The organism is Pseudobacter sp., from assembly GCF_051955275.1.
GTDB lineage: Bacteria > Bacteroidota > Bacteroidia > Chitinophagales > Chitinophagaceae > Pseudobacter.
Genome location: NZ_JBQCGW010000126.1, coordinates 1 through 57,671 on the forward strand (window position 1 = coordinate 1; position 57,671 = coordinate 57,671).

Genomic DNA, 57,671 nt, shown 5'->3' on the forward strand with positions numbered 1-57,671 from the left:
TATAATCCAATATCCTATGAAAAACCATAGTAGAAACGGAAAGAGGGTTGGGATTATTGTATCTATTTCAAAATCCCTGAGTCCACAACTCTTCTTAAATATTTTTTATCCTGGATGATCCAGGTCACTTCGTAGCTTCCGATGGTTTCCTGGTTAAGCATGTAGATATAAATGGTACGCTTATCCGGAGAAAGGTAAACGCCGTTATAAGTACGCACAGCGCCCTTTTCATCGTTATAGGTAAACACGGGACTGTAGAGATCCGCATACGCTTCTGCGGGGATCTGCACGGTGTCTTTACCGATGGTCATGGTCACTGAAGCGATCTTATAATTGGGCATGGTGCCATAGCTACCATAGTAAGGCCTGCCATCGATACGCACCACATGTTTCTTTTCTCCATAAGTACCGATCTTATGTTTGGATGGATCGAAGGGGCCCGCCTTGATATTTACAGTGATAGAATTGCCTTCAAAAGTGATGAAGTTGGCGCCATAGTCTACCGGCGGGATGGCCGGCAGTGCAGTCTTGTTGAGCCTGTCTTCCAACGCTGCCAGTGCAAAGGAAGCCACTTCGGCTTTCAGGTCTTTCTCAGCCATTCTTGCATACCCTTCCGTTTTCTTACGATAGTCGGGATAGGTATTATCGTCCTGCGCCATGATCTGCATACTGCAACACATGAACAGTAAACACCATACAAACTTCATAGTAGTAATTTGTTGCTAAGTTAATACATCTTTCAATGCGCGCTTTGCTGCGTAGAAACCGCACATCCCGTGCACGCCCCCGCCGGGTGGCGTGGCGGAGGAACAGCAGTAGATGCCTTTGGCTGAAGTTCTGTAGGGGCTGCGGCGGAGGGCCGGCCTGGTGAAGAGTTGACCAATATCAAGTATGCCTCCGTTGATATCACCTCCAACATAGTTGGGATTGTACTGCTCCATGTTGAAACTGTTCATGGCATGCCTGCCGATGATCCGATCTCGGAAACCAGGCGCAAAACGTTCTACCTGCTGCTCTATCACTTCGGTCATGGATTCACGTGAGCCATGAGGCACATGGCAGTAGCCCCAGAGGGTATGTTTGCCTTCAGGGGCACGGCTGGGGTCGAAGAGGCTTTGCTGCGCCAGCAGTAAGTAGGGCCTCTCCGCATGAACGCCGCTCATGGCCTGCTGTTCAGACAGCGCGATCTCTTCCAGGGTATTGCCGAGATGCACGGTACCTGCCTGCCTGCAGGCTTCCGCCCTGAAAGGCACGGGGCCGTCCAGCGCCCAGTCGATCTTGAAAACCCCCATACCGTAACGGTAACGGTTGAGCTGCCACTGGTAAATGGAGGAGAATTTATGCCCTGCGATCTGCAGCAACTGCCTGGGTGTTACATCCAGCAGCAGAGCTTTGGAAGAAGGGAGCTGGTCGAGGGAATGGATATACTGGTTGGTTTCGATGACCCCGCCCAGGCTTTGAAAGTAAGCCGCGAGCGCATTCGCGATGCTTTGTGAGCCACCTTTCGGGATGGGCCAGCCTTTCAGGTGACCGGTAGCCATCAGCACCAGGGCGATGGCAGCCGTGGTGGAATTGGTAAGCGGCTGCATGGAATGTGCCGCCATGCCGGCCCAGAGGCCACGCGCCTCGCGGGTCTGGAAGCGTTTGGCAACGGCCACGGCCGGGGCCAGCGCCTTCATGCCGAAGGCAGCCATCTTCCATGGATGCTTCGGAAAGCTCAATGGGCCCAGTACATCGGGCGCTATCGAAGGCCAGCTGTTCACAACCGGCCGGATCAGCTCCAGGTAAGCCTTTGCATCCTTTCCCAGGGCATTGGCTGTTGCTTCCAGTGATGGGCTGAGAAAAGCAGCCATACCATCGTCAAACGGATGGGCAGCCGCCACCGGGGGGTAGATGTATTCAAGTCCGAACTGCTGGAGGGGAAGCGTTGAAAAGAAGGGCGATCCCGCCGCCAGGGGGTGAATGGCCGAACAGATATCATGATGGAACCCGGGAAGGGTGAGTTCCGCTGTCCGCAGGCCCCCACCGATCGTGGATTTGCCTTCTATGAGCAGCACGGATTTACCTGCCTGTTGCAGCGTAATGGCTGCGGACAGGCCATTGGGGCCTGAGCCCACAACAATGGCATCGTAATCAGGATGGCTCACAGATTGGTTTATAACGAAAATAAGATCAAAGAATGAAGGTGGAAGGACAAAATTTCCGGGTAGCAGGTTTTAACTGTTGAAACGGCTGGTTATCTTGTAGAAGAATCCTGTAAGATGAAGCATTCAACATTTGAAGACAAAATAAAACCGAAGCTGATCGCTTCTCTTATAGTATCCGTTCTGATTCTGATCATCTGGATCAACATTTCCGGAAGAGAATCCTACCCGAGAGCACTATATCGAACCCAGAACATCGATTCAATATATATACAGATCGACTCAAACTTACTATGGATCAAGGACCCGGCAAGAATAGATATATTCACCCGCACCATGCTCAGATCAAAAACAAAAGTAAAATCCAAAAATCAAAGAGGTAGCTTTTACCATATCAATATCGGTTTCGCCATGAATGATGGAAGCTGGCATGGATATAGAATTTGCAATATTGGCCAAAATGGAAATGTAATCGATGTCAATTTTAATATGTACAAGGGTGATTCCATCTTACACCTCATCGATTCCCTCTACTATAAATTCCCTCCCGGCACACCCGGCTTCCCGCTCTTCCAGCACCAACCATAAATAAGAAAGCCGGCTTATCAGGCCGGCTTCCATTAAAATATATTAGTAACCTTATTTCAGGTTTGCCTTCAGCAATTCAATTGCTTCAACAGCATCTTTCTCTTCTGTAAGATCAAACACAGAAATGGTTTTACCATTCACTGTTACGTTCTCGTTGTTCACGATCTTTTCGATCTGCTCAGCAGTGAAGTTGGCAGCCAGTGCTTTTCCGAAGCTGAAATCACCAAATGCTTTGATCTTGCTGTTGTCAGCGAAATCAGAGTTGTAACGGCGCAGCTCAACCAGTGCTTCAACAGGACCAGCGGAAAGGTGAACACCATTCACACCCTGAGATACTTCAGCCAGACCGAGTTTTGCCTGATTGTTCAGAAACTCGCGACGCAGACTGCCTTCGTTGGCGGTGTTAGGATTGGTAGTTCCAATGAAGTTGTTACGGGCGTCGCTCCAGTTGAGGTCGCCGCTGAGGGTCATCACAACAATGCTCCTTCCCTTCTCAGTGAAATGCTTCAGCTGACGTGGGTGGAAGCCGTTGATAACGTATACTACTTCGCTGTCGATCTTGATGTCTTCAGCATAAGTACCACCAGCCAGTTTCTTGTTCTCTTTGTTCATCCACAGGTAATCCAGGGAGTAAGCATTGAAAGCCGGGTATTGTTCCAGGAATTCTACACCGCCCAGGAGTTTAACATCGCTGGCAGCTTTACCGTAAATAGCGCTGAATTTTTCCAGGGCTGCTTCGGAGAGGCTGTTCTTTGCATCGGAAGCGATCTTATTGATAACACCGTAGTGTTGTGCAATGATATTGTATTGCTCCAGGTATTTGGCAGAAAGTACTTTCACGTTGTGGATGGTCAGACCGAAATGGCTGATCCTTTCACGCACCAGTTCCAGCACCGCTTCAATGTTGATGGAATCAGAAGCCAGGGTGATTTCAGGCTTGATGAAAAATAAGAACTCATTCTTTCCAACAGGGGCAGTAGGATTGGAATACACTTCTTCAAAGAAAAGCTTTTCTTCCTGTGCTTTCTTAATACTGCCGATGATGCTGGCGGAGAGTTGATCGGCTGTAACCGTTGTATTGCTCATTGTTTATTAAAAATTTCGGCAAAGATATCCGGTTTTTTCCGGTTTTTTATACCAATTTTTAAGCTTGGAGATCATACCGGATTTCCGCTGAAACCCTTACCACACAGGCATTTCTATTTTCCGGGTAGCGGTTTACCATCCTGAAATAGCCATTTTTTTGGTTTGCACCCCCTTAAATGTCGCAGTATGTTTGCATCATGATAATAAGCACTGACCAAGAGTGCTGAGACCTGAGACAAAAGCAGTACTGCCCTGCCAGATGAATTGATCGCTTGCCTTCCGCGATAGCTTCCGATGAGTAAATTGAATAATGAGTATTAAGCGATCATTAACTTTTAAAATATACTTTTATGAATAACGTAGTTAAAACCATCCTGTCATTAGTTACCGTTCTGGTGCTTACCGTATCTGTTGCCTTTGCAAACGGAGAAAAGAATCCTAAAACAAATGCTACCAATAGCATCGAAGTTAAACATATCGGCAACTATGAGAATCAGCCTATCTTCCAGCTGAACCTCACAGCTTCTGAAGCTGATGAATTCACTATCACACTGCGCGACAGCGACGGAAACGTACTGTATGCAGACAAAGTGAAAGGAACTAACATCACCAAGAAATTCCTCCTTACCACACAAGAGATCGGAGACAACCTGGTTACAATCGAAGTAAAGGCCAAGAAGAATGCTAAAGCTGAAGTATACACGATCAACAGGAAACAGAACCTCATCGAAGAGATGTATGTAACCAAGGTGAAGTAATAAGAAACTCAGGCCGTAGTTAAAGAACAAGTGTTTGAAAAGAGATGGCTGTCCTACCCCGGACAGCCATTTTTATTTGCCCCCAACCGGCTGCCGGAGTATTTGGCAATCCGGCGACCAAATAACGCCTTTCGTCTCCTTTACATCTGCCGGGAACCACGGTGCACCTATCTTTGAATGGCATGTATTTTCCGGGAACATCCCCTCAGAAATCCAACGGACTATGGCGGCATTCAGCAACAGGATCATCAGAAATATCACCAGCGGCGAACTGCTCTGCTGGCTGCTGTACCTTGTGTTCTGGGCCTCCTGCAACTGGATCGATGCCGGGATCAAAATTGCCCTGACCATCCCCCTCTGGTGGTTTTATTTTGTTACCCTTAAAAATACAAGGCTGCAACAGAAACTCCTGTTGCATATCATTACACTCCCGGCTTTTTGTATTACCTGGTACCTCCTCTGCAGACAGCTGAATACGTCATTCCAGTTCAACTCACCCTTCTGGGACATTTACCTCACCGCCCTGTTCTATTGCTGCCAGTTCATTATCTTCCATTTATACAATCACTGGCTCAGATCAAGAAAACGGAAACAGCAGGAACAGGAGAGGCTTGAGTATGCTTACCAGTACGAGATCAGCTCGCTTAAAACACAGATAGGACCTCATTTCCTGTTCAACACACTCAACAGTATCAGCGCCACCATTCCACCAGCAAATGAAGAAACACGTGTTCTGATCTCTCAGCTGGCAGATACCTTCCGCTATGCACTCAATATTCATGAAAGACCTACCGTTCCACTGAAAGACGAGATTGAATTTGTGCGCAACTGGCTGGCGCTGGAAAAACAAAGACTGGGCAACCGACTGCAACTGATCTATGACATCGAGCCAGCAACCCTTGATACAACCGTTCCTGCCATGATACTTCATCCACTGCTTGAAAACGCACTCAGCAACAGCATCAACCGGCAGTTACAGGGGGGCACTATCACCATCAGTTCCATACAGGAAGGAAATGATATTCGGATATACATCACTGATATGGTTGCAGTTTTTACCAACCCGCTGCAGTCGATGCTCAACAGGAGCCATACGCTCAGCAACGCATCACGAAGGCTTGAAAAATTATTCGGAGAGCCCCTATCCATCAGCTATAATCACAATGGCATGACCGTTTCTTTCCGTGTACCCGGTTCAGTACATACCAGCAGTACGCCTGCTGTGCTACCGCTTACGGCCTTAGCCACCCAATAAAAAATGGCCGTCTTTACAGACAGCCATCCCTGATCAATTGTAACTTCCTATTGTTTATTCATCCACTCTTTCACTTCCTGCATATCAACATTGGCCAGCACTATCTTACCCGATGGATCTATCAGGAATTTCTGAGGAACCGCACCTACTGCATAACTCCCTGCAGTAGCGGATTTCCAGCCATCGGGATCAATGAGCTGCGACCAGGGCAACTGATCTTTTTCTATGGCCTTCAGCCAGGCATCTTTCTTCTCATCGATGCTGATGCCCAGCACAGCGAATTTGTTCTTATCGATGGAATGGTACCATTCCACCAGCGACGGATTTTCCTTGCGGCAGGGACCGCACCAGCTGGCCCAGAAATCAATCACCAGGTACCTGCCCCTGAAATCTTTCAGGGACCGCCTCACGCCCTGCGGATCAGCCAGCACAAAATCCGGAGCAGGCATCCCGGGCTGGATCTGTCTCCATACATTCAATCGTTTATTGATGATCGTTATAAAATCATTCTTCTGTTTATAGCCATTGATCTTTCCTGCCAGTTTCTGCATCTGCACAAAACTGAACTGGTAATAGTTGGAATACAGAAGATAGCTGCTGATCACATTGCCGGCATTCCGCAATACCTGCTGCTCCAGCAACGTATACTCCTGCTGCTCCGCTTTTCGTTCCTGCGCCTGATAGAACTCAACACTGTCTGTTCTGTTTTCCTTCTGCAATCTCAACAAGGCAAAGGAGGCAAAACGTTTCTGCCCATACACTTCAGCCTGCTCCTCCTGCACTGTATTCCATGCCTGCTGCAATGCGCCACCCGTGATCACCGGACGGATCAGGCGACCGGAACTATGTACGGTACCCTCCACCCTGTACACCGTATCAGTCAGCGCCAGGAATACCAGCGGGTATTCATATTTCGAATACTGAAAACGGACGATGCCGGGTTTCCCGATCATTCCCTTCAGACTGAAATGCCCTTTTATGATACTGGCAGAATCAAAGATCACCCAGGATTCGCCTTTCGGTTTCAGCAGGTATACTTTTCCATCCGCTGCGTTGCTGATATGTCCATTCACAGTATAAGCAGCCAGCCAGCCCGGCATGGCCAGCATCGCACCCAATAAAATATGCTTCAGCATCAGTTCAGTTTTTCAAGTTTATCAACAAGGGCCTGCGCTATCTTCTGGATCTTGGAAGTCTCCAGATCAGCCAGCAGCCTGGCTTTGCGTGCCGCCTTCAGACCTTCTTCCTTCAGCCCGAGCGCATAACAGCTTTCAGCCAGCGTGCCCTGGTTGCTGTATTCTTCCGGTTCCAGTTGCGCAGCCAGTCTGGCCATTTCATAAGCCTGTTTCAAAATGGCTGTATCGCCATTGGCCTGGTAACCCGCTCTTCTTGCCACGAAACTGAGGTCGGCGGGATTGTTCCGGAAAGCGCCTGCCTGGGCGGTACGCGCTACAGCCAGGAAGCCTTCTGCATTCTTATTGGTGAGATAATATTCGATCTGCAACATCACGGCATTGCGTTGTGCCGCATAACTGGTATCGCGCAGCATCATGGTGAGCTTGTCGAAGAATTCAGCGTTCCTTTTCTGGCGGATCAGTCCATACATGGTGGAACTGGCCAGTTGGTTCAGCTTGGTTTGAATGGATGCCTCATCAGCGAAAGCATTGAATTGCTGCCTGTGACGGATCAGGTAGCTTCCCAGCTTATCTTCCTCATCCCGTGCAAAGTTTTTAATGATGGTCCAGCCCAACGCAGTGTTCAACTCTTCTTCTTTCACTTTACTGATCAGCTCGTTTCTTACCTTATCAAACTGTCCGCCATTCACCCGCTGCAGCACAATGGCATAATCAGTGAGCAGTTTCAGTGAGCGGTCACCGCTGTTGAATTTCTTTTCCATATCAGCCAGTGTATTGCCTGGTTCGTTGGCGCGCCTTGCTTCGGTGATGAAGTCCTGCACACTCATGCGCGATCCGGTACGGTGCACCTGGTTGCCTTTGGCATCAACAAAAAGATAAGTGGGGAATGAAGTGACCTTGTAACGTTCGCGAAGCGACACACCTTCGCCCTTCTCCATATCCACTTTGAAGTTGATGAACTGTTTGTTGAAGTACTGATGGATGGTATCGTTCACAAATACATTCTTCTCCATCCATTTGCAGGGTGCGCACCAGCTGGTATAACAATCAACGAAAACAAGTTTGCCGCTTTTGGCTGCCGCCTGCAATGCTTCGTTGAAACTACCATTGGTAAATTGAATGCTGTTGTTTTCCTGGGCGGAAATAGTGATGCTGCTGAATAACAGCAGCATCACGGGTACATGTTTAAATACTGACATAACAGACTTTATTTGTTTTCTGGCTATCAATAGCCGGGGTTCTGGATCACTATATTATCAGAGAGCTTCACAGTATTGTAAGGCAGTGGCAGGATGTACTGGTTCACTGATTTTACGGAAGGTTTTACAGTCTGGAAATTGATATCACCCAGACTTGCATAGCGTACCATATCGAACCATTCTTCGCCGCTTTCCGCACCGAGTTCAAGGATCTTTTCCCGGCGGATGAGCTGCAATAATTCAGCAGGATCATTGCTGGTGATCTCATCCATCACGGCACGCTTGCGGACTTCGTTCACGGCCTTGCGCGCTTCTTCCGGGTCGCCGTTGCTACGCACAACTGCCTCTGCACGGATCAGGTATACTTCAGCCAGGCGAAGGAAATATTCCGTATCGGCAGTGAGCGTGGTAACCCCGTTGCCGGTATTGAAAATGGTGTTGTTGAATTTTTTGTTTCGCAGTTCGCCAGCCGTTGTCCTGGTAAGAGCTGCAGTATCACGTTTATCGCCCGCCATGAAAGTTTTATAATTCTCGGAAGGAAGATAAGTGGAACGCATCATGAAAGCTTTGTTGTTGCGATCATTCTTGTCGTCATAAGGAGTCTGGAACATCGCTTCCTTAGTGCCGATGATCTTTTTGAAGAACACATCATAGAAAGTGTTCTCCAGTTTGAACGGTCCCTCTTCGATCACCTGTTTGGCCAGTTTAGCGGATTCAGGATAATCCTTCATATAGAGCAGCACTTTTGCTTTCAGGGCTTTTGCTACCTGTTTGGATGCATAAAAAGTAGAACTGAAATTGGGACCTTTTTCAATGGCATAGTCGAGGTCCGCGAGAATGAAATCGTAGGATTGCTTTACAGTGGATCTGGGCTCCGACTTTGCATCTTTGATGGGCTTGCTCTTGATCACGATGCCATATTTGGAATTCAGATCGAAGAACTGGCCGTAGAAGCGGAGCAGGTAGAAATGCCCCAGAGCACGCAGAAAACGGGCTTCAGCCACAATCTCATCCCTGCGCGGATTGGTGGTTTCCACCAATGGTGCTTTTTCAATGATATGGTTGGCGTTGCTGATCACAGCATACCATTTCGTGTAAATAGCATCGAGGGTATAGTTCTGTGGATCCACCTCATTGTTTTTGAACATAGCTTCAGCAGGCCCCCCGGATGAGCCCAGGTCCATGGTGCCTCCCATCAGGCAGGCGCTGGCCGGGTAGTATACAGGCAGTTCGAGGCCGGTCTTCAGTACGCTGTAAGTGCCTAGCAGCGCACTCTGGGCCTTTTGAACGGAAGTGATGGCCTCATCTTCGGAAAGCTGGTTGATGGGATCGAGATCAGTTACATCCACCAGGTTACAGGAAGCAGTGCTGAACGCAGCAGCAACCATCGATATGATAAATATATTTTTGAGCATGATCAGTTGTTTAGAAGTTAGCAGTTATTCCGACAGTGAAAGTCCTGGTAAGCGGATAAACGTTGTTATCGATACCCTGTGAGAAGTTATTGGAAGGAGCCGTATTCACTTCGGGATCCAGTCCTTTGTATTTTGTGAACACAAACACGTTACTGGCCGAACCGTAAATGCGCACACTGCTCAGGTATAATTTTCTCAGCAGATTATTCTTCAGCAGGTAACTCACCTGGATATTCTTCAGTTTGAGATAAGATGCATCTTCGATGAAATAATCGGAAGCACGGGCATTCTGATTGGGATCGGTGGCCACCATGCGTGGCAGTTCTGCATTCTTGTTTTCCGGCGTCCAGGTGCTGAGGATATCCCTGGAATAGTTGTTATTGTTGTTGCTGAACAACACCATGCTGCGATAACCTGAGTTGTCGAGCCTGTTACCGATAGAGAAGTTGAACAGTGCACTTACTTCCAGGTTCCTGTACCGGAAGATATTGTTCCATCCACCATAGAAATCAGGTTCTGATTTTCCGAGTACGCTGATATCATCGCTGCTGATCCTGCCGTCGCCGTTCACATCCACAAAGCGGAAATCGCCGGGACTTGTTTTCGCAGACTGGTAAGTGCCGGTAGGCGATTTTGCATTGAGTGCATCTATCTCTTCCTTACTCTGGAAGATACCAGCTACCTTATATCCTTCAAAATATCCGATCGGCTGGCCCACTTCCATGTTCAGGTAAGAGCCTTCATTCAACTTCAGCACTTTGCTGCGATAGCGTGTGATATTGATGTCCACGAGATATGCGAAATCCTTCTTGTTCACCAGATCGCTACCGAGTGTCAGTTCCCATCCCTGGTTGAGGAAATCGCCCAGGTTGGCATTCTGTTTTCTGCCACCGGTTTCGCGGATGATATCGCGTTCCAGGATGAGGTCGTGCGTTACTTTCCTGAAGTAGCCTACAGTACCGCGCAGCTTGTTGTTGTATAAATTGAAATCGAGGGCGGCATCCAGCTGATTGGTTGTTTCCCACCTGATATCCGGATTGGGAATAGTGTTCACTGCCACGGCATTATTGCCGGCATAGAAATTACCTGGACCGAAGAAAGTGGAATACTGGAAATCAGAGAAGTTGGCCGATCCTGTTCTGCCATAACTTACGCGCAATTTCAGGTCATTGATGAATTTGTTGCCGAGCATAAAGTCTTCTCTCGAGATCCGCCATGCGATGGCACCTGAAGGGAAGTAACCCCAGCGGTTGGCAGGACCGAATTTGGTAGAGTGATCTGCCCTTCCCGTAAACGTCAGATAATATTTACCTGCGAAATTATAATTGGTGCGAAGGAAATAAGAAGCCAGTCCACTGATGGAACCACCACTTGAGTATGTCTGCATAGTTCCTGCTGCACCTACGTTATTGAGCACTTCATCATCCAGGAAGCTGGTGGAGTTGAGCGTGGTGAACTCCGATCTTACCAGCGTATGGGAAGATCCCGCCACTGCATTGATGGCGTGGTCACCAAAGCGCTGGTTATAGGTCAGGGTATTGTCCCAGATCCTGGTGGTGCCTGAATTGATGAAATCAGACCTGGAGCCTCTCCGTTTATTCCTGATCTCAAAAACATCGGTAGATGGCGTATAGGCCTCACTGGTACCTTTTGTACTGGTTGCATGGAAGCTGGACCGGAACAGCAGTCCTTTGAACAGTTCAAGTTCCCCAAAGAAAGAAGTGAGCACTACCTGGCTTTTCACCTTGTTGGGTTGACGCATACGCGCAACGGGATTGGAGGTTACGCTATCCGGTGAAGCTCCGTAATTTCCTTTGCTATCATATACCGGTACATCAGGCCTGTAGCGGGTGATCAGGTAATACTGCCCGGTACCTCTTCCATTATTTTCGTTGAGGCTGAAATTGATATTGGTCCCAAAGCGGAGCTTATCGAATAAAGTGGTTTCAAGGCTCGCTCGCAGGTTCTGCCTTTCAAAGTCTGTGTTTTTGATGGGACCATCCTGGCGGGTCAATCCACCTGAAAAAGAATACAGCGTATTACCGTTGGCGCTCCCTCCATTGATATTGAGGTAAACATTGCTGGAGAATCCCGTGCGCATGGCCTCTTCCCTCCAGTCTGTATTCACATTTGGATAAGCTATGAAATTGGCAGGCGTAGTTCCGTTATTATCGTATGCCTTCTTTACCACGTAATGATATTCATCAGCATTCAGCATATCATATTCTTTCACAAAGCGGTCGATAGCAGAATTCACATCGAAGGTGATATTGGGTTTATCTCCTTTCTTTCCTTTTTTGGTGGTCACGATCACCACGCCGTTGGCACCACGGGAGCCATAGATAGCGGTAGCGGATGCATCCTTCAGGATATCTATACTTTCTATGTCTTCTGAATTGATAGCTGCAAGTGGGGAGATCTTATTCCTGCTATCATCCTGGAACGCCTTGTTACCAAAGCCATCCCCCATTTCAATGGGAATTCCATCGATCACGTATAGGGGCTCATTGGTTCCGATTGCGGAAGTACCGCCACGGATGCGGATGCTGGCCACTGCACCGGGAGCGCCGGAGGACTTTATCACATGCACGCCGGCAGCACGGCCGGTGAGCATAGCGTCAAAGTTGGAGCTGTTCACTTTATTGAGTTCATCTCCTTTCATGGATGAAACGGAGCCGGTCACATCTTTTTTGTTCACCTGTCCGTATCCCACTACCACTACGCTTTCCAGCTGTTTATTATCTTTCCTGAGAATGATATTCAGTTGATCTTCCAGTGCAGGAACATCTTTCGATTCAAAACCGGTGGAGCTGATCTGCAGCATGTTCTTTCCTTCCGGCACACTGATCTCGAATTTACCATCGTTATTGGTGTACACTCCGCGGAAAGAGCCTTTCACCTGAACCGATACACCGGCAACAGGTACGCCATCTTCCCCCTTCACTTCCCCTTTGACGGTTTTATTATTCTGGGTTTTGGAAACGCTGAGTGTTCTGCTGAAGATCACCAGTCCGTTGTTCACTTCCCGGAACTGCAGGCTGGTATTCTGCAGCAGCTTTGTGATGATCTGCTCAACTGAAGTTTCCTGGAAACTGAGATCGTTGATGGTGTATCTGGCCACATCATTCTCATTGAATGAAATAGACACGCCGCTCTTAGCCTGCAATTGCTTGAGGCAGGTGCTGAGCGATTCATAATTGTACCGGATGGTCACTCTTTTTTCCCGGATGCTCTGTGCGGAAGCCAGCTGGGCTAAAAAGAGCAGTAATAGCAGCAGTTTAGTGGTGCGCATTCTAACAGAAAGTTTTGGTTGAGTAATTATGGACAGCCGATGCCATCCAGGTAGATAGTTTTATGCTGAATTCGATACCTGACCTTGTTCATGATCTTCAGCAGTTCCAGTACATCTTTCAACTGGTCCTTATCGCTGAAGTTGATGGTGTTCTTGCATTGCTCCAGGTCTTTACTGCTGAACACCACTTCATAATCATAGATATTGCGGATGTACACAGCCAGCTCTTTCAAAGAAATATTGTTAAGCCAGATCTTTCCATTCTTCCAGTCGTTGGCCTTCGAGGGGTCGATGGTAGTTACGCGGAAACGGTTTGTGTTACGGGTATAGGTAAGGCATTGATCGGGCAATAGTTTCTCATGGCAGGCCAGTGAATCATCCACTGCGACTTTACCCTGTGTTACGGCCACTTTGATCTCGCCGAGCTGCGGGAAGCTCTGGATATTGAAAGCCGTACCTAGTACGCTCACTTCCAGGCCATCCACTTTCACCAGGAAGGGATGCTGTGAATCGCGGGTCACATCAAAGAATGCTTCGCCGTAGTCAAGGATGATATTCCTGTTCCTGTTGAAACCATTGGCGAACCGCAGTTTTGAATGTGCATTCACCCACACGCGTGAACCGTCTGGCAGGGTTACGTTCTTTTTCTGACGGCCTGTTTCCACAATGGACCAGGTGATGGGTTTTGCAGTTTCCTGTTTATTGAGCAGGAGCACCAGTGCCATCAGCCCTGCAAGGAGGGTCAGCATGGCGGCGGCCACGGTCCAGCGTTTCCAGAGGGTACGGACAGGCGCCGGTTCTCCGGGTTGTGATACCTGGCCCAGTTGGTGCTGCAAGGCTTCCCATGCCTGGTCCTTACAGGCACTGTTCTCTTCAGCATTCACCGGAAGGGGCTGCTGAAGGGAGTTGTACCATTTCTCCAGTATCAATTCTTCTTCAGGGGATATGGCTCCGCCTGCCTGCTTGCTGAGCAGGTAATACAGATAATCGTTGTGCAATGTTGATGGCTTGTTACTGAGTAAATACAGCTTGCTGCTGCGATAGTACCATCGGAAAAAAATTATTTTTTCTCCAGCATGGTTAATAAAATGATCACAAGGATAGAAGGCTCAATTCTGGCAGCGATATATTCTTTCACCTGGTCGTTTGCCCTGTACAGCTGGTTCTTTACCGTTTGTACGGAGAGCGACAGGTTTCTGGCGATCTCGGTCGGGGTGAGTTGCTGTTCCTTGCTAAGGCGGAACACCAGCTGCATTTTAGGGGATAGTTGTGCTATGGCTTCTTCGATCAGTTGCTTCAGTTCTTTGGATGCCAGTTCCTCCGCCACGTTATTGGCAGCGTCCAGGAAACGGCCTTCCATATCACGGATGAACTGCTGGCGGGTTTTGTTCTTTGCATAGTGGTTGTACACCCTGTTGCGGAGGCTGGTGCTCAGCCAGGGGAAGAGGCTTTCTTCGTTCCGTATGGATTCCCGGCTGGTCCAGAGGCTGAGGAATACTTCCTGTACCAGGTCTCTGGCTTCTTCCCTTGATGCAACTTTGGTGACGGCTATGGCAAAAAGCATCTCCCAGTACTTGTTGAAAAGCACTTTGAACCCTTTCACAGGATCCTGCTGTAACAATTCCAAAGCATTCTGATCAGACAAATTCATGGATAGCACGTTGGTCAAAAGGCAAAGGTCTAATGGGCATGATAAGGTGAGACGGGCCGGGGCAGTATTGCCCGGGCAGGACGCTAAGATAGGAAAATAAGAAAAGGTGGGCGTAAAATGGCCTGCAATTCAGTGCAGACGAGGCTTTATGTAGGGGGAAGGCATTGTGGGAGTAGAGGTAAGATAGAGGGGCAGGCAGGCAATGCATGCCCCTTTGCCGGGAGAAACGTTTGTTTCCCGGCGGTTCAATAGTAGATGATGCGTTTGATGCCTAAATCCTGAAGAACGGGCTCTGTCTTCCTCCTTTCAGTTCCTTCACATCAATCCTTGCAGACCTTCCGAAACGCCAGAGAAATCCGCCGGCGCTGATGGCATTGCCACGTGCTACCTGCAGGATATTGGAAGCATTGCCGTCAGTTGAACGGGCGGCTTCCCTTGCACTGGGGTAACTCTGGATCTTCCTGCCACGGAAATTGTACTGCGATACCGGCCTCATTCTTTTCTCACGGGCACGCTGCAAACGCTCCAGGATCTGCCTGCGCGAAAGCTTGTGCAGGGGCGATGGGGAACGTCCCAGCTCCTTGATCCTTTTCTGTTTCTCACTTAATGTTGCTGCGCGCAGATTCGGCGGGTTGAGGTTGAAGGAATCATTGTCCTTGTAGAAGATCACGATACTCTTGTCTTCGAGATCCATTTCCCTGACGAAACAATTATACACCAGCCGGGCTATTGTATAACGGTGACGTACACCCTCAACAGTCAATGTAATACTGAGGTAGGATTTGAAATCGCCCTTGAACTCATTCCGGTGTTTGTGAACATACGGCTTCATGATCATGGGGCGCTCGTGGTAGATGATACCATTGGAGTAAACGGCTTCGTATGCCAGGCGCTTTACACGGCCTTTGTTGGAAATCTTGAAGTACCCTTCCAGTCCGGGTATGTCTTTCCATCGTTCTCCTTCAATGTTGCTTAAACTAAGATTCAGGTAAGGTTTATTATCTCGTCTCATTGGCAAGGTTAAGGTCAGGATATAACGGAATGCAATATCCAGGGAATAAAAATACTATTTCTATTCGCTACAAAATTTACCAGTGACCGAAAAAATTCTTAAATAAGTTATTTCACTTATCTGCGCAGGGTGTTTTACTGGTTTAACATCCATCGGTAAACGCCGAATTCCAATCCACGCAATTCAGCCAGACCTTTCAAACGTCCGATGGCAGAATAGCCGGGATAGGTCTTCTTATCCAGATCATCCAGCATCTGGTGACCGTGGTCAGGCCGCATTGGAAGGCTCTTTCCGCGTTTTTTCTGGATCAGTAAAATCTCTTTGACGATGGAGTACATATCAGTATCACCACCCAGGTGAGTGGCTTCATAGAAGTTTCCGAACTGATCTCTTGCGGTATTCCGCAAATGAAGGAAGTGAACATGCTCACTGAATCTCCGCAGGATGAGCAGCAGGTCATTATCCGGTCTTACCCCCAATGAGCCTGTGCAGAAACAAAGTCCGTTATTGGTAACAGGCGCCGCATCGATGATGGCGGCAATATCGGATTCTGTACTCACAACACGTGGCAGGCCAAGTACGGGATATGGCGGGTCATCAGGATGTATCGCCAGTTGAATGCCTGTTTCCTGCGCTACAGGAACAACCTGTTGAAGAAAGAAGAAAAGATGCTGACGCAGACGGTCAGCATCGATATTTTTATAAGTAGTGAGTGCTTTGAGCACCTGGGCAGGCGTAAATGCCTCATCGCTGCCGGGCAGTCCCAGCAATGCATTGGCAAAGAGTGTACGTTTCTCATGTTCCCGCATGGAATCGAAATGAGATTTCGCCTGCCGGATCTCCTCCTTCGTATAATCTTTTTCTGCATTGGGTCTTTGCAGCAGAAAAAGGTCGAAGGCTATAAATGCCAGTTTCCCGAAATAAAGCGCACGCGCACCATCGGGCAATTTCCAGTTCACATCCGTTCGGACCCAGTCCAGCACCGGCATGAAATTGTATGTGACCACTTTGATGCCGCAGGCAGCCAGGTTTCGGAGACTCTGACAATAATTATTGATATGAACCAGGTAATCGCCGCTCTGTGTTTTGATAGCTTCGCTTACGGGAAGGCTCTCCACTACCGTCCAGCTCATACCCTCCGTTTCGATAATGAACTTACGGATATTGATCTCCGTTACAGACCAGACATGGCCCGGCGGGATATGGTGTAAGGCAGTAACCACACCTGCGCAACCCGCCTGGCGTATATCAGCTAACTTAACGGGGTCATTAGGGCCAAACCACCGCATTGTCTGGTGCATCAACATAAAACGATCTCTTTATTTTGCCACACCTAGCGGTGAGAAGTATACGAATATTCCAACAATGATAAACACCACTATCAAACTCAGTATCACATCCCACTTGTTCCAGCTGGCGCGGCTGGCGGCTTTGTCTTCCGCCACCGTGGTAGCAAAGGTGAGCCCACGGATATGCGCTTCGTCCGGTTTGGGAGTGAGCAGGCTTACAATCACCATAACGGCGATGCTGAACAGGAAGAGATAGATACAGAAGAAAAGGAAATTGATGGTTGCAAAACTATGCAGCAGTCCTCCAACAGGAAGTTCCGTCTGGAACATCTGCAACGTGAGCTTGAGTATGCCGATGATGAAACCCACTACCATGGCTGTGTACGCGCCTTTTGCATTCAACCGCTTGAAGAATACACCCAGTAAGAACACGGCTGCGATCGGAGGCGCCAGGTAACTCTGCACGCTTTGCAGGTAATCATACAAGCCACTGGAGATCCTTCCCATGAGCGGGATCCAGAGCATGCCCAGGATCACCACCACTCCGGTAGCAATGCGGCCCACTTTCACCAGTTGCTTCTCTGAAGCTTCGGGGTGCTGCTTCTGGTAGATATCCATGGTGTACAAAGTGGAACAGGCATTGTATACGGAGGCGAGGGAGCTCATCAGTGCCGCCAGCAATCCACCTGCCAGCAATCCTCTCAATCCAACCGGCATGATATGTTTCACCATGGCGGGGAAGGCTGCATTGTTATCATCCAGCTGCAGCTTGCCCTGTGAATGGAGCACGTAAGCGATCAGACCTGGAATGAGGAAGATGAAAAAAGGCATCAGTTTGAGATAGGCGGCGAAGATAGCGCCACGTCTCGCCTGCTGTTCGTTGCGCGCAGCCAGACAGCGTTGTACGATATGCTGGTCCGTACACCAGTACCAGAGGCCCACGATCGGTGATGCGATGAGGATCCCCAGCCAGGGATATTCAGGATCATCCATGGGCGGGAACATATTGAGTTTTTCTTTGGGCAGTGCCGAGATCAATGCGTCCCATCCACCTACTTCTTTCAGACCGAAGACCATCAACACCAGCGAACCGACCAGCAGTACGATGGCCTGAATGGCCTCCGTGTACATCACTGCATGCAGCCCACCAAAGATGGTGTACACACCGGTTACCACAACCAGAATAATAGCGCCCGTCCAGAAATCCACACCCAGGAACTGGTTGAAAACCAGGGCTCCGGCGAAGATGGTCACGGATGCTTTTGTGATCACATAACTGAGGAGCTGAATGATGCTGAGCAATCGCCTGGACTGCGGGTTGAACCTGCGTTCCAGGAATTCAGGCATGGTGTACACCATGCTGCGCATGTAGAAGGGCACAAATACCCATCCGAGGATGAGCACTATATAACTGTGCAGCTCATAGTGACCAAGCACGGTGCCCGATTTGGCGGCAGAACCGGCAAGGCCTACAATATGCTCTGATCCTACATTGGAAGCCAGGATGCTGGCGCCGATCACAAACCAGCCGAGGTTACGGTTGGCCAGAAAATAATCGGAAGCAGATTCCTTGCTTTTACGGATAGACCAGATAGAGATGCCCGCAATCACCAGGAGGTAAACGATCACGAAGATCCAGTCGACGAGTCCTAAAAATTCCATATGGCAGTGTTTTGTGGAAAGGGTTTATTAAAAATTATACTATGATCAGATAAATCTGTTGATCAGGTTTTCGAGGTATTCCTGCTTACCGCTGATCACAGCGGGCTCGCCGTTCTCTGCTGCATAATTGCGCAGGTCTTCCAGCGTGAGCTTTCCTTCCTCAAAGGCTTTGCCCTTTCCGGCATCGAAGGATGCATAACGGTTGGCGCGGATCTTTTTGTAATCTGATTTTGTGAGCACGGCTTCCGCGATCAGCAAGGCGCGTGCGAACGTATCCATTCCACCGATATGCGCATGGAACAGGTCTTCAGCGTCTGTGCTGTTCCTGCGGATCTTTGCATCGAAGTTGATACCGCCGCCGCCAAAACCATTGGCTTCAACGATCACCAGCATGGCTTCAGCCAGTTCATTGAGGTTATTGGGGAACTGGTCAGTATCCCATCCGTTCTGGTAATCTCCGCGGTTGGCATCGATGGATCCCAGCAGACCCACGTCGGCAGCCACCTGCAGCTCATGCTGGAATGTGTGGCCGGCGAGGGTGGCATGGTTCACTTCTATATTCAGTTTGAAATCATTCAGCAGGTTGTACTGACGGAGGAAACCGATCACCGTCTCACTGTCGTAATCATACTGGTGCTTGCTGGGCTCACAGGGTTTTGGCTCGATAAAGAAAGTGCCCTTGAAGCCTTGCTTTCTCGCATAGTCCTTAGCGGTATGCAGGAACCTGGCGAGGTGATCTTTCTCCCGTTTCATATCCGTGTTGAGCAGGCTCATGTATCCTTCCCGGCCTCCCCAGAAAACGTAGTTCTGCCCACCTAACGCAATGGTAGCGTCCAGCGCGGCTTTCACCTGCGCACCGCCATGGGCCAGCACATGGAAATCAGGATTGGTGGAAGCGCCGTTCATATACCTCCTGTTGGAGAAAAGGTTGGCCGTACCCCAGAGCAGCTGAATGCCGCTGGCGTCCTGCTTTTCTTTCAGGTAAGCAGTAAGGGCCTGTAATCTCCTTTCATTATCGGCCACATCATTGGTATAGTCCACTACATCCACATCGTGAAAGCAATAGAAGGGCAGTCCGAGTTTGGTCATGAATTCAAAAGCCGCATCTGCTTTCTCCTTTGCTTTGGCAATGGGATCAGGGTTACTGTCCCAGGGAAAAATATGCGTTGGCTCACCAAAGGGATCTGCGCCACTGCCGCAGAAGCTATGCCAGTAGGCACAGGCAAAGCGCAGCCATTCTTTCATAGACTTTCCGGCAACTTTTTTATTCTCATCGTACCAGCGGAATGCCAGCGGGTTGTCAGTGTCAACACCTTCGTACCGGATGGAACCGATACCACTGAAATATTCTTTCTTTCCTTTCACGATATCCATAGTGATTATTGTTTTAGATCTGTATTTAATGATTGAGTTTTTCTTCCAAAGCTGCTTTCCATCGCTGGTACAAAGGCTCGTAGTGGCTCAGGCCGGATGGACTTGTAATGCTGATGGGGTGCCGTTTTCCGGACGCGCTTGCCAGGTCCGGGTAAATTCCTGCACCAATTCCGGCGCCGATGGCAGCTCCGAAACTTCCATCACCCTCATAGAATTCCACTTCCACCTGGTTGGTTTCCACAAATGCATCGGTGAACACTTCACTGAGGAAGAGATTGCTTTTTCCTGCACGGACAACAGTAGGATGGATGCCGTTGGCGCGCATGATATCCAGTCCGTAACGGAAAGAGAAAGCGATGCCTTCCTGCACGGCCCTGATGGTATGGGCAGCAGTGTGCTGGTTGAAATCCAGGTTGAGCAGGTGGCCTCCGATGGTGCGGTTGTTAAGCATACGCTCGGCGCCATTGCCGAATGGCAGGGCGATCAATCCCTCCGCACCTTCCGGAACACCGGCTGCTGCATCATTGAGTGCCGCATAACTGAGATTGCTGCCTGCGATATTCCTGATCCATTTATTGAAGATGCCCACGCCATTGATGCAGAGCAGAATGCCGGTGCGGGTATCCTGATCCGTTTCACCTCCCATGGATTTCGGGATCTGGTGATTCACATGTGCGAAGCTGTTGATACGGCTCTGCTGATCATAGGTAAGCTGGTTGCTTACACCGTAGATCACGCCGGAAGTTCCGGCCGTGGTGGCCACTTCACCGGGGTGAAGCACGTTTAGGGAAAGGGCATTGTTCGGCTGGTCGCCCGACTTATAACCAACGGTGATGCCTGACCGAAGGCCAAGCCTGTCTGCCACCGCTGCTTTCAGCTGGCCATGCGGAGCGAATACGGGATGGATCTCCGGGAACATGGACCTGTCGAATCCGAAATAGTTCAGTACATCTTCCGACAGCGAATTTGTTTTGAAATCCCAGAAGATGCCCTCGCTGAGTGCTGAAACAGTGGTATTGATCTCACCGGTAAGCTTCATGCTCACGAAGTCTCCGGGCAGCATCACATGGCGGATCCTGCTGTAGAGCTCCGGTTCATTATGTTTTACCCAGGCGAGTTTGGCTGCCGTGAAATTACCGGGGGAGTTAAGCAGGTGCGATAAGCAATGCGCTTCACCGATGGCTTTGAATGCGGCTTCACCAGTTTCAACAGCGCGGCTGTCGCACCATATAATAGCATTGCGCAGCACATGCTGATTGGCGTCTACCAGTACCAGACCGTGCATCTGGTAGGCGATGCCGATGGCGGATATATCTTTCGGATCATAGAGGCCGGTTGCATGGCATTTAAGGATGGCCTGTTTGATATTTTCCCACCACTGGTCCGGGCTTTGTTCAGCCCAGCCGGGGTGAAGGGAAATGATATCAGCTTCCGTTTCCGGGTACTGCGCGCTTGCCAGCAAACGCTGGGTAACAGCATCTACTACCGATACTTTGATAGAGGATGTACCCGTGTCTATTCCGAGGAGGAGCATGTGTTCAGGTAATGATTTAGTTTGTTTTGTATTGGGGAAGCGATGAAAACTGACAGGTAAGTTTCCCGGACCGTAGTGTTTGAAAAAGTGATCCTGACGAGGTCAGGCAATATGGAGGTCATTTTCTTCATACAGCAATTTGGTGGCGAAGCGGGCCTGGCCCCTGAAAGCAATCGTTCAATTACATCGCAAAACGAATATAGGATTCTTTTTGAAAAATTGCAACCGATTGCAATTTTTTTAAAAGAATTCCTGTAATTTAATTGCCAGAATGGGAGCTGCAACGGATGCCGTCTCTTAAAACTGCCACCACAGCCAGGTTGCCGGGCTTTGCAACCTGCATTGAACGAAGCGGGTTCCGTAACCGGGTTCCCCCGCCGGGCTAACCATGGAACTGGTTCCATGGGCGATAGCTGTGCAAACATCCGGTATCCTTGCAAATGGCGCAGCTGCTGGATCCCAGCCAATGACTGTTCAGAAAAAAAAGAAATCTTTGCAATTCAATTTTTTTTATTGATTTTTATGCAACCGATTGCAACATGAAAGCCAAAAAAGACGTTACCATCTATGATATTGCCCAGAAACTGGAACTGAGCTCCACCACCGTGAGCCGGGCCCTGAAGGATCATCCTGCCATCAATAAACATACTCGCAGGAAGGTGCAACAGGCCGCCAAAGAAATGGGCTACCGCGCAAACACCTTTGCCAGCAACCTCCGCCAGCAGAAGACAATGACCATCGGCGTGATGGTTCATGAGCTCAATTCAAACTTCATCACTTCCGTACTGGCAGGCATCGAACAGGTGACCACCGAAGCAGGGTACGACCTCCTCATCGCCCACTCATCAGAAAGCTATAAGAAAGAAGCGGCCAACGCCATGAACTTTTTCCACAAACGCGTGGACGGACTCATCGCCTCCCTTTCTTTCGATACCGAAGGGCTGGACCATTTCAAACCATTCGAGGAAAAGAATATCCCCGTGATCTTTTTCGACCGGGTGGAAGAGAACAGTGAAAGCACCAAGGTGATCATCGATAATTACAAGTGCGGTTACCAGGCCACGGAACACCTGATCCAGCAGGGATGCAGGAATATCGTACTGGTTACCGCCAACCTGAAAAGGAACGTGTACGCCCAGCGCCATAAGGGATACTCAGACGCCCTCTATGATAATGGCATCACATACAACAAAGAGCATGTGCTCATCAAAGACCTCAGTGAACAGTGCGGCGTGGAAGCAGCCATGCAGATCCTGAAGATGAAACCCATGCCCGACGGGGTTTTCATCACTAACGACTTCTCCGCGGCAGTGTGTATGCAAACACTGAAGGAGAAAGGCATCCGCATTCCGCAGGATATTGCTATCGTGGGTTTCAATAACGATGCGATTGGCAAGATCGTGGAACCGCGATTGACAACTATTCATTACCCTGGCATCGATATGGGTGAGATCGCTGCACGCAATCTCATCAATCACCTGCAGGGGCATTCGGATATCCGGCATACGCAAACCATTGTGGTGCGATCTGAACTGATCATCCGGCAATCCTCTGTGAGACGAACCTAAAACAAGGTCATAAACTCCGAACCGACTGCTGCTTATGAAACGATTTGCTTTTATCCTCGCCATTTTCTCCGCTGTCTGCTGCCAGGCAGAAACCGGTTATGAGCTCTGGCTCCGCTACCAGCCTGTATCCAATGCGCCGTATGCAACGCAATGCAAACAGGTATTGCGTTCCCTGCAAGTCTACGGAACATCCCCTACGCTCACAGCAGCCAGCACAGAATTGAAAAATGGATTGAAAGGCCTGCTCGGCATCTCCCTCCCGCTTGGCAGCAACGGGTCAGTTGTATTGGCCAGGCCCGAAAATATTCCCTCTATCACTCCCGCCATTAAAGAAAAACTTGCAAAAGCAGGCAGGGAAGGTTACATTATTTATACCACCACCATCAATGGCAGCAAAAAAACGCTCATTTCCGGAAACACAGATCAGGCAATACTTTACGGAGTATTTCATTTATTAAGACTGGTGCAGACAGCGCAACCCGTCCACTCACTCGATTTACTTTCCGTACCACGCAGTCCATTGCGCTTACTCAATCACTGGGACAATCTCAATCGGACTATCGAAAGAGGTTATGCAGGCTTCTCCCTCTGGCAGTGGAACAATCTGCCGGGTTATGTAGACCAGCGGATCATCGATTACGCGCGCGCCAATGCCAGTATCGGCATCAACGGAACGGTGCTAACTAACGTGAACGCCAATGCGCTGATCTTAACCCAGGAATACCTGCTGAAAGTAAAAGCCCTGGCAGATGTGTTCCGTATTTACGGCATAAAAACCTATCTCACGGCCCGCTTCAGCGCACCGATAGAAAATGGCGGCCTGAAAACTGCTGACCCGCTGGATCCCACAGTCAGAAACTGGTGGAAACAGAAAGTGGATTCCATTTATCAACTCATTCCGGATTTCGGCGGCTTCCTGGTGAAAGCCAATAGCGAAGGGCAACCCGGGCCGCAGGATTATGACCGCAACCATGCCGATGGCGCCAATATGCTGGCAGAAGCAATAGCACCACATAAAGGCATCGTGATGTGGCGGGCCTTTGTATACAGTCATACATCGGACGACCGTTTCAAACAGGCTTATGAAGAGTTCAAGCCACTCGACAATAAATTCAGCTCCAATGTACTGGTACAGGTGAAGAACGGACCTATCGATTTTCAACCCCGCGAGCCCTTCTCCCCCCTCTTCGGAGCCATGCCAGGCACTCCCATGATGATGGAGTTCCAGCTCACACAGGAATATCTTGGACAAAGCACCCACCTGGTGTATGAAGCCCCCTTATTCAAAGAAGTACTGGATGCAGACACATACACTAAAGGGAAAGGATCTCCTGTAAGCAGCACCCTCAGCGGGTTTGCCGCTGTAGCCAATATCGGCAACGATATGAACTGGTGCGGCCATCTCTTTGCACAGAGCAACTGGTATGCTTTCGGCCGTCTCAGCTGGGATCATCAGCTCAGCAGCGAAGCCATTGCCACAGAGTGGATCAGGCAGACCTTCACCAATGATCCGGCCTTTGTGAAACCCGTACTCCATATTATGATGCGCTCGCGCGAACTGATGGTGAATTACATGACACCACTGGGCCTTACGCATATCATGTATAACGGCCATCATTACGGACCGATGCCCTGGGGCAATACCCTTGGCCGGCCGGACTGGAATCCCGTGTACTATCACAAGGCAGACAGTGTTGGTATAGGTTTCAACAGGACCAGCACTGGCAGTAATGCATTATCACAATACGCAGCACCGGTACGTCAGCAGTTTGAGAATATCAATACCTGTCCTGATGATTACCTGCTCTGGTTCCACCATGCCAGTTGGGACCACCGCATGCAATCCGGCAGGAACTTATGGGACGAACTTTGCTACCGTTATCATTCCGCTACAGATTCTGTGCGGCAGATGCAACAGCAGTGGAATGCACTGCAACGCTTCGTGGATACCGAAAGATTCCGGCATGTACAGCAGATGCTGGCTATACAGGCTTCCGAAGCAGCCTGGTGGCGCGATGCCTGCCTGCTTTATTTTCAGACTTTCAGCCGGAAACCATTTCCCACGGGTTATGAAAAACCAGCACATTCATTGGAGTATTACAAGAACCTTCACTTTCAGTTGACGTATTGAGCAATGATCTAATTCAGTCATTTTGAAGCTACTTATTTCACATATCATTCTCTCTGCCGCACTGGTGCTTATTTTCAGCCCGGGACACACACAGTCCATTGTAGCGGCAAACCCAGGTGCAACTACTTTCAGCCTGAAAAACGCGAGCATCTATGTGGAAAAAAAGGATCACCCGGTAGTTCAGAAGGCCGCTCAATTATTACAGGACGATATTCAACTCGTCACAGGAAAAAAGCCGCCTCTTACACATACTGCAACCGGTAAGCCCCTGATCATTATTGGCAGTGCGGACAAATCCGCCATCATCAGAAAGCTGGCTGCACAAAAGAAACTTTCCCTTTCCGCTGTAGATAATCGCTGGGAAGCTTTTCACATCAGTAATCTTTCCAACACCAATACTCTTGTGATCACCGGCAGCGATGCCAGAGGCACGGCATTCGGTGTACTGGAATTCAGCAAACATATCGGCGTATCTCCCTGGTACTGGTGGGCCGATGTACCGGTGGTTAAGAAGAAAGAAATACATATCAACAGAAATATCAGCATCATAGACAGCCCACTGGTGAAGTACCGCGGCATTTTTCTGAACGATGAAGCACCTGCACTCAGCAACTGGAGCCGCATGCATTTCGGTGGTTTCCGTTATGGTTTCTATGAAAAGGTCTTTGAGCTGATGCTTCGCCTCAAAGCAAACTATATCTGGCCGGCCATGTGGGGCAATGCATTTTATGATGACGACAGTCTAAATATCAAAATGGCAGAACAGTATGCCATCGTGATCGGTACCAGTCATCATGAACCGCTGATGCGCGCACACGACGAGTGGAGACGATATGGACAGGGCAGGCTCTGGAACTACGACAGCAGCGCTGTTGCTTTACGTGATTTCTGGCGAACAGGCCTGCAACGCGCCTCCAATGAAAAGCTGGTCACGCTGGGCATGCGTGGCGACGGTGATGAGCCCATGAGCCAGGAGACCGCCACCAGCCTGCTGGAGCGCATTATAGCAGACCAGCGTACGATCATTGAAGAAGTGACCGGCAAAAAAGCCAATCAGACACCACAACTCTGGGCGCTCTATAAAGAAGTGCAGGACTACTATGATAAAGGAATGCGGGTACCCGACGACGTTACCCTGCTGCTCTGCGATGACAACTGGGGCAATATCCGGAGACTTCCGCGTCCGGGCAGCCAGCCACGCAAAGGAGGTTATGGCATCTACTATCATTTCGATTATGTGGGCGGTCCCCGCAATTACAAATGGATCAATACCAATCCACTCCCCCGCGTTTGGGAGCAGATGCACCTGGCCTGGGAACATGATGTAAAACAGATCTGGATCGTGAACGTGGGTGATCTCAAACCCATGGAACTGCCCATTTCCTTTTTCCTGGATTATGCCTGGAACCCAACCCGGATCAGTGCTTCAGCCATCCAGGATTATACAGCGCAATGGGCCGCACAACAGTTCGGGGATACATACAAAAAAGATATTGCACAGCTGCTCGCAGGTTATGCAAAGGTCCTCGGCCGTTGCAAACCGGAGCTGTTAAATGCCCAGACCTATTCTCTTTTCAGGGAATGGAAATCCATAGTGGATGAAACGCAGCAACTGCGGGAACTGGCAGATGATATTGCCACTAAAATTCCAGCAGACTATCATAACGCATATTTCCAGTTGGTTCATCATCCTGTACTGGCGGTGAATAATCTCTATGAAATGTATTATTATACTGCGCTCAACCAAAATGCCCTGTCGAGAAAATGGAAACAGGCAAACCAATATGCAGACAGCGTGAAACTTAAATATGAAACAGATTCCCTGATCTCCGTTCAGTATCACCAGCTCAACAATGGCAAGTGGAACCATATGATGAGCCAGACACATATCGGTTATACCAACTGGCAGCAGCCTCTCGCCAACAAAATGCCCTTGGTTGGTTACCTCAACACAGCAGATGCTCTGCCCGGTGAACCCATTGACACTATCGGCTATTCCGCAGCCAGCATGATTCCCAGGGAAAGAAAAGACAATTGTTTCTTCCAGTTCTCCGATTACGTGAGCATGAGCGCTGCACATTATACAAGCGCCGTCAACAGCAATGGTATCAGCTGGACCATTCTCCCTGACCATGGCCGCACCGGCGATGCCATCACCGCTTTTCCAGTGACGGCCCCCAGGCAGCAGCCCGGCAACAATTCCCCCAGACTCAGTTATGATTTCTATATCAGCAAGGCGGACAGCTTCGATCTTGCTGTTTACTGCTCTCCCACGCTCAACATCTATCATGATGCTGAAGGCCTGCAGTTTGCCATCTCCATCGATGAAGAAATACCGGAACTGATCTCACTGAACAAAAATGACAATAACCCAAAAAACTGGAATAACTGGGTAGCCAACAATATCATTATCAGATCAACCAAAAGATATATCGGTCAACCGGGCAGGCATACCCTTCATTTCTGGATGGTGGACCCTGCGGTGGTTTTGCAGAAACTGGAATTATATTCCGGCAATGCAGTTCCCGGTTATCTTGGTTTTCCTGAAACACTAAAACGCTAAAAAACAGTAACGATGCAAATGAATATTTTCTGCCTTTCCTTTGCCACAGTGCTTGCAGCCTGTGTTTCAGCACCTGCCGCCCAGGCACAACGTGGCACATTGAAAAAGGAGCCCGTCTCCCAGCCACTGATCACCAAAAGATTCACAGCAGACCCATCTGCGCATGTATTCAGAGGAAGGATCTTCCTTTATCCCTCCCATGATATCGAAGCAGGTGTAAAAGAAAATGATAACGGGGATCATTTCGACATGAAGGATTACCGGATCTATTCCATGTCGGATGTGGAAGGCAAAGTGAAAGATCATGGAGTGGCGCTCTCAGTGAAAGATATTCCCTGGGCCGGCCGCCAGCTCTGGGCGCCGGATGCTGCTTATAAAGATGGCATGTACTATCTCTACTTTCCTTTGAAAGACAAACAGGATATTTTCCGTATCGGCGTAGCCAGCAGTAAAAAACCACAGGGTCCGTTCAAGCCTGAGCCAGCACCCATTCCCGGCAGCTACAGCATCGATCCCTGCGTATTCCGTGATGCTAACGGTGATCATTATATGTACTTCGGAGGTATCTGGGGCGGGCAATTGCAACGCTGGAAGAACGGCATATACGATAGCACAGCCCCTAATCCCAAACCAGGCGACACAGCCCTGCTGCCCCGGGTTGCCAAACTCAGTGCCGATATGAAATCATTTGCTGAGCCCGTGCGTGAAGTGCAGCTCCTGGATGAACAAGGCAAGCCCTTCATGGAAGACAATAACGGCAAACGTTTTTTTGAAGCTGCCTGGGTACATTACTATAACGGTAAATATTATTTCTCCTACAGTACCGGGGACACACATAATATCTGTTATGCCACCGGCGATAATCCTTATGGTCCGTTCACCTATAAAGGCGTATTGCTGGAACCCGTGGAAGGCTGGACCAACCACCATTCCATAGTGCTCTTCAACGGACAGTGGTACCTGTTCTATCATGATGTGCAGATCTCCGGAAAGACCCATCTGCGCAATGTGAAGGTGACCGAGCTCTACTATAATGAAGATGGCACCATTAAAAAAATAAACGCATATAAAAACTGATCCAATGAATAAGATTGCCGCCATCCTTTTCCTCTTCTTTACTTCCCAACTGCAGGCACAGGACTACCGCAGCTATCCCATGTGGAATCACCAGCTGCCTGTTGAACAACGTGTGCGTGACCTCATCAGCCGGCTGACGCTGGAAGAGAAGGTTGCACAGATGCTCAACGCCGCACCATCAGTAGACCGCCTCGGCATTCCCGCATACGACTGGTGGAACGAAGTGTTGCATGGAGTTGCCAGAACACCTTTTAAGGTAACAGTATTCCCGCAGGCTATCGGCATGGCCGCCACCTGGGATACAGCATCGCTCCATACCATGGCACGTTACTCTGCTACCGAAGGCAGGGCCATCAACAATATCGCCATCAAACAGAACCGCACCAGGGAGCGCTATTTAGGGCTCACCTACTGGACGCCCAATATCAATATCTTCCGTGATCCCCGCTGGGGCCGCGGTCAGGAAACATACGGAGAAGATCCATTTCTCACGGCGTCTCTTGGAAGCGCCTTCGTGCGTGGGTTACAAGGAGACCATCCAAAATATTTACAGGCGGCCGCCTGCGCCAAACACTACGCGGTTCATAGCGGTCCCGAGCCCAGCCGGCACTCCTTCAATGCAGACGTAAGCGCCTACGATCTCTGGGACACTTACCTGCCGGCATTCCGTGAACTGGTGACCAATGCAAAAGTGGCCGGTGTAATGTGCGCCTACAACGCTTTCCGTGCACAGCCCTGCTGCGCCAGCGACCTGCTGATGAATGATATCCTCCGTAAACAATGGAATTTCACCGGATATGTGACCAGTGACTGCTGGGCGATCGATGATTTCTTCAAATACCATAAAACGCATCCGGATGCCCTGGAATCTGCTGCTGATGCCGTATTACACGGCACCGACGTGGAATGTGGAGTATCCGTATATAAAACACTGGTGGATGCCGTCAAACAAAATCGCATTACGGAAAAACAGCTGGATATTTCACTCGAGAGATTATTCACTATCCGTTACAGACTGGGCCAGTTTGATCCGGCCAGCATGGTACCCTACACTCAGATCGGGGAAGACCAGCTTGAAAGTAAAGCACATACTGACCATTCACTCAAAATGGCACAGCAATCCATTGTGCTGCTCAAGAACAGCAATAACCTCCTGCCACTGAAAAAAAGTATCAGGAAGATCGCACTCATCGGCCCCAATGCCGATAACAGGATTTCCGTGCTCGGCAATTACAATGGCATGCCATCCGAGATAGTAACGGTTCTGAAAGGTCTGCAACACAAGCTGGGCAATAATGTGGAGATCATTTATGAAAAGGCTGTCAACTTCACGGACGACTCACTGCTCGTATATGAAGACCTCAGTCCGTTTTATAAGATCGATGGCGCCAAAGGCGTGAAAGCTGAATACTGGAACAATGAAGAGATGAAGGGCAATCCAGATCTCACCATCACCGAAACAGATATCGATCATTACTGGCCCGAAGGGCAGACACCTGCAGCCGGCATCAATACCATCCATTTCTCTGCACGATACACTACTGTGTACACCGCGCGTGAAACGGAGACCCTGAACTTTGAAGCGGATGCAGATGAAGGATATCGTGTATTCATAAATGATGAACTGCGGCTGGATGCCTGGAAACATAATCGCTGGGGTGCTAAAAAACTCTCGCTGCATACAGAAAAAGGAAAGGAATACCATATCCGGGTGGAGTTCTGGCAGGGTGAGGGCAATGCCTCCATCCGTTTTAGAGCTGGCAAAACGGGCAGGACCAATATCGATGCACTGAAAGAAAAAGTAAAGGATGCTGATGTGATCCTCTTTGCCGGTGGCATCTCTCCGCAGCTGGAAGGAGAAGAAATGAATGTGAACTATCCTGGCTTCAATGGCGGAGACCGAACTTCCATCATGCTGCCTGCCGTTCAAACAAAATATATGCAGGCTTTGCAGTCTACCGGCAAACCTGTTGTGTTCATCATGATGACGGGCAGCGCCATTGCCATTCCCTGGGAAGAGCAGCATATTCCTGCCATCCTCAATACCTGGTATGGCGGCCAACATGCAGGCACTGCTGTTGCTGATGTGCTTTTTGGAGATTACAATCCAGCAGGAAGACTGCCGGTGACTTTCTATGCCAGCGATAAAGACCTTCCTGATTTCAACAGCTATGAAATGAAAGGCAGGACCTACCGCTACTTCAACGGGAAAGCCCTTTATCCATTCGGATACGGCCTCAGTTATTCCAGGTTCAATTATGATGCACTGAACCTGCCTGCAACAGCCGGTAAAGGAAAACCTATCACTCTCAAGGTGCGCGTGACCAACAAAAGCCTGCGCGACGGAGAAGAAGTTGTTCAGGTCTATATATCCCATACAGGTAAGAAAGAATCCTCCCCTATACGCGCCCTCAAAGGATTCCAGCGCCTGTCACTGAAAGCAGGTGAAAGCCGGAATATCCAGTTCGTGCTCAGTCCGGAAACATTATCCGTAGTGAATAAAGATGGTAAACTGGTGCAACCCACTGAGCGCATATCTATCAGCGTTGGAGGCGGTCAGCCCAATGTAACTAACAAGACTACCAGTAATGTAATCATCAAACAGGTAAGCATTCAATAAGCAATCATATGCGATCCTTCAACTTATTTGGTTTAGCAGCAATGGCCGGCCTGGCCATTGCATGCTCCTGGCAATGCAGCAGCACCAGATCACAGGCCGCTTCAGACAAAGGATTGAAAGATCATTACAGGGATTATTTTCCTGTAGGAGTAGCCGTTTCTCCCCGTGCGTTGAAAACGGATGAAGCAGCACTGGTGCTGCGCGAATTCAACAGTCTGACTGCTGAGAATGCCATGAAAATGGCACCAATCCATCCGGCCATGGACCGCTACAACTGGCGAGACGCAGATAGCATTGCCGCATTTGCTCAAAGGCATCAGCTGAAACTGAGGGGGCATACTTTATGCTGGCATCAGCAAACTCCAGACTGGTTATTCGTTGATTCATCGAAACAACAGGTCAGCCGGGAAGAATTACTGAAAAGATTGAAAGAACATATCACAGCCGTTGTCAGTCGCTATAAAGGCACCATCTATGCCTGGGATGTGGTGAACGAAGCCATCAGTGACAAGCCGGGAGAATATCTCCGGAACTCTCCCTGGTTCCGTATCTGCGGTGAAGAATATATTGAAGCGGCTTTCCGCTATGCTCATGAAGCCGATCCTGATGCACTGCTCTTCTACAATGATTACAACGAGATCAGCCCACTCAAACGCGCAAAGATCATCAGGCTGGTGAACAGTCTTAAAAGCAAAGGCGTACCCATTCACGGTATCGGACTACAGGCCCACTGGGCAGTGAATGAACCCAGCTATGGGCAGCTCGACAGTACCCTTCGTGAATTCTCCCTGACAGGCCTCAAACTCCAGATCACTGAACTGGACATTTCAGTGTATGCCAAAGAACATGATGCACGCGCACGGCAGGCCTCTGATACGGACACCAGCTTCTCAGCGCAAAAAGCACAATTGCAGCAACAGCGTTACAGAGAAGCATTTCAACTCTTCCGGAAATACAAACGCCATATCACAGGTGTTACTTTCTGGAATATCTCTGACAGGTATAGCTGGCTGGATAATTTTCCGGTGCGCAACCGCAAGGATCATCCGCTGTTGTTCAATGCAAACCTGCAACGCAAGCAAGCCTGGTGGGATGTTGTGGATTTTAAAACTCCATAGCAAAGACTTATAAGCCAGCAGTAACCTGAGTTTTCCGGATTTCGTAAACCCATTTCCCGGTCTCGACATGAGACCGGGTTACCCGCGTTTAATTTTGCGGCCGTAAACGGCCCAACCCTCCATTTCATATCCGTAACGGCCAACCATTACACAGTAACCCGACCAGGATTTAAAACATAAAAAACAATGATGAAAAGATCAGTACTGATGGCACTGATGTTCTTGTGCACGCTCATTGCAACAGCTGCAGAAGAAACAGGCATTATCAGAGGAAAAGTAACTACCGCAGAAGGCAATCCTGCAGAAGCAGTGACCGTTACTTTCAAAGGAACCAAAAGATCAGCCATAACTGATGAGAACGGTGTATTCTTCCTGCGTAATATCGCTCCGGGCAACTACACCATCGAGATCTCACTCGTAGGTTACGAAACTGTTCAGCAGGAAGTGACTGTAAAAGAAAAAGAAACGGTGAATGTAACCATTCAACTGACGCTATCAACCAAAGACCTGGAAACGGTAATTGTGAGTGGTAATAAACTCACGCGCAACTCCAGCGACTATGTTGCCAAAATCAACCTCAAGAATACCGAGAACGCACAGGTGTACAGCACTATCACCGGCACCCTGCTGAAACAGCAGATGGCCTTCTCTGTAGACCAGGCGCTCTACAATGCTCCCGGTGTACAAACCATGTGGCAGGCTACCGGCCGCGGTGGTGATGGCGGCGCATACTATAATATGCGTGGCTTCATTGTACAGAGCCAGCTCAGAAACGGTATTGCCGGTAATGTAACCAGTCGTGCTGACGCCGTTAACGTGGATCGTATCGAAGTAGTGAAAGGCCCCTCCGCTACCCTCTTCGGCAATACGCTTTCCTCTTATGGAGGTTTGATCAACCGCGTTACCAAGAAAGCATACGACCATTTCGGTGGCGAAGTTTCTTACTCCATGGGCAGCTATGGTTTCAACCGCGCAACTGTGGACCTCAATACGCCACTGGACAAAGACAAGAAAGTATTGCTCCGCACCAACGCAGCTTACTACTCTGAGAAAAGCTTCAGGGATTTCGGCTTCAACAAAGGTTTTGTTTTTGCTCCCACGCTTACCTACAAAGCATCCGACAAACTCACCTTCAGTTTCGATGCTGAACTGTACAGCTCCAACAACGCCTCAGAGCCATTCGTATTCTTCTATTTCCCTACAGACGTTCTGGGTGCACATACTCCCAAAGAACTGGGACTGGATTACAAAAGATCTTATTCTTCCAATGATATCTTCCAGAAATCCAAAGTGGCCAACTTCTTCGGACAGATGACCTATAAGATCTCCAATGAATGGACTTCTCAGACCAACGTGAGCAGTTCTTACAACAATTCCGATGGTCCCTTTGCTTATTTCTACCTGGTTCCTAACACAAACAGGCCTGGCGCTGATTCCATGGTACGTGCCGTACAGGCCACTGCCAACAGCGATATGAACGTGTTTGAAGTGCAGCAGAACTTCATGGGTGATTTCAAAACAGGATCCGTAAGGCACCGCGTGCTCGCAGGCCTGGACTATCTCAGTCAGAAATCCGACCAGATGTTCTACGGAGCCGACTTCGACATGGTGCCCAAGAACGGCTTCATCCCAACCTACGCAAACTTCAACAGGGATAACCTCAACAGCGTTCTCCAGGATGAATCAAGAGTATGGTATTATCCTTACCAGTACCAGGCTTCTACCTATAGCGCCTACGTTGGCGACGTGGTGAATATCACTGATTACGTGATCGCATCTGCCGCAGTACGCGTAGACCGCTATGACTTCAGAGGAAACTTTGATCCTACTGTAGGAGGTTACAAGGATGGTTATGCGCAAACATTCTTCTCACCACGTTTCGGCCTGGTGATCCAGCCCATCCCTGATATGGTATCCATCTTCGGTAACTACCAGAATGGATTCACCAACAAACCCGGAAAAGATTTTGCAGGTGCAAGATTCGATCCTGAAGAAGCAGCACAGTTCGAAGGGGGTGTGAAACTCGATATCCTTGGAGGCAAGCTGAGCAGCACCGTGAGCTACTACAATATCAAAGTAAAGAATGTGCTCCGCGCCGATCCTCAACATCCAAATTTCTCCATCCAGGATGGCACACAAAGAAGCCAGGGTATCGAAGCGGAAGTGATCGCACATCCTTTGAAGGGCCTCGACCTGGTTCTCGGATATGCTTACAACGATTCCAAATTCCTGGAAGCCGATGAGAATGTGAAAGGCCGCCGTCCGGACGTTGCCGGTTCTCCCCATACCTTCAACAGCTGGGTGAGTTATAATTTTTCCGGGGTATTGAAAGGGTTCGGCATTGGTGGCGGCGTAAGGCACCAGAGCGACAACCGCATTGTGAACAGCGTTTCCAATGGTGTATTCACGCTTCCTGAATTCACCCTGGTAGATGCTACCCTTTACTACGAACAACCTAAATGGAGGTTCGGCCTGAAATGCAATAACCTGACCAACCAGGAATATTATACCGGTTACACCACCATGAACTCCCAGCAACTGAGGAGCATTATCGGCAGTGTTACTTTCAAGTTCTGACTTACCCCCTTACTACATATCTCGAGCCCGGCCCGGTGCCGGGCTTTTTTTATACCATCCCTCATTCAACATTTCTTAGTAAATTTATTCCTGCTGGCCAATCACCCTGTTAACCGGCATCCCTACGCTCTCCTGGCATGGTTTTATTGTTGAACAACGAATACAAACACAAAAGTTATGGCAAAGAAAGTGGTAGTAGTAGGTGGCGGCTTCGCCGGAGTGAATTTTGTAAAGAGACTGGCAAATGACGATCGTTTCCAGGTAACCCTGGTTGACAAGAACAATTACACCTTCTTCCCTCCCCTTCTTTACCAGGTGGCCACAGCCTTCATCGAGCCATCGAATATCAGTTATCCCTTCCGCCGCATGTTCCAGAAAATGAGGAATTGCCGCTTCCATATGGGCAGCCTGCTCAAAGTGAACCCGGAGCAAAATACTATCGAAACAGATACCGGTACGCTCTCCTATGATATGCTGGTGCTGTCCGTTGGTGCAGAATCCAACTTCTTCGGTCTTGCTAACGTAGCAGAACAAGCGCTTCCCATGAAAAGTATCGACGATGCGCTCGTACTTCGCAATAAGCTCTTGCTGAACATGGAGGAAGCAGTCCGGGAAACGGATCCCGTTGAAAAAGCGCGGCACCTGAACATAGTCATCGCCGGTGGCGGTCCTACGGGCGTTGAAATTGCAGGTATGCTTGCCGAGATGGGCAGGTATATCGGCGCAAAGGAATATCCGGAAATAAAAGATCTCACTTCGCATATCTATCTCATTGATGCCGGCCCCAAACTGCTTGCCCCGATGAGTCCCAAAGCCCAGACAGAGGCCCTGAAGCAACTCGAAAACCTGGGTGTGCATGTGATCCTCAACAAAGCTGTTAAAGATTATGTGAACCACAAAGTGATCCTTGGAGATGGCATGGAGATAGAGACCAAAGTGCTTATCTGGACTTCCGGTGTTACCGGCCGTTCATTGCCCGGTCTTCCTGCTGAATCTATCGGCCGCGGCAAGCGCCTCCTGGTAGACGCCAACAACAAAGTTTTGAACTCGCAGAACATCTATGCACTGGGTGATATCTGTTTCCAGACTTCCGATCCTGCATTCCCTAACGGGCATCCGCAGCTGGCGCAGGTGGCCATTCAACAGGGCACGCTGCTGGCAAAGAATGTGAAGCGCGCAGCTGACGGCAAGAACATGCTCTCATTCGCTTACAACGATAAAGGCAGCATGGCCATCATTGCCAAATACAAGGCGGTGGCTGATCTTCCGAAGACATTCCTGAAAGGCTTCATTGCGTGGATGATCTGGCTTTTTGTGCACATCATTCCGCTGGTTGGTTTTCGTAATAAAGTATGGCTGGCTTTTTCGTGGATGTGGTCTTTCCTTACAAATAATCCAACGCTGCGGTTGATCATACGGCCTCGTAAGAATTCCTGATTATTTTTTTCCGGCCAACTCAGCAACACCTCCAGGCGATACGCGAAAAAAAAGACCACAGGAATCACAACCGGGGATCCACCGGCTCACTCTCCAACGCCAACACCCCAAACACACATGCATGAATATTTCGCAGTGGCTGCTTTTCCGTAAACCTTTCAACGCCCTCAACCCCCAACGCAAATTCGCGAAGCGCCAGTGATCTCTTTCCATTGAGTCCCCGGTTCTTCAGCCTGTTCAGATTTTCGGGCATGGTGTATTCGGGTCCATATATGATGCGGAGATATTCGCGGCCACGCACTTTGATGGCGGGCTGGATCAGTCCTTTTTCATTGGTTGCAATGAAGTTCAGAGGTTTCACCACCATTCCTTCACCTCCTTCGGCAGTGTATTTCAACCACCAGTCCGTTGCCTGTTGGATGCTGCTTTCCTCTTCCAGATTGACCAGCTGGTATTCTGTTGCCAGCAGTATCTGAGGATCATGGGAGCAGAATTGTGCGATGGTGTTCATATGCCAGCCATGGTCTTTATTGAAATAGTGCCTGCCTTCGGTAGCAAGGATATGGAAGGGCGCGATGGTATAGTCGTTCAGCTCCTTCACGGGCCAGCAGTAGTGACGGTAGGCAGTGATGAAGTCCTGAACAGCCTCTTGCTTTTCTGCGTAGCGTGATATTAGTTCTTTCACGTCGGAGCGGCTGCTGGCTTTTTGCAGTGCGTCCATGGAGGTGTGCAGGGAGCCGGTGGCTACGGCACCAACAGCGCCATACTGGTTTTGCAATAGGACCTGTGCTTTGCTGCTCCAGGGCATGAGTTCAGCGTCGAGGCAGACCCAGTCTGTCTGATGCTCTTCATAGAACCCGGATGCTTCCAGGGCGGCGTTGAGGCGCTGAAGCAGGGCCTGCTCTGTGGCGATGTCGCTGAAGAAAGCCCGGCCGGTTCTCGTATATATGACACCGGTAGCTTCTGATCTGATGCCGAATGCCTTCTCGATGGCGGCGGCATTTCTCGCCACTATCAGGATAGCGCGGGAACCCATATGTTTTTTTTCACAAATGACCTGGGTCAGTCCCATTCTTTTGAAATAATCGAATGCCTCGGTGGGGTATTCGAGGAAATCGGGCAGGGTGCTGGTTTCCGAAGGACTCATGGTGGGCGGCAGGTAGATGAGCCAGCGTGGATCTACTGCAAAACGGCTCATTACTTCCAGTGCTGCAATGGAGTGCTCTTCGCGGATAGTGATATTGTGACCATATTTTGTGGGCACTATCAGTTTACCGGTGAAATCGGAAATATCGAGTACATCATCCTGCTGTTGCTGCAGGGTGAGCGTTACGGGAGCCGCTGCAATGGGACGGACAGGTTCGCTGTACACTTTAGCGGCTGGTACGGAAACCAGTTCTTTTTCCGGATAGCGGAGGGCAGTAAGGCTGCCACCGAATACGCAACCCGTGTCGATATCGATGGTGTTGTTGAGCCACTGTGCTTCGGGAACAGGCGTATGTCCGTATACAACCATGGCCTTGCCTTTGTATTCCGCAGCCCAGTTGTAACGGATGGGAAGACCGAACTCGTCGGTTTCACCAGTGGTTTCACCATAAAGGCAGAATTCGCGTACAGCGCCTGATCCACGTCCCTGCATGGATTCTTTCAGTCCGGCATGTGCCACTACCAGTCTGCCATCATCAAATACATAGTGGCTGATAAGGCCATCGATGAATTCGGCAATCTCTTTGCGGAACTCATCGGATTCTCCGGCGAGCTGTGCTACGGTGGCTTCGAGGCCATAGCGGATATGCACCTGTTTGCCGATCAGCCATCTTCTCAGTTTATCATCGTGATTACCGGGAACGCACCAGGCCAGTCCTGCCTTCACCATTGGCATTACCAGTTTGAGCACGCCGGGTGAGTCGGGGCCACGGTCTACCAGGTCACCCAGGAAGATGGGCTTACGGCCTTCCGGATGGATCCATTGTCCGCTGAGATTCCTATAGCCAAGCTTTTCCAATAGCAGTACCAGTTCATCCAGGCATCCATGGATATCCCCGATGATATCGAATGGTCCGCGGATTTCTTTCTTATCGTTGTAGAGGGGATCGCGTATGACACCTTTGATATTGTCAATGTCCTCCATGCTGAGTTCAAATACATGGCGGAAGCCTTCGGGTTTGAGATAGCGCAGGCTTCTGCGGAGCTGGGAGATCTGTTGCGGGATCACGTGCGGGCCCAGATCCCTGTCAGGCCGCAGCCTGCTGCGCTGTGAGCAGATCTTCTCTGGCGTGTTTACAACGATGGCTACAGGCAGCACATGATATTCGCGCGCCAGTCTGATCCAGTCTTTACGTGCATTTTCCTGTACGTTGGTAGCGTCCACTACGGTGAGCAGACCGTTCTTCAGCCTTTTGGCAACGATATAACGCGCCAGTTCAAAAGCATCTTTGGAAGCAGCGAGGCTGTTCTCATCATCACTGACCATGGCGCGGCACTGATCCGAACTTACGATCTCGGAGGGCAGGAAATGTTTTCTGGCAAAAGTGGATTTACCGGAGCTGGATGCCCCGATCAGGATCACCAGAGAGAGTTTGGGAACATGTATATATTCTGCGTTGGATCGCATGGTTGATTCTTATTTATTCCTGGAAAAAACAGCCATCTGCGTGAGGGCGCCCACTTCGGGTGCCTCGTCGCCTACTGACTTGAAACTAACATTGTAGCCGTGTTCTGAAGCGATACGGTTGCCCCAGTCGGCAAATTCCTGCCGGGTCCATTCAAAGCGATGGTCGCTATGCCGCATTTTGTCGTGCGACATGGATTCAAAGAGCACGTTGTACTCCTTGTTGGGTGTGGTAATGATCACATATACTGGTTTAGTATACCCGAATATCACTTTCTCCATAGCGGCCAGACGGGGCTCATCCAGGTGCTCGATCACTTCCACCAGGGCGGCAGCTTCATAACCTTCGAGGCGTTTATCGCGGTACATGAGGGATCCCTGTAACAGGCTGATACGTTCGCGTTGCTTTTCAGGCATGCGCTCCGTTTTCAGTTTCTCATGGGCGATGCTGAGAGAGCGGTGGCTAACGTCCATACCAAGTATCTTTTTGAACTGTTTCTGTTCCAGCAGCAGCCTGAGCAGTTTGCCTTCGCCGCAACCGAGATCAGCCACGCTGTGCGCGCCGGTGAGCAGGAGCTCATCGCAGACCACTTTGAGCCGTTGATCGTGTACGCGCAGTTTCCGTGTATTCTCAAATGCTTCTTCAGCAACGCTTTCATCCTCTCCTGGTTCTTCTTCTTCGATCAACAATCTCTCCAAGGCTTCATTGGTGAGGTTCGAACTGTATTTAAGGTATCGTTTAGTGATCAGTTCTTTGGCAGGATGGTTGGGTAACCAGTCCTTTCCCTTCTCCATCAGTTTATCGATATCATGCTGTCCTACGAAATAATGCTTCTCATTATCACAGACCGGAATAAGGAGGTAAAGATGGGAGAGCAATTGCTGAACAGTAACGCTATTGGTCAACCGAACTGAAAAATAACGGCTGTTTCCCCACTCCGGGAATTGCGGATCCACAGGATACCGGCTGCATTCCACAGTATAGCCGAGGGGCTCAAAGAGGCTGCGCAGCAGCTCTTCCCCCCCGCTGACAGGAAGGCCACTGAGCTGTATTTCCAGAGGAAAAGGGATGCTTACCAGTTCCGGTTTCAACTGGCATCTGCCTCCCATGGCAGTACCGAATGCCCTGGCAATGGCGGCGCTCATAAGGGAGCTGGCCACATAGGGACGATCATTCACGTATTGCTGGAGGGCAAAATCATTTTCATTCTTTTTTCTTACGAGCCCGATGGGATCGATATCGAGCAATAACCCAATGGAACATCGCTCTTCCGAAACTTCGGGATAGAAAATATGGGCGATGCCCGCGGAGATCTCAACCTGCTGCACCTTATCTGGATGCTTGTGTAAAAGAAAACTCAGGTCGGTTGCGGGTTTTCTGTTTGTAGTAATGGTCAGTAACATAATTAAATAGTGAATACCGGTACAGGGCTGATTCCAAAAATAGCTAAAAGTTCGGTTCAGCCGCAGGCGGATAGTCACAGATGCGCATAAGGGAATGGTTCCATAAAAAAGTCCCCGGAAAATTTCCGGGGACTGAGAGCTGCAGAAAGGAGCAGTGGAGTTCACATTCCCGTAACAATTCCTTCAACATTGCATAACGTGCCCGAGTGGGGGTTGGCCCTGCGCTTCAACTACTTTCGCGCCGGGAAAACTCCCATACTCTCACCAACAATTCAGTTTATGAAAAAATTGTACGCAGTACTGGCAGCCACCCTGCTGACCAGCATCGCTATGGCCCAATCCATCGTTAAGGTTAAAGTGATGGACGATCAGAAATTAATTCTTCCCGGCGCCAGCATCCAGCTGGATGACAAAGGCGGCCGCTCTATCTCAAGCCATGAAGGCATTGCAACCCTCTTGAACGTACCTCAGGGAAAACACAGGATCACCGTAACTTATATCGGTTATCAGAGCCTCACACTGGAGTTTGAGAACAACTCCAAACCTGTGGAACTGACAGCCACGCTGCATGCAGGTAATAATGCACTGGAAACTATCCTTGTAATGGGCGACCGTCGTAAAGGACAGGCTAAAGCACTGAACCAGCAGCGAAACTCTGATAATATCACCAATATTATCAGCGCTGACCAGATCGGCCGCTTCCCTGATGCCAATATCGGAGACGCCATCAAGCGTGTACCCGGTATAACCATGCAGAACGATCAGGGTGAAGCCCGCAATATCGTTGTGCGCGGCATGGGCCCCGAGTTCAACTCCGTTACTTTCAACGGTGAGCGTATCCCTTCTGCAGAAGGTGATAACCGCCGCGTACAGATGGACCTCATCCCAACTGATATGGTGCAAACCGTAGAAGTGAACAAAACACTCACTGCCGATATGGATGCAGACGCCATCGGAGGTTCAGTAAACCTGGTTACCCGCTCTACACCTAACTCATTCCGTCTCTCCGGTACACTGGCCGGTGGTTACAGCCCTATCCGCAACAATGGCTGGAATGGAACAGCCAGCATTGTTGCAGGTACACGCCTTCTCAAAGACAAAGTAGGTGTAATGTTCAGCGGTTCTTATAACAAGAACGTATTCGGATCAGATATGTGGAAGCTGTATGGAGCAAAGATGCCAATGGCAAACTCTTCATCAGCGATCATGATGTTCGTGTGTATGATGAAATGCGCATACGCAGAAGTACTGCTGCTACCATCGACTGGAAGATCAACGCACTGCATACCATCACCGCTACCGGCAGCTACAACTGGCGTGATGACAAAGAAAACCGTTTCCGCCTCCGCCACCGCTACCGCGGTGATGCTGATGAACCAAATCCGGCAGAACTCATCTATGATGGAAAAGGTGAGATCACCGGTTACACCAATGGTGAAGTGCTCCGTCAGACCAAAGGGGGCCTCGATAACAAACGAAACGACAACCGCCGTCTGGAAGACCAGCGCGTTCGCTCAGTAGCACTGAAAGGAGATCATATCTTCGGCAGGCTGCGCACCAACTGGAGCGTACAATACGCCAAAGCTTCTGAAAAAAGACCTCATGAAAGGTATTTCGCTATGGGCCGCCGGAATATCACGGTGAACCAGCATATCGCAGATCCGGAAACTCCGTTGACCAGCGATAACCTTCCTCTCACTTCGTACACCCGTTTGAGTGAGCTCACTGAGCAGTTCCAGGACCAGTATGAGCGTGACCTGAACGCCAAACTGAACGTTGAATATCCTTTAAGCCTTATTCCCAATCAGAAAGGATGGCTGAAAGCAGGCGCCCGTCTGAGAAACAAAAAGAAAGAGCGCAACAACAATTTCTTTGAATATGATCCTGCTACCAGCTTCGGCAATATCAGCCTGCTGCCACTAATCGACAAAACAAACGGCGATTTCTACCCAGGCAGCAAGTATGTAGCCGGACAGTTCATCGATCCGAAATATCTTGGTCGTCTTGATCTCAAGAACGCTGCCCTCTTTGAAGAAAGCGATGCTCCCGGTGAATATCTCTCCGGCAATTACAGCGCCAAAGAAGTGGTAACTGCAGGTTACCTGATGCTGAAACAGGACATCACTGAGAAATTCTCTGTGAATCTCGGCGTTCGCGTTGAGCACACCAATATCAACTACACCGGTAATATCGTGGAAGATGAAGAGGTGTTCAAAGGTCAGGCTCAGCTGAAGAACAACTATACCAACGTTCTTCCCAACGTGAACCTGAAATACCGTTTCAACAACTACTTTGTGATGAAGGCTGCCTGGACCAACAGCATTGCACGTCCCAAGTATTTCGACCTGGTACCTTACTTCAATGTTAAGCCCGGTGATAATGAGCTTGCTGCCGGTAACCCTGCACTGGAGCCTGTTAAGTCCTCCAACCTCGACCTTATGGCTGAGTACTACTTCAAATCAGTAGGTATCGTTTCAGCAGGAGTGTTCTACAAGAAACTGGATGGCTTCTTCTATACTTATATCGACAACAATTACACAACCAACAAATTTGCAGGCAACTTCCCCGGTGTGAACAACCCGATCGCTCCCGGCGACAACTGGTATTTCTCACAACGCCGCAACGGTCAGGGTGCTGATGTATATGGATTTGAAGTGGCAGCACAACGCCAGCTGGATTTCCTCCCGGGCTTCTGGAAAGGATTCGGCGTATACCTCAACTACACTTACACGCATTCAAAAGCCAAAGGTATTTACGATGCTGACGGAGAACTCGTTCGCAGCAATGTTAAACTCCCAGGCGCCGCACCCAATATTTACAACGCTTCACTCAGCTACGAGAACAAGCGCGTTTCAGCCCGCATCTCTGCCAACTTCACTTCTTCTTATGTTGACGACAGTGATGATGCAGGTTACAATGCAGACAGCTTCTACGACAGGTACTACGACAAACAATTCTTCCTGGATGCCAACGCTTCTTACGCCATCACTTCCAAATGGAGGATCTTTGCTGAGGCCAACAATCTCACCAACCAGCCTCTCCGTTACTACCAGGGGGAGAAGAACAGAACAGCACAGGTTGAATACTACGGGCCGAAATTCAACATGGGTGTGAAATTCGACCTCGTAAAATAAATTATATTTAAACATTAAAAGAAACTGTTGATGAAGCATACGATTGTATCACTGATGGTTATTGCTGCATTGGGTTGCGGCACACAGAAGAAGTTGTCCCTGGATCCCAATGCGCTGAAACCTGCAGTGGTAACGGAAAAAGTATCCTTTGACACGGATGATCCTGCGATCTGGATCCACCCCACAGATAGATCCAAAAGCCTGATCATCGGAACAGATAAAGAAACAGGTGGCGGCCTCTACGCATTCGATCTCCATGGAAAGATCGTTGGTAAAGCAGTAGGCATGCTTCGTCCTAACAATGTGGATATTGCCTACGGCGTGAAGCTGGGCGGTAAAAGCGTTGATGTGGCCGTGGTTACCGAAAGAGAGTCCAACAAGCTCCGCTTTTATTCACTGCCCGGCATGAAGGAGATCGGAAACGGACTGGAAGTTTTTTCCGGTGAAACTGCCAGAAGCCCGATGGGAGTTGCAGTGTACACACGCCCATCAGACAATGCCATCTATGTTATAGTTGGAAGAAAGACCGGTCCTTCCGGCAGCTATCTCTGGCAATACCGTTTGTTTGAAGAAAAAGGAAACCTGGCCATGGAGCTGAGACGCAAGTTCGGTAATTTCAGCGGCAAGAAAGAGATAGAGAGCATTGCCGTTGACAATGAGAACGGTTACGTGTACTATTCCGATGAGCAGGCAGGTATTCATAAATATTATGCAGATCCGGTAAAGGGAAATGAAGAACTGGCTTTCTTTGGTCAGACCGATTTTGCTTCGGATCTGGAAGGCATTTCTTTCTACAAATTCCCTGATGGCACAGGTTATATCCTGGTGTCTGACCAGCAGCGCAACCGTTTCAATATCTACGCAAGGGAAGGAAGCAATGGCAACCCTCATGCACATACGCTGATCACCAGCCTGCCTTTTTCCACACAGGAGAGTGATGGCAGCGAAACCACCAGCATCAGCCTGCCCGGTTTCCCCGGCGGACTGTTTGTGGCCATGAGCACAGACCGTACTTTCCAGTATTACCGTTGGGCGGATATTGCAGCAGCAGCAGGACTGCGAACTTATAACGCAGAGAAATAAACTTTACCTGAAACAACCAACAACAAGGCCGCTCACATTGTGGGCGGCTTTTTTATGCTACGTAAATGGAGTGTTCGAGCAGATCCTGCGCTATTTTGTTAATAGCATTACGGAGTTTGTTCGCCTGTTCATTGGAGGGATATTTCACGCCACTTGCGTACTGACGGACCAGGCCTGGGTTTAGTCCGGCAAACTTAGCAACAGATGTTATGTTGAGGTAGTCATGTTCCTGAAAATAAGCCTGAAGATCATAGCTGAATTCAAAGTCAAGTTTGTTGACGTCTATCTTCTTCCAGAATTTATCATTCCTACCTTCGTGTTTTACATAATCCCTGATCAGCTCTTTCAGGTTCTCGATCACCTCCCAGGTGTTATTGCCGTAGGGGGTGGGCGTAAAACTTCCACGGTTTTCAACTCTTCCCCACAATACGCCATCATGCTTTTCAATGATGATATCAAGTTTGGTTGAAATGGAATTTGATTTCATAATAAACAATTTTGATTGAAATACTCTGCTGGAATGATATCCATTACTTTCTAAGTTTCCGTAAGAGAGCATAAGTAAGTCTTATTCCAACCTCTTTGCTTCCATGAAACGGAACCGATACTATTTCACCAGTAGCAGGATTGCGGAAAATTTTATGACTTCCGGATTGCCGGATTTCAATCCAACCAGCATGCCGGTACAGCCTGACTAAGCTCTGAACTCTTCATGTAATCATTTTTAGATGTTCAAATTGGTCAGGATGTATTTCTGGTATGTAACACAAAAATAAAAGGTAGCAATTAAGCTACCAAATAAAAGTAACGAAATTGCTACCCGAAAAAGGTCAAAGTTTTTGAAACATCTTTATGCACATAGTTATTTACCCTTTTACTAATATTAACCACATTTTTAAAAATGTGGTTAATATTAGTAAAAAGAGCTTCAACTACGGGCAAACAAAAAGCACCGGAATATACCACCGGTGCCTCTCTTTGTTTAATTTGTTTATTTTACTTCTTCCCCTTCGCCAACTCCTTATACCGCTTCAACGCCTCTATATAATAATAGTCCGCATAAGTGATCCCCACATTGATCTCAGACTTAGCCGGCAAATGCCCTACAGAATGCTCTATTATAAACCCGCCATTCGTTCCGGGCGCCGCAGTATAATTAGCCGTTGACAAAGAACGCAGGATCTTATCTGCCGCCAAGAAGTACTTATTCGCTTGTTCCTTACCGGTATATTTACATAATTCCAGCAAGCCGGCTGCAATGATCGCTCCTGCAGATGCATCCCTGAATGCATGGGGAATATCAGGCGCATTGTAATCCCAGTAAGGAATACCATCTTCAGGCAGATTCTTATGATCCAGCACATAATCAGCGATCTTCTCCGCCATTTGTAAATACACAGGATCCTTCGTCTCACGATAGGTCATGGTATAGCCGTAAAGCCCCCATGCCTGTCCACGTGCCCAGGCAGAACCATCGGCATACCCCTGCGCAGTTTTTCTTTCCCTCACTGCTCCTGTGTTCTTATCATAATTCACTACGTGATAAGAGCTGTTATCATCTCTGAAATGATGCTTCATGGTGGTATTTGCATGGGTGGTTGCTATTTTATAAAAAGAAGAATCACCGGACACCTTCGTTGCATAGAACAACAATTCAAGGTTCATCATATTATCTATGATCACGATAAAGTCTGAACTGTCTTTTGAATTCCAGGATTTGATACACCCCACTGCCGGATTGAACCGGGTGCTGAGAGAAGCAGCACTCTTCAGCAGAATGCTTTTTGTATCATCGGAAGGGAACATCCTTTGAAGATTTCCAAAGCTGCAATACATCATGAATCCTAAATCATGCGTGCTTGTATTGTATTGCTCTTTCTCCAGCACTTTTAAGATGCGTTGCGTTTCTATCAGCAGGGATTTATCTTTTGTCTGCTCATACAGATACAGCAAACTGCCCGGATAAAATCCGCTGCACCACCAGCCGCTGTTGCTGGTTTCAAATTTCTTAAAAGCAGGATTGTAATTCTTCGGGAATTTATCCGAAGGCAGTTCTCTCATCATCACTCTATACTGCGCAGCACCTTTTGCAAAGGCAACAGGGATGCTTTTCAACAACTGCTTGTTGTAAGGGAACTGCTGTGCAGTTGATTCAGAGGTACAAGCGACCATCAGGAAAAACACCAGGAAAACAGAAAAAGAAAAAGCTCTCATGTACGTGTAAGTTTATGGAATGAAAGATAATTCTTCCTAAATTCATTTTCAAACCAAAACTGCATTTCTATTTGGTTCACTGAAACCTTATTACTGCAATGAAGTCACTGAGTAGTTTCCTCCTTTGCTTGCTGTTGGGCAAACTCTGTTTCGCCCAGAATCAGATCGGGTTACCCCAGATCGTGAATTACCAGAGTTATGAATATAAAGCCGGCGTGCAGAACTGGGCCATTGAGCAGGATGTGAATGGCATACTCTATTTCGGCAACAGCGAAGGCCTGCTCAGCTTCGATGGAAAATTCTGGAGAAAGTACCAGCTTCCCAATCAGACAGTGATCCGCTCCCTCAAGATCAGTTCAAACGGCCGCATCTATGTAGGTGGTCAATCCGAGATCGGTTACTTCTTTCCCGATGCTACTGGCAAACTCACCTATAACAGCCTCAACTCTTTACTACCGGAAGAAGAAAGGAAATTCCCCGATATCTGGAATCTTGTAGTAGCCCGCGATCAGGTTTTTTTCCGCGCACGTAACAAGATCATCCACTACAAAGACGGGATCATGAACGTATACAAACCCGGTACCAAGTGGGATTTCCTGGGTGAAGCCAACCAGCACATATACGCACAGGAACACAGCAAAGGACTGCTGGTGTATGACGATGGCGTATGGAAACCAGTATGTAACCACCCTGTACTTGACGTAACACCTATTACGTCAGTCACGGATCTGGGTGGCGACAGCGTGCTGGTTACCACATTCCGGAACGGGCTCTTTGTACTTTATAATAATACACTCGTTCCTAAAAAAACAAGTGCCGATGAGGTATTCATGAATGACCGCATTTACTGCACAGCAAAAGTGAACAGCGACTGGATGGCTTTCGGCACCAATTCATCAGGCGTGGTGGTGCTCAACAGGAACGGAGAGCATGTGCAGACTTACTCCTACCGCGAAGGATTGCAGAAGAACAATATCCGCAGTCTCCTGCTCGATCGTAACAGGAATCTATGGATCGGACTGGATGACGGCATCGATCAGGTGGCCATCAACAGTGCCGTGAAATATATCTATCCGGATAAAACAAAACAGGTCACTGGTTACGCCACCCGTATCTTCAATAATAAACTCTACATTGGTACGTCAAACGGTTTATACTCCACTACAATCTCCCCTACAGCAAAGGACCTGAGTCAGGCTGCCGGCTACTTTACGGAGGTTGACAATACCACAGGGCAGGTTTGGAACCTCGATGAGATCAACAACCACCTGCTGGTGGGTCATGAAGACGGCGCCATGGTGGTAAAGAACAATTCAGCCCACAAGCTCTACAATACCATAGGGTCCTGGCTTTTCAGGCCTGCATCGCCTGTTTACCCTTCTTCAAATATTCTCGCAGGTACTTACACAGGCCTTCGCGTGATCAGTTTTGTGAATGATCAGTTTGTGGACCGTGGCAGCCTAGGCGGATTGATAGAGTCACTGCGCTTCATGAGCTTCGACAGTAATACCAGAACCCTCTGGGCCTCACATCCCAACAGGGGTGTTTTCAGGATCTTATTATCGCCCGACTTTTCCGCTATTGCGCAAATCAGTTTGCTGGGAACGAAGGAAGGACTGCCCGCTGATAACGGCAATTATATTTTCCGCATCAAGAACCGCATTCTCAGCACCAGCGTTGACGGCGTATATGAGTTCGATGCAGCCAGGAACCGCTTTGTAATGAGCCCTCTGCTCAATCCCATATTCAAAGGGATGAATATCCAGTATTTGCATGAAGACGGCCGGGGAAATATCTGGTTCGTTTCCAACAAAAGACTGGGCGTGGTGGATTTTCAGAAACCTTCCAGTGGCTGGAATTATACCATCCAGTATTTCCCTGAACTCAACGGCATTGTACTGGCGGGATACGAGAGCATCTACTCCCTCAACGAAGAGAATATTTTCATCGCTGCCAATAAAGGCATCATACATCTCAACTATAAAAAGTACTGCGAGCAACAGAATAAACCTGATATACTGCTGAGTCAGGTAAGGGTACCAGGACAGAAAGACAGCATCCTCTTCGGGGGGTATGCGCAATCATCAGGTGCTGTTGTGCCTTTTAAAGAGAATAAAATACAGCAACTGTCCGCTCACCTGAACTCACTCCACTTTGAATATTCCAGTACGCTTTTTGAACAGATGCGGAATATCGAATTCTCATATATTCTGCGTGGTTTCGATAAGGACTGGAGCCACTGGAGCAATCGCAGTGAGAAAGACTATACCAACCTGCCTCCCGGCAAGTACAGTTTTATGGTGAAGGCACGCAATCACAAAAGAAATGAATCCTCTGTAGTGAGCTACCAGTTTGAAGTGGAGCGCGCCTGGTTCAACAGCTACTGGATCTATACCCTGTACACGCTGCTTGCCCTGGGCGCCATCTGGTTCATCTTCCGCTGGCAGCAGAAAAAACACCGGAAGGAAAGAGAGCACCAGCGCTATCTCCACCAGCTGGAACTGGACAGTAATGAGAAAGAAATGGTGGAGCTCCGCAACCGGAAGCTGGAAACCGACCTCAATTTCAAGAACAGGGAACTGCTGACCATGACCATCAACCTGGCGCAGCGGGGCGAAGTACTGGGTAAGATCCGGGAAAGCGTCAGTTCCCTAATCAAAAAGGATAATTCCAACGACAACACACCCACCTACAAGAACCTCCTCCGCCTGATCAGGGAGGTGGAGAAAACGAATGAAGACTGGGACAAATTCGCCATCCACTTCAACAGTGTGAATATGGACTTCTTCAATACTTTGAAGGAAAGGTACCCCGATCTAACTCCCAACGAACTGAAACTTTGCGCCTACCTGCGGATGAACCTCAGCTCAAAAGAGATTGCCCAGTTGCTCAATATCACTCTCAAAGGAGTGGAGGTTGCCAGGTACCGTCTCAGGAGAAAACTGCAACTGAAACCTGAGGTACTGCTGCCGGAATTCCTCAGCAACCTCCCGAAACAAGGGGATGCCGGCGGTAGCGGTCACTACTCTTAATGATCCCTCTAAAATTCTGTTCTTCAATTATTTGACACTACAGTGTAGGGGCACTGTAGTGCCTGGTTGAAGTAGTATTCAATCAAAATTGATTGTGTAGGGTTAAAGTAGTGCCTGTTCATTTCCGGGGCTACTACCTGCCAGCATATTTTTATAACGCACGTGAGATTCTTTTTACAGACTGCTCATTTTCCTCCATCAGTTTATCAACCAAAACCTCTCAGGTATTTTTTAAACGATTAAGACTAATTGCCATGCTTCAAAAATTTAGCCTTCCAAGTAATGCTGCAGTGGATAAGCACCCTCGCTTATCGGCTGTCATCCGGCAGCTTTCGATTGTCTGGCTGCTTATCCTTTGTTTTTCAACCCAACTGCTTGCGCAGGGTACTTCCATTTCAGGAACCGTGAAAGACGATAAGGGAAATCCCTTAGCTGGTGTTGCGGTGAACGTGAAAGGTACAGGTACCGGGAGTACTACAGGTTCAGATGGAAAATACTGGATCAATGCCGCTCCAAATGCCACACTGGTTTTCTCTCATGTTGGATTTACCGCCCAGGAAGTGGCGGTGAACAACAGGACCTCCATCGATGTCACCCTGGTACAGGCAGACCAGTCGCTCGACCAGGTGGTAGTGATAGGTTATGGTACCGCCCGGAAAGGAGATATCACCGGTTCCATTTCCTCCGTTAGCTCTAAAGATCTCAAAGCGGTGCCCGCGGCATCACTCTCCCAGGCGCTTACTGGTCGTGCTGCCGGTGTGAGAGTAGGTACAGCTTCCAATATGCCCGGTGGTGGCATATCCATCCGTATCCGTGGTGGCAACTCCATCCAGGGTGGTAACGAACCACTCTACGTAGTGGATGGCTATCCGCTGTACAACGAGAACGGCCCTGCCATCAACCCGAACGATATAGAATCCGTGGAGATACTGAAAGATGCATCCGCTACCGCTATCTACGGTTCACGCGGCGCCAATGGTGTAGTGATCATCACCACCAAAAGAGGCAAGGCCGGCAGGAACCAGATCCAGTTTGAATCTTATTACGGCATTCAGAAACTGCGGAAGAAAATTCCCATGCTCAATGCAGAACAACTGGCCACTGTGATCAATGAAGGCGTAGCCAATGTGAACAAAGACAACGTGGGCAATCCCGGTTTCCCTAAAGCACTTCCTTTTACAGAAGAACAGATCAAAGCGTTCGGCGTGGGAACTGACTGGCAGGATGCCATCTATCGGGAAGCACCTATTCAGAACTACCAGCTCACCTTCTCCGGCGGCACTGATAAATCGCAGTATGCCGTATCTGGCAACTACTTCGAGCAACAGGGTATCGTTATCAATACAGGATACAGCAGGGGATCCGTTCGCCTGAACCTGGACCAGGAGATCAATAAAAGACTCAAGCTCGGCGTGAGCGCAACGGTCAGCCGCAGCAAAGGCAATATGGTGAACACCGATGGGGATGGTGGTGGCGGTGCCGGTGTTGTATACGGTGCATTGAACTTCTCTCCTACCGTGCCCATCTTCAATGCAGACGGCACTTACACCATCAACAACAGACCTGGTGGCGGTATCCTCATCAGCAATCCTGTAGCACTGGCCAACGAAGTACAGAATGTGAACGTTGCCACCAGGGGCATTGGCAATGCCACACTCGAGTACAAGATCATGGAAGGACTGTACATCAAAACCCTGCTCGGTACCAACTTCAGGTATGAAAAGAGCAATACCTATCTGCCGCGTACTGTGTACTCCGGACAAGCCAACAATGGTACTGCCAGCATCTACTCACAGCAGTATGCAGAATGGCTGAACGAAAACACGCTCTCATACCGTAAAACATTTGCAGATATTCACCGCGTAAACGCGGTGGTTGGTTATACATTCCAGAACGGAAACTTTGAAGATGTGCGCGCCAATGCACAGAACTTCGCCAATGATATCCTGCTGTACAATAACCTGGGCACTGCACAGCAGACCAACACCGGCGCTTCCAACAAGAATGAGTGGATGCTGCAGTCGTGGATCGCACGTGTGAACTATGATTATGATGGCAAGTACCTGCTGACACTTACCGGCCGCCGCGACGGCTCCTCCCGTTTCGGTGAAGGCAACAAATACGCTTTCTTCCCATCGGGCTCTGTGGCCTGGCGCGTCTCCAACGAGAATTTCATGAGTGGCATCAGCTATATCAGCGACCTGAAACTCCGCGCCAGTTATGGTTTAACGGGCAACCAGGAGATCGGTCAGTTCCAGTCGCTCGGCGCCCTGGGTACACAGAATTACAACTTCGGGAATGTGCTCTCCGTTGGTTACGCACCCAACCGTGTAGGCAATCCCAATCTTAAATGGGAATCCACTTCCCAGCTCGATTTCGGTCTGGATGTCAGTCTCTTCAATAACCGCGTGCAGTTGACGGCAGATTATTACCAGAAGAAAACAAGAGACCTGCTCTATAATGTGAGCCTGCCCATTACTACCGGCTACAGTACTTCACTACAGAATATCGGCAAGGTGAACAACACAGGGTTTGAACTCACCCTGAACACCACCAACTTCTCAGGTAAGGATTTTGAGTGGACCACCAGTTTCAATATTGCCTGGAACAAAAACGAGATCATCGATCTGGGAGCAGTAACAGGTGATATTCCTGTAGGTGGCGCAAGCGGTCACCTTCAGCTGGCCAACTCCGGCATCCTTCGGGTAGGCGCTCCCGTTGGAGTCTTCTTCGGACTGATCACAGACGGCATCTTCCAGAATGCCGATGAAATTGCCAAGTCTGCCCAGAAAAATGCCAAAGTGGGCGAACGCCGCTATGTGGATGTAAAGCCGGATGGCGTGATCAACTCTTCTGACCGCGTGATCCTGGGTAAAGCACAGCCTGATTATTTCTACGGCTTCACCAATAACTTTTCTTACAAAGGCGTAGACCTCTCCGTATTCTTCCAGGGAGTTCATGGCAACAGCATTTTCAATATCAACCGTTTTGAACAGGAAAGTATGACAGGTGTGAGCAACCAGTCAACCGCTGTTCTCGATCGCTGGACACCTACCAATCCCAGCCAGGTAATTCCCCGCGCTGCTTCTGTTGGTTCACCTTACCAGGTCACCAGCAGACAGGTGGAAGATGGTTCCTACCTGCGGTTGCGCAATATCCAGCTTGGTTACAATTTCCCGCAGCAGCTGCTGAAAAAAGCAGGCCTCACCGCTGTGAGAGTGTATGTAAGCGGACAAAACCTCTGGACCAAAACCAACTATTCCGGTTACGATCCTGAAGTGAGCCGCTTCAACCAGGAAACGCTGAGCCAGGGTATCGATTATGGCAGCTATCCTGCTTACAAAGCAGTATTGGTTGGACTCAACATCACGCTTTAATTCCTCACAGCTCAAAACTATTATCATGAAACGCATTCTATTTATATTCGGAACGTTGCTGGTAACAGTCAGTGGTTGCCGCAAACTCGACGAAAATCCGGCTAACTTCATCTCCCCTGAAAACTTCTATCGTACACGCAGCGATGCCATAGCAGCAGTAACGGCCGCTTATGCCCCTGTACGTAACAACGGTTTCGTTACCCGTAACTATGCCATCCTGGGAGAGATCACTACAGACAATATGTTCCCGCTGCCCAATAACAATGACCGTGTGCAGCTCGACAACTATGTTCATACACCACAGAACGGTATCCTCCGCGAAACCTGGACCAATTTCTACCAGGGTATTGCATATGCAAACAACGTGATAGACCGCGTGCCGGCCATCCAGATGGATGAGAACCTGCGCGCCAGGCTTGTTGGTGAAGCGCAGTTCCTCCGCGCTTTTTATTATTATCACCTGGTACGCTTGTTCGGCGATCTGCCCCTGGTGACCAAAGCGCTGAAGTCGCTCGCAGACCTTGACTACCCCAAACGCAGTCCCAAAGCGGATGTGTACAAAGTGATCATCGATGACCTGAAAGCGGCGGAAGCCGTGCTGCCTCCCTCCTATACCGGGGCAGATCAGGGACGCGCCACCAGGGGCGCCGCAAAAGCATTCCTGGCCAGCGTTTACCTCACGCTGAAACAATACCAGCAGGCTGCAGACAAAGCGGCTGAAGTGATGGCGCCCGGTTCAGGATACGGCTTATGGGATAACTACCTGGATGTGTATGATATCAAGAATGAGTTTGGGAAAGAAGCCATCTTCGATGCACAATTTGTGAGCGGGCCGGCAGGTCAGGGTGGTAACCTCATCGCATTCTTTGCACAGGAAAACAACTCTGTGGGTGGTCGCGGTTTCGGCTCCTTCCAGCCTACTCAGGAATTGTATGATGCATTCCAGGCAACAGACAAACGTAAAGTGGTATTCTTCAGTAAGGGAACAGACAACAAATATTATTGCAACAAATGGATAGATGCCGATGCAAAAACAGAGAACCAGTCTGACAATAACTATCCGCTGATGCGGTATGCCACGGTGGTGCTCACTTTTGCAGAAGCATACAATGAAGTACATACTCCTGTTGACGACAACGATGCTTACAAAGCCATCAACAGTATCCGCCAGCGAGCAGGCCTGCCGCTGTTTTCAGGACTCACACAAAACCAACTGAGGGATAGCATCCTGAATGAAAGAAGACTGGAGCTTTGCTTTGAAGGAGAGCGCTGGTTTGACCTGGTGCGCACCGGCTTATTGGAATCAACGCTCAAGGCCAAGGGCAATAACAACATCAAACCTTTCCATGTACTTTTCCCTGTACCACAGTTTGAGATAGACCTCAACCCGAATCTCAAACCACAGAACCCGGGTTATCCTGATTAAAGAAGCAGGTTTTATTTATAGATCGATGAAAGGCTGACCGTACAGGTTGGCCTTTCTCATTTTATCAGCGTGTGCCAAATCGCTCGCGTCCCCGACTTCTGGCCGCACTCTGAGTATTTTCAATACCTTTAGCAACTAATCAACAACCTGGCAAATATGAAATTGTTACTGAAACACACAGCCGCACTGCTTTCCATCTCCCTTATCATGGCAAGCTGCGGAGGCAATGGCACACCCAAAGAAACATCAACCACCGATTCTGTTACCAATACAGATCCTGTTCCTCCACCCACAGAAGAACAGGGTATAGTTGAACCCGTTGCTCCCACTGCAGATTGCATGATGAGCGCGAGCCTGGGCGCACGCAGCTGGAAAGCATCCGGAGTAACCGTTAACCAGATCAATGAGCATCTCACCATCAGCCACGACGGAGATTATTCCGATTCCACCGACATCCACAATCTCCAGATCATGATTCACAATTACAAAGGCCCCGGCACCTACAAATTCACGGGTGATGGCAATTGTACATTCTCCGTTGGTCTTACCCAAACTGATACCTATCTCACTTCTCACGAAGGCAGCGCAGGTTCCATCACTGTTGCAGAACACAAGGACAGTATTTTCAAAGCCACCTTCAGCTTCAAGGGCGCCAACAATGATGGCACACCTAAATTCCTGGAAGTAAGCAAAGGAGTGATCAGAGCAAAGGATGGCGGCAACTGCCGCGTGCAGGGAGTGATCAATAAATAATTTTTATACCCATCATAACAAACAAAGGCCCCGGTAACAGAACGGGGCCTTTTGCTTATTACTACTACATGAGAAAATTCGTCAGCCGATAATATCCAGGATCTTTTCATTTTCAATGATCATCATTCCATGCCTGTCTGAAGTAATACCCGGCTGCATCCTGTACGTGTATCGTGGAATATGTCCTTCCATCACCGTTGGCAGGAAGAAGAATTGCAGGTTGGGATTTTTCTCCTGCAATACAGTTCCCACTTCAATGATATGCGTTGAAATGATAAAGGCACAATTCCGGTAAGCAGCGAATGCTTCCGCGCAGGCAAGCGTAGCATCGTATGCATCCTTCACATTGGTGCCTTTGAACAATTCATCAAAGATCACCAGCAGGTCTTTCTTAGTGGCTACCTCTTTGGCTACATTCTTTACACGAAGTACTTCCGCATAAAAATGGCTGTATCCCATATCCAGGTTATCCGGCACATTGATGCTGGAGAAAATACCATCTCGTACAGAAAAGCGCATGGACCTGGCCGCTACCGGGAATCCCATATGCGCCATGTAAACCGCTACCCCAAAGGATTTCATGAAGGTGGATTTGCCGGCCATATTAGCCCCGGTCAGGAAAAGCATATTGCTGTGTGCTTCCAGGGTCAGGTCGTTGCCGATGGCTTTGTCCAGTCCCGGATGACGGCAATCCTTCACATCGATGATACGCTCTCCGTGGGGCAGGGCTTCTGCGTACACGAAACTTTTTTCCCTTGCCACATCGGCTACGGCAATACAAACATCCACCAGGTAGATGAGTTGCAGGAATGCCTTCATATCATCATGAAGCGAATTGCGCAACTGATGATCATGATTAGCTACCTGCAACCCGTTCAGACTACCTTCCTGTACCGGCTGCATCAACCAGGAAAGCTTTCCATGGCTATACAATTGGTGAAAAGCCTTGAGTTCATCCTGCAGCGGGTTATCAGGTTGATCGATCTGCTGGAAGAATGCATGCCATTGCCGCAGCAATCCGATAGTGGTGTAAAATCCTTTATTGAACAACTGGTATTCCTGCATAAGTCCCATCGCTTTCAGGGATCTTCTTCTCGATACCTGCAGGGCATTGCTCACCCATCCCTGTCCGCCACCGGAGAGCAGGTAGGTTTCCATTACACCGAATTCTTCCGTATCAACAGGAAACTGCCAGGCCTTCCTTTGAAAATACTGGAAGATTGAACTCCGTCTGTTGATCTCCTTTTCATTGGTGAGCGGATGATTGAACATACTGTCCATCAGCTGCGCGCCGCCATGTGTACGGGTCTGATTGAAGATGCTGTACAGGGAATTATTCTTGTACCGGCCCCTGATATTGAGATCGTCCAGTGTCTGATTATCTGCAATGAATGCCATACGTAATTAATTATTGAGTCCCTCCTTCAGGATATCGATGATGCCCTCATTATTGATGATCACCATACCATGCCTGTCTTCTGTAATGCCTTTCTCCAGCTGGTAAGTATACACGGGCTTCTGCCCCTGCATCTTTGTGGGAAGGAAAACGAAATTGATATTGTTGTATTTCGGCATCAGGGTATCGCCTGCTTCCATGATATGGGTGCTCACGATGAACATGCAATTGGTTTTGCGTGCAAAAGCGCCGGTGATGGCCACAGTGGCTTCATAGGCATCCTTTACATTGGTGCCCCGGAAAAGCTCATCGAAGATGACGAAGATATTCCTGTTGGCATGGAGCTGTTCTGCCACCTTCTTCACACGCAGCACTTCTGCATAAAAATGACTATGTCCCACATTGAGGTTATCACTGAGATTGATGGTAGTGAACATGCCATCGCGTACGGAAAACTGCATCTTCTCTGCCGCCACGGGAAATCCCATATGCGCCAAAAAGAGGGCAATACCCAGTGATTTCATGAAAGTGGATTTGCCTGCCATGTTTGCTCCCGTAAGAAACACCACATTGCCACCGGGTGTGATGGAAATGGTATTGCCAATGGGCTTATCCAGCTGCGGGTGGTATACATTGGTAAGATGGATGCTGTGCAGCTCCTTGTTGATGGCTTCCGGAAAGATGAAACTCCTTTCGGTAGCAACTCCGGCAACAGAAATGTATACATCCATGGTATATACATGATAGAGCAGGGT

Annotated in this window: 38 protein-coding genes and 1 pseudogene (1 of these 39 running past the window's edge); 18 read left to right on the forward strand and 21 right to left on the reverse strand. The window is 49.0% G+C overall.

The features are described 5' to 3' along the window. Positions 1–62: 62 nt before the first annotated feature. Complete coding sequence (locus ACTHMC_RS10555; protein ID WP_440413079.1) at positions 63–707, reverse strand: hypothetical protein; 645 nt, start codon at positions 705–707, stop codon at positions 63–65. Positions 708–722: 15 nt separating this feature from the next. Beyond that, positions 723–2,147 carry a phytoene desaturase family protein gene (locus tag ACTHMC_RS10560; protein ID WP_440413080.1) on the reverse strand — a complete coding sequence of 475 codons (1,425 nt, stop codon included), beginning with the start codon at positions 2,145–2,147 and terminating at the stop codon, positions 723–725. 114 nt (positions 2,148–2,261) lie between these two features. Here ACTHMC_RS10560 and ACTHMC_RS10565 point away from each other — a divergent pair, with 114 nt between their 5' ends. Further along, positions 2,262–2,732, forward strand: coding sequence for a hypothetical protein (locus ACTHMC_RS10565; protein ID WP_440413081.1), 471 nt, complete (start codon positions 2,262–2,264; stop codon positions 2,730–2,732). A 51-nt stretch (positions 2,733–2,783) separates the two neighbouring features. Here the strand turns inward: ACTHMC_RS10565 and ACTHMC_RS10570 are convergent, their stop codons facing one another. Beyond that, entirely contained in the window at positions 2,784–3,818 is a 1,035-nt protein-coding gene (locus ACTHMC_RS10570; protein ID WP_440413082.1) for a hypothetical protein, read from the reverse strand. Positions 3,819–4,168: 350 nt separating this feature from the next. Between ACTHMC_RS10570 and ACTHMC_RS10575 the strand changes: the two genes are divergently transcribed. Next, a complete protein-coding gene (locus tag ACTHMC_RS10575; RefSeq protein ID WP_440413083.1) occupies positions 4,169–4,576 on the forward strand; it encodes a hypothetical protein in 408 nt (135 codons plus the stop codon). A 223-nt stretch (positions 4,577–4,799) separates the two neighbouring features. Beyond that, positions 4,800–5,831, forward strand: coding sequence for a sensor histidine kinase (locus ACTHMC_RS10580; RefSeq protein ID WP_440413084.1), 1,032 nt, complete (start codon positions 4,800–4,802; stop codon positions 5,829–5,831). Positions 5,832–5,878: 47 nt separating this feature from the next. On the opposite strand, the gene ACTHMC_RS10585 is transcribed toward ACTHMC_RS10580, so the two are convergent. The 11 genes from ACTHMC_RS10585 to ACTHMC_RS10635 all read right to left on the reverse strand — a co-directional run bounded on the left by ACTHMC_RS10585 (position 5,879) and on the right by ACTHMC_RS10635 (position 21,395). Further along, positions 5,879–6,967: a redoxin domain-containing protein gene (locus ACTHMC_RS10585; protein WP_440413085.1), complete on the reverse strand. Its 1,089-nt coding sequence runs from the start codon at positions 6,965–6,967 to the stop codon at positions 5,879–5,881. After that, on the reverse strand, positions 6,967–8,166 hold the full coding sequence (locus tag ACTHMC_RS10590; RefSeq protein WP_440413086.1) for a thioredoxin family protein: 1,200 nt from the start codon (positions 8,164–8,166) through the stop codon (positions 6,967–6,969). Before ACTHMC_RS10590 ends, ACTHMC_RS10585 begins: the two co-directional genes overlap by 1 nt. A 26-nt stretch (positions 8,167–8,192) precedes the next feature. After that, entirely contained in the window at positions 8,193–9,581 is a 1,389-nt protein-coding gene (locus ACTHMC_RS10595) for a RagB/SusD family nutrient uptake outer membrane protein (protein ID WP_440413087.1), read from the reverse strand. Positions 9,582–9,591: 10 nt separating this feature from the next. Then, a complete protein-coding gene (locus ACTHMC_RS10600) occupies positions 9,592–12,873 on the reverse strand; it encodes a TonB-dependent receptor (protein WP_440413088.1) in 3,282 nt (1,093 codons plus the stop codon). A 26-nt stretch (positions 12,874–12,899) separates the two neighbouring features. Further along, positions 12,900–13,871, reverse strand: a complete 972-nt coding sequence (locus tag ACTHMC_RS10605; RefSeq protein WP_440413089.1) for a FecR family protein — start codon at positions 13,869–13,871, stop codon at positions 12,900–12,902. A gap of 62 nt (positions 13,872–13,933) precedes the next feature. Then, positions 13,934–14,524 (reverse strand): RNA polymerase sigma factor, encoded by a 591-nt coding sequence (locus tag ACTHMC_RS10610; protein WP_440413090.1) that lies wholly within the window; start codon positions 14,522–14,524, stop codon positions 13,934–13,936. A 271-nt stretch (positions 14,525–14,795) separates the two neighbouring features. Further along, entirely contained in the window at positions 14,796–15,536 is a 741-nt protein-coding gene (locus ACTHMC_RS10615) for an NUMOD4 domain-containing protein (protein ID WP_440413091.1), read from the reverse strand. Between the two features lie 134 nt (positions 15,537–15,670). Then, entirely contained in the window at positions 15,671–16,843 is a 1,173-nt protein-coding gene (gene uxuA, locus ACTHMC_RS10620) for a mannonate dehydratase (protein WP_440413092.1), read from the reverse strand. Positions 16,844–16,855: 12 nt separating this feature from the next. After that, entirely contained in the window at positions 16,856–18,487 is a 1,632-nt protein-coding gene (locus ACTHMC_RS10625) for a sodium:solute symporter (protein WP_440413093.1), read from the reverse strand. A gap of 45 nt (positions 18,488–18,532) precedes the next feature. After that, positions 18,533–19,861, reverse strand: coding sequence for a xylose isomerase (xylA, locus tag ACTHMC_RS10630; RefSeq protein WP_440413094.1), 1,329 nt, complete (start codon positions 19,859–19,861; stop codon positions 18,533–18,535). A 25-nt stretch (positions 19,862–19,886) separates the two neighbouring features. After that, positions 19,887–21,395: a xylulokinase gene (locus ACTHMC_RS10635; RefSeq protein ID WP_440413095.1), complete on the reverse strand. Its 1,509-nt coding sequence runs from the start codon at positions 21,393–21,395 to the stop codon at positions 19,887–19,889. A 539-nt stretch (positions 21,396–21,934) separates the two neighbouring features. On the opposite strand from ACTHMC_RS10635, the gene ACTHMC_RS10640 reads away from it, so the two are divergent. From ACTHMC_RS10640 to ACTHMC_RS10675, 8 genes are all read left to right on the forward strand, one after another. Continuing rightward, the gene (locus tag ACTHMC_RS10640) at positions 21,935–22,963 is read left to right on the forward strand and encodes a LacI family DNA-binding transcriptional regulator (protein WP_440413096.1); all 1,029 of its coding nucleotides are present in this window, start codon (positions 21,935–21,937) and stop codon (positions 22,961–22,963) included. 34 nt (positions 22,964–22,997) lie between these two features. After that, a complete protein-coding gene (locus tag ACTHMC_RS10645) occupies positions 22,998–25,094 on the forward strand; it encodes an alpha-glucuronidase family glycosyl hydrolase (protein ID WP_440413097.1) in 2,097 nt (698 codons plus the stop codon). 22 nt (positions 25,095–25,116) lie between these two features. Then, entirely contained in the window at positions 25,117–27,657 is a 2,541-nt protein-coding gene (locus tag ACTHMC_RS10650) for a glycosyl hydrolase 115 family protein (protein WP_440413098.1), read from the forward strand. A gap of 12 nt (positions 27,658–27,669) precedes the next feature. Continuing rightward, complete coding sequence (locus tag ACTHMC_RS10655; RefSeq protein WP_440413099.1) at positions 27,670–28,734, forward strand: glycoside hydrolase family 43 protein; 1,065 nt, start codon at positions 27,670–27,672, stop codon at positions 28,732–28,734. Positions 28,735–28,738: 4 nt separating this feature from the next. After that, positions 28,739–31,354, forward strand: a complete 2,616-nt coding sequence (locus ACTHMC_RS10660; protein ID WP_440413100.1) for a glycoside hydrolase family 3 C-terminal domain-containing protein — start codon at positions 28,739–28,741, stop codon at positions 31,352–31,354. A gap of 8 nt (positions 31,355–31,362) precedes the next feature. Further along, on the forward strand, positions 31,363–32,472 hold the full coding sequence (locus tag ACTHMC_RS10665) for an endo-1,4-beta-xylanase (protein ID WP_440413101.1): 1,110 nt from the start codon (positions 31,363–31,365) through the stop codon (positions 32,470–32,472). A gap of 186 nt (positions 32,473–32,658) precedes the next feature. Beyond that, a complete protein-coding gene (locus ACTHMC_RS10670) occupies positions 32,659–35,049 on the forward strand; it encodes a TonB-dependent receptor domain-containing protein (protein WP_440413102.1) in 2,391 nt (796 codons plus the stop codon). A 177-nt stretch (positions 35,050–35,226) separates the two neighbouring features. Then, complete coding sequence (locus tag ACTHMC_RS10675; RefSeq protein ID WP_440413103.1) at positions 35,227–36,486, forward strand: NAD(P)/FAD-dependent oxidoreductase; 1,260 nt, start codon at positions 35,227–35,229, stop codon at positions 36,484–36,486. A 64-nt stretch (positions 36,487–36,550) separates the two neighbouring features. On the opposite strand, the gene ACTHMC_RS10680 is transcribed toward ACTHMC_RS10675, so the two are convergent. Next, a complete protein-coding gene (locus ACTHMC_RS10680; protein WP_440413104.1) occupies positions 36,551–39,100 on the reverse strand; it encodes a polynucleotide kinase-phosphatase in 2,550 nt (849 codons plus the stop codon). Positions 39,101–39,109: 9 nt separating this feature from the next. Continuing rightward, positions 39,110–40,501 carry a 3' terminal RNA ribose 2'-O-methyltransferase Hen1 gene (locus tag ACTHMC_RS10685; protein ID WP_440413105.1) on the reverse strand — a complete coding sequence of 464 codons (1,392 nt, stop codon included), beginning with the start codon at positions 40,499–40,501 and terminating at the stop codon, positions 39,110–39,112. A 603-nt stretch (positions 40,502–41,104) separates the two neighbouring features. Here ACTHMC_RS10685 and ACTHMC_RS10690 point away from each other — a divergent pair. The 3 genes and pseudogenes from ACTHMC_RS10690 to ACTHMC_RS10700 form a co-directional block, all read left to right on the forward strand. Next, positions 41,105–41,401: pseudogene (locus ACTHMC_RS10690) on the forward strand (TonB-dependent receptor plug domain-containing protein); the annotation flags it as partial. A 254-nt stretch (positions 41,402–41,655) separates the two neighbouring features. Further along, the gene (locus ACTHMC_RS10695; RefSeq protein WP_440413106.1) at positions 41,656–43,635 is read left to right on the forward strand and encodes a TonB-dependent receptor; all 1,980 of its coding nucleotides are present in this window, start codon (positions 41,656–41,658) and stop codon (positions 43,633–43,635) included. A gap of 30 nt (positions 43,636–43,665) precedes the next feature. After that, complete coding sequence (locus ACTHMC_RS10700) at positions 43,666–44,718, forward strand: phytase (RefSeq protein WP_440413107.1); 1,053 nt, start codon at positions 43,666–43,668, stop codon at positions 44,716–44,718. A gap of 52 nt (positions 44,719–44,770) precedes the next feature. Here ACTHMC_RS10700 and ACTHMC_RS10705 read toward each other — a convergent pair whose 3' ends face one another. From ACTHMC_RS10705 to ACTHMC_RS10715, 3 genes are all read right to left on the reverse strand, one after another. After that, a complete protein-coding gene (locus ACTHMC_RS10705) occupies positions 44,771–45,205 on the reverse strand; it encodes a hypothetical protein (RefSeq protein ID WP_440413108.1) in 435 nt (144 codons plus the stop codon). Positions 45,206–45,248: 43 nt separating this feature from the next. Next, on the reverse strand, positions 45,249–45,407 hold the full coding sequence (locus ACTHMC_RS10710; protein WP_440413127.1) for a type II toxin-antitoxin system HicA family toxin: 159 nt from the start codon (positions 45,405–45,407) through the stop codon (positions 45,249–45,251). Positions 45,408–45,714: 307 nt separating this feature from the next. After that, a complete protein-coding gene (locus ACTHMC_RS10715; RefSeq protein ID WP_440413109.1) occupies positions 45,715–46,932 on the reverse strand; it encodes a glycoside hydrolase family 88 protein in 1,218 nt (405 codons plus the stop codon). A gap of 98 nt (positions 46,933–47,030) precedes the next feature. Between ACTHMC_RS10715 and ACTHMC_RS10720 the strand changes: the two genes are divergently transcribed. From ACTHMC_RS10720 to ACTHMC_RS10735, 4 genes are all read left to right on the forward strand, one after another. After that, positions 47,031–49,964, forward strand: a complete 2,934-nt coding sequence (locus ACTHMC_RS10720) for a triple tyrosine motif-containing protein (RefSeq protein WP_440413110.1) — start codon at positions 47,031–47,033, stop codon at positions 49,962–49,964. 254 nt (positions 49,965–50,218) lie between these two features. Continuing rightward, positions 50,219–53,341, forward strand: coding sequence for a SusC/RagA family TonB-linked outer membrane protein (locus ACTHMC_RS10725; RefSeq protein WP_440413111.1), 3,123 nt, complete (start codon positions 50,219–50,221; stop codon positions 53,339–53,341). 25 nt (positions 53,342–53,366) lie between these two features. Next, positions 53,367–54,767: a RagB/SusD family nutrient uptake outer membrane protein gene (locus ACTHMC_RS10730; protein WP_440413112.1), complete on the forward strand. Its 1,401-nt coding sequence runs from the start codon at positions 53,367–53,369 to the stop codon at positions 54,765–54,767. Positions 54,768–54,923: 156 nt separating this feature from the next. Continuing rightward, positions 54,924–55,520, forward strand: coding sequence for a DUF6252 family protein (locus tag ACTHMC_RS10735; RefSeq protein ID WP_440413113.1), 597 nt, complete (start codon positions 54,924–54,926; stop codon positions 55,518–55,520). An 81-nt stretch (positions 55,521–55,601) separates the two neighbouring features. Here ACTHMC_RS10735 and ACTHMC_RS10740 read toward each other — a convergent pair whose 3' ends face one another. Next, positions 55,602–56,918, reverse strand: coding sequence for a MutS-related protein (locus ACTHMC_RS10740; protein WP_440413114.1), 1,317 nt, complete (start codon positions 56,916–56,918; stop codon positions 55,602–55,604). A gap of 6 nt (positions 56,919–56,924) precedes the next feature. Continuing rightward, positions 56,925–57,671: the 3' portion of a MutS-related protein gene (locus ACTHMC_RS10745; protein WP_440413115.1), read on the reverse strand. The gene runs 591 nt beyond the window's last position; the window shows 747 of its 1,338 coding nt (coding positions 592–1,338); the start codon falls outside the window, past its right edge — the gene reads right to left on this strand; it ends in the stop codon at positions 56,925–56,927.

Bases quoted from the DNA above. Each gene is read 5' to 3' on its own strand.
- ACTHMC_RS10555 (WP_440413079.1), bottom strand. From the start codon at position 707: ATGAAGTTTGTATGGTGTTTACTGTTCATGTGTTGCAGTATGCAGATC.
- ACTHMC_RS10565 (WP_440413081.1), top strand. From the start codon at position 2,262: ATGAAGCATTCAACATTTGAAGACAAAATAAAACCGAAGCTGATCGCT.
- ACTHMC_RS10570 (WP_440413082.1), bottom strand. From the start codon at position 3,818: ATGAGCAATACAACGGTTACAGCCGATCAACTCTCCGCCAGCATCATC.
- ACTHMC_RS10575 (WP_440413083.1), top strand. From the start codon at position 4,169: ATGAATAACGTAGTTAAAACCATCCTGTCATTAGTTACCGTTCTGGTG.
- ACTHMC_RS10580 (WP_440413084.1), top strand. From the start codon at position 4,800: ATGGCGGCATTCAGCAACAGGATCATCAGAAATATCACCAGCGGCGAA.
- ACTHMC_RS10585 (WP_440413085.1), bottom strand. From the start codon at position 6,967: ATGCTGAAGCATATTTTATTGGGTGCGATGCTGGCCATGCCGGGCTGG.
- ACTHMC_RS10590 (WP_440413086.1), bottom strand. From the start codon at position 8,166: ATGTCAGTATTTAAACATGTACCCGTGATGCTGCTGTTATTCAGCAGC.
- ACTHMC_RS10595 (WP_440413087.1), bottom strand. From the start codon at position 9,581: ATGCTCAAAAATATATTTATCATATCGATGGTTGCTGCTGCGTTCAGC.
- ACTHMC_RS10600 (WP_440413088.1), bottom strand. From the start codon at position 12,873: ATGCGCACCACTAAACTGCTGCTATTACTGCTCTTTTTAGCCCAGCTG.
- ACTHMC_RS10610 (WP_440413090.1), bottom strand. From the start codon at position 14,524: ATGAATTTGTCTGATCAGAATGCTTTGGAATTGTTACAGCAGGATCCT.
- ACTHMC_RS10615 (WP_440413091.1), bottom strand. From the start codon at position 15,536: ATGAGACGAGATAATAAACCTTACCTGAATCTTAGTTTAAGCAACATT.
- uxuA (WP_440413092.1), bottom strand. From the start codon at position 16,843: ATGTTGATGCACCAGACAATGCGGTGGTTTGGCCCTAATGACCCCGTT.
- ACTHMC_RS10625 (WP_440413093.1), bottom strand. From the start codon at position 18,487: ATGGAATTTTTAGGACTCGTCGACTGGATCTTCGTGATCGTTTACCTC.
- xylA (WP_440413094.1), bottom strand. From the start codon at position 19,861: ATGGATATCGTGAAAGGAAAGAAAGAATATTTCAGTGGTATCGGTTCC.
- ACTHMC_RS10635 (WP_440413095.1), bottom strand. From the start codon at position 21,395: ATGCTCCTCCTCGGAATAGACACGGGTACATCCTCTATCAAAGTATCG.
- ACTHMC_RS10640 (WP_440413096.1), top strand. From the start codon at position 21,935: ATGAAAGCCAAAAAAGACGTTACCATCTATGATATTGCCCAGAAACTG.
- ACTHMC_RS10645 (WP_440413097.1), top strand. From the start codon at position 22,998: ATGAAACGATTTGCTTTTATCCTCGCCATTTTCTCCGCTGTCTGCTGC.
- ACTHMC_RS10655 (WP_440413099.1), top strand. From the start codon at position 27,670: ATGCAAATGAATATTTTCTGCCTTTCCTTTGCCACAGTGCTTGCAGCC.
- ACTHMC_RS10660 (WP_440413100.1), top strand. From the start codon at position 28,739: ATGAATAAGATTGCCGCCATCCTTTTCCTCTTCTTTACTTCCCAACTG.
- ACTHMC_RS10665 (WP_440413101.1), top strand. From the start codon at position 31,363: ATGCGATCCTTCAACTTATTTGGTTTAGCAGCAATGGCCGGCCTGGCC.
- ACTHMC_RS10670 (WP_440413102.1), top strand. From the start codon at position 32,659: ATGATGAAAAGATCAGTACTGATGGCACTGATGTTCTTGTGCACGCTC.
- ACTHMC_RS10675 (WP_440413103.1), top strand. From the start codon at position 35,227: ATGGCAAAGAAAGTGGTAGTAGTAGGTGGCGGCTTCGCCGGAGTGAAT.
- ACTHMC_RS10680 (WP_440413104.1), bottom strand. From the start codon at position 39,100: ATGCGATCCAACGCAGAATATATACATGTTCCCAAACTCTCTCTGGTG.
- ACTHMC_RS10685 (WP_440413105.1), bottom strand. From the start codon at position 40,501: ATGTTACTGACCATTACTACAAACAGAAAACCCGCAACCGACCTGAGT.
- ACTHMC_RS10700 (WP_440413107.1), top strand. From the start codon at position 43,666: ATGAAGCATACGATTGTATCACTGATGGTTATTGCTGCATTGGGTTGC.
- ACTHMC_RS10705 (WP_440413108.1), bottom strand. From the start codon at position 45,205: ATGAAATCAAATTCCATTTCAACCAAACTTGATATCATCATTGAAAAG.
- ACTHMC_RS10715 (WP_440413109.1), bottom strand. From the start codon at position 46,932: ATGAGAGCTTTTTCTTTTTCTGTTTTCCTGGTGTTTTTCCTGATGGTC.
- ACTHMC_RS10720 (WP_440413110.1), top strand. From the start codon at position 47,031: ATGAAGTCACTGAGTAGTTTCCTCCTTTGCTTGCTGTTGGGCAAACTC.
- ACTHMC_RS10725 (WP_440413111.1), top strand. From the start codon at position 50,219: ATGCTTCAAAAATTTAGCCTTCCAAGTAATGCTGCAGTGGATAAGCAC.
- ACTHMC_RS10730 (WP_440413112.1), top strand. From the start codon at position 53,367: ATGAAACGCATTCTATTTATATTCGGAACGTTGCTGGTAACAGTCAGT.
- ACTHMC_RS10735 (WP_440413113.1), top strand. From the start codon at position 54,924: ATGAAATTGTTACTGAAACACACAGCCGCACTGCTTTCCATCTCCCTT.
- ACTHMC_RS10740 (WP_440413114.1), bottom strand. From the start codon at position 56,918: ATGGCATTCATTGCAGATAATCAGACACTGGACGATCTCAATATCAGG.